The 56756-nt window shown below is 70.1% G+C and carries 57 protein-coding genes (1 of these 57 running past the window's edge); 15 read left to right on the top strand and 42 right to left on the bottom strand.

What is annotated here, in order from left to right; translation table 11 throughout:
* Nucleotides 1-824 precede the first annotated feature (824 nt).
* The 5 genes from KOI35_RS47485 to KOI35_RS20120 all read right to left on the bottom strand — a co-directional run bounded on the left by KOI35_RS47485 (nt 825) and on the right by KOI35_RS20120 (nt 4314).
* On the bottom strand, nt 825-1358 hold the full coding sequence (locus KOI35_RS47485; protein WP_246613438.1) for a hypothetical protein: 534 nt from the start codon (nt 1356-1358) through the stop codon (nt 825-827).
* A 115-nt stretch (nt 1359-1473) separates the two neighbouring features.
* On the bottom strand, nt 1474-1785 hold the full coding sequence (locus KOI35_RS47480; protein WP_246613437.1) for a hypothetical protein: 312 nt from the start codon (nt 1783-1785) through the stop codon (nt 1474-1476).
* 17 nt (nt 1786-1802) lie between these two features.
* Nucleotides 1803-2708 (bottom strand): DcsG N-terminal domain-containing protein, encoded by a 906-nt coding sequence (locus tag KOI35_RS20130; protein ID WP_215789047.1) that lies wholly within the window; start codon nt 2706-2708, stop codon nt 1803-1805.
* A 2-nt stretch (nt 2709-2710) separates the two neighbouring features.
* Nucleotides 2711-3004, bottom strand: coding sequence for a hypothetical protein (locus KOI35_RS20125; RefSeq protein WP_215789046.1), 294 nt, complete (start codon nt 3002-3004; stop codon nt 2711-2713).
* 368 nt (nt 3005-3372) lie between these two features.
* Nucleotides 3373-4314: a heme o synthase gene (locus KOI35_RS20120; RefSeq protein ID WP_215789508.1), complete on the bottom strand. Its 942-nt coding sequence runs from the start codon at nt 4312-4314 to the stop codon at nt 3373-3375.
* Between the two features lie 263 nt (nt 4315-4577).
* On the opposite strand from KOI35_RS20120, the gene tkt reads away from it, so the two are divergent.
* From tkt to pgl, 5 genes are all read left to right on the top strand, one after another.
* Nucleotides 4578-6710, top strand: a complete 2133-nt coding sequence (tkt, locus tag KOI35_RS20115) for a transketolase (RefSeq protein WP_215789045.1) — start codon at nt 4578-4580, stop codon at nt 6708-6710.
* Between the two features lie 11 nt (nt 6711-6721).
* On the top strand, nt 6722-7834 hold the full coding sequence (gene tal / locus KOI35_RS20110; RefSeq protein WP_215789044.1) for a transaldolase: 1113 nt from the start codon (nt 6722-6724) through the stop codon (nt 7832-7834).
* A 93-nt stretch (nt 7835-7927) separates the two neighbouring features.
* Nucleotides 7928-9445 (top strand): glucose-6-phosphate dehydrogenase, encoded by a 1518-nt coding sequence (gene zwf, locus KOI35_RS20105; protein ID WP_215789043.1) that lies wholly within the window; start codon nt 7928-7930, stop codon nt 9443-9445.
* Entirely contained in the window at nt 9442-10458 is a 1017-nt protein-coding gene (locus KOI35_RS20100; RefSeq protein WP_215789042.1) for a glucose-6-phosphate dehydrogenase assembly protein OpcA, read from the top strand. The genes zwf and KOI35_RS20100 overlap by 4 nt, the downstream gene beginning before the upstream one ends.
* A 73-nt stretch (nt 10459-10531) precedes the next feature.
* The gene (gene pgl / locus KOI35_RS20095) at nt 10532-11248 is read left to right on the top strand and encodes a 6-phosphogluconolactonase (RefSeq protein WP_215789041.1); all 717 of its coding nucleotides are present in this window, start codon (nt 10532-10534) and stop codon (nt 11246-11248) included.
* Between the two features lie 161 nt (nt 11249-11409).
* Here the strand turns inward: pgl and KOI35_RS20090 are convergent, their stop codons facing one another.
* The gene (locus tag KOI35_RS20090) at nt 11410-11820 is read right to left on the bottom strand and encodes a VOC family protein (RefSeq protein WP_215789040.1); all 411 of its coding nucleotides are present in this window, start codon (nt 11818-11820) and stop codon (nt 11410-11412) included.
* Between the two features lie 63 nt (nt 11821-11883).
* On the opposite strand from KOI35_RS20090, the gene KOI35_RS20085 reads away from it, so the two are divergent.
* Nucleotides 11884-12483: a GNAT family N-acetyltransferase gene (locus tag KOI35_RS20085; protein WP_215789039.1), complete on the top strand. Its 600-nt coding sequence runs from the start codon at nt 11884-11886 to the stop codon at nt 12481-12483.
* On the opposite strand, the gene KOI35_RS20080 is transcribed toward KOI35_RS20085, so the two are convergent.
* The 14 genes from KOI35_RS20080 to rsgA form a co-directional block, all read right to left on the bottom strand.
* Nucleotides 12480-12824, bottom strand: coding sequence for an RNA polymerase-binding protein RbpA (locus tag KOI35_RS20080; protein WP_215789038.1), 345 nt, complete (start codon nt 12822-12824; stop codon nt 12480-12482). The two genes, KOI35_RS20085 and KOI35_RS20080, sit on opposite strands and share 4 nt — an antisense overlap.
* Before the next feature lie 166 nt (nt 12825-12990).
* The gene (gene secG, locus KOI35_RS20075) at nt 12991-13248 is read right to left on the bottom strand and encodes a preprotein translocase subunit SecG (RefSeq protein ID WP_215789037.1); all 258 of its coding nucleotides are present in this window, start codon (nt 13246-13248) and stop codon (nt 12991-12993) included.
* A gap of 97 nt (nt 13249-13345) precedes the next feature.
* Nucleotides 13346-14134, bottom strand: coding sequence for a triose-phosphate isomerase (gene tpiA, locus KOI35_RS20070; protein WP_215789036.1), 789 nt, complete (start codon nt 14132-14134; stop codon nt 13346-13348).
* Nucleotides 14134-15336 (bottom strand): phosphoglycerate kinase, encoded by a 1203-nt coding sequence (locus KOI35_RS20065; protein ID WP_215789506.1) that lies wholly within the window; start codon nt 15334-15336, stop codon nt 14134-14136. Before KOI35_RS20065 ends, tpiA begins: the two co-directional genes overlap by 1 nt.
* Nucleotides 15333-16334: a type I glyceraldehyde-3-phosphate dehydrogenase gene (gap, locus tag KOI35_RS20060; RefSeq protein WP_215789035.1), complete on the bottom strand. Its 1002-nt coding sequence runs from the start codon at nt 16332-16334 to the stop codon at nt 15333-15335. The genes KOI35_RS20065 and gap overlap by 4 nt, the downstream gene beginning before the upstream one ends.
* A 418-nt stretch (nt 16335-16752) precedes the next feature.
* On the bottom strand, nt 16753-17523 hold the full coding sequence (locus KOI35_RS20055; RefSeq protein WP_215789034.1) for a hypothetical protein: 771 nt from the start codon (nt 17521-17523) through the stop codon (nt 16753-16755).
* Nucleotides 17524-17636: 113 nt separating this feature from the next.
* The gene (whiA, locus tag KOI35_RS20050) at nt 17637-18617 is read right to left on the bottom strand and encodes a DNA-binding protein WhiA (RefSeq protein WP_097322458.1); all 981 of its coding nucleotides are present in this window, start codon (nt 18615-18617) and stop codon (nt 17637-17639) included.
* A 58-nt stretch (nt 18618-18675) separates the two neighbouring features.
* Entirely contained in the window at nt 18676-19656 is a 981-nt protein-coding gene (locus tag KOI35_RS20045) for a gluconeogenesis factor YvcK family protein (RefSeq protein ID WP_215789033.1), read from the bottom strand.
* The gene (gene rapZ, locus KOI35_RS20040) at nt 19653-20552 is read right to left on the bottom strand and encodes an RNase adapter RapZ (RefSeq protein WP_215789504.1); all 900 of its coding nucleotides are present in this window, start codon (nt 20550-20552) and stop codon (nt 19653-19655) included. Before rapZ ends, KOI35_RS20045 begins: the two co-directional genes overlap by 4 nt.
* Before the next feature lie 289 nt (nt 20553-20841).
* A complete protein-coding gene (gene uvrC / locus KOI35_RS20035) occupies nt 20842-22974 on the bottom strand; it encodes an excinuclease ABC subunit UvrC (RefSeq protein WP_215789032.1) in 2133 nt (710 codons plus the stop codon).
* 98 nt (nt 22975-23072) lie between these two features.
* On the bottom strand, nt 23073-23609 hold the full coding sequence (locus KOI35_RS20030) for a Rieske (2Fe-2S) protein (RefSeq protein ID WP_215789031.1): 537 nt from the start codon (nt 23607-23609) through the stop codon (nt 23073-23075).
* 245 nt (nt 23610-23854) lie between these two features.
* The gene (uvrA, locus tag KOI35_RS20025; protein ID WP_215789030.1) at nt 23855-26806 is read right to left on the bottom strand and encodes an excinuclease ABC subunit UvrA; all 2952 of its coding nucleotides are present in this window, start codon (nt 26804-26806) and stop codon (nt 23855-23857) included.
* 166 nt (nt 26807-26972) lie between these two features.
* Nucleotides 26973-28766: a DUF6311 domain-containing protein gene (locus KOI35_RS20020; RefSeq protein ID WP_215789029.1), complete on the bottom strand. Its 1794-nt coding sequence runs from the start codon at nt 28764-28766 to the stop codon at nt 26973-26975.
* 25 nt (nt 28767-28791) lie between these two features.
* Complete coding sequence (gene rsgA / locus KOI35_RS20015; RefSeq protein ID WP_215789028.1) at nt 28792-29829, bottom strand: ribosome small subunit-dependent GTPase A; 1038 nt, start codon at nt 29827-29829, stop codon at nt 28792-28794.
* Between the two features lie 190 nt (nt 29830-30019).
* On the opposite strand from rsgA, the gene KOI35_RS20010 reads away from it, so the two are divergent.
* Complete coding sequence (locus tag KOI35_RS20010; protein ID WP_215789027.1) at nt 30020-30724, top strand: maleylpyruvate isomerase family mycothiol-dependent enzyme; 705 nt, start codon at nt 30020-30022, stop codon at nt 30722-30724.
* Complete coding sequence (locus KOI35_RS20005; RefSeq protein WP_215789026.1) at nt 30724-31371, top strand: MBL fold metallo-hydrolase; 648 nt, start codon at nt 30724-30726, stop codon at nt 31369-31371. The genes KOI35_RS20010 and KOI35_RS20005 overlap by 1 nt, the downstream gene beginning before the upstream one ends.
* Here the strand turns inward: KOI35_RS20005 and KOI35_RS20000 are convergent, their stop codons facing one another.
* Nucleotides 31372-32886 (bottom strand): catalase, encoded by a 1515-nt coding sequence (locus KOI35_RS20000; RefSeq protein ID WP_215789025.1) that lies wholly within the window; start codon nt 32884-32886, stop codon nt 31372-31374.
* 133 nt (nt 32887-33019) lie between these two features.
* On the opposite strand from KOI35_RS20000, the gene KOI35_RS19995 reads away from it, so the two are divergent.
* Nucleotides 33020-34450, top strand: a complete 1431-nt coding sequence (locus KOI35_RS19995) for a GGDEF domain-containing protein (protein WP_215789024.1) — start codon at nt 33020-33022, stop codon at nt 34448-34450.
* Here the strand turns inward: KOI35_RS19995 and KOI35_RS19990 are convergent.
* Both KOI35_RS19990 and KOI35_RS19985 read right to left on the bottom strand, forming a co-directional pair.
* Nucleotides 34437-35156 (bottom strand): aspartate/glutamate racemase family protein, encoded by a 720-nt coding sequence (locus KOI35_RS19990; protein WP_215789023.1) that lies wholly within the window; start codon nt 35154-35156, stop codon nt 34437-34439. The genes KOI35_RS19995 and KOI35_RS19990 overlap by 14 nt on opposite strands.
* A 1-nt stretch (nt 35157) precedes the next feature.
* Nucleotides 35158-36684: an NCS1 family nucleobase:cation symporter-1 gene (locus KOI35_RS19985; protein ID WP_246613433.1), complete on the bottom strand. Its 1527-nt coding sequence runs from the start codon at nt 36682-36684 to the stop codon at nt 35158-35160.
* A gap of 192 nt (nt 36685-36876) precedes the next feature.
* Here KOI35_RS19985 and KOI35_RS19980 point away from each other — a divergent pair, with 192 nt between their 5' ends.
* Nucleotides 36877-37806 (top strand): TAXI family TRAP transporter solute-binding subunit, encoded by a 930-nt coding sequence (locus tag KOI35_RS19980; protein WP_215789022.1) that lies wholly within the window; start codon nt 36877-36879, stop codon nt 37804-37806.
* Here the strand turns inward: KOI35_RS19980 and KOI35_RS19975 are convergent.
* The 13 genes from KOI35_RS19975 to KOI35_RS19915 all read right to left on the bottom strand — a co-directional run bounded on the left by KOI35_RS19975 (nt 37803) and on the right by KOI35_RS19915 (nt 47089).
* Nucleotides 37803-38567: an ABC transporter permease gene (locus KOI35_RS19975; protein ID WP_215789021.1), complete on the bottom strand. Its 765-nt coding sequence runs from the start codon at nt 38565-38567 to the stop codon at nt 37803-37805. The genes KOI35_RS19980 and KOI35_RS19975 overlap by 4 nt on opposite strands.
* Nucleotides 38564-39493 (bottom strand): ABC transporter ATP-binding protein, encoded by a 930-nt coding sequence (locus KOI35_RS19970; RefSeq protein ID WP_215789020.1) that lies wholly within the window; start codon nt 39491-39493, stop codon nt 38564-38566. Before KOI35_RS19970 ends, KOI35_RS19975 begins: the two co-directional genes overlap by 4 nt.
* Before the next feature lie 64 nt (nt 39494-39557).
* On the bottom strand, nt 39558-39719 hold the full coding sequence (locus KOI35_RS19965) for a hypothetical protein (RefSeq protein WP_215789019.1): 162 nt from the start codon (nt 39717-39719) through the stop codon (nt 39558-39560).
* A 21-nt stretch (nt 39720-39740) separates the two neighbouring features.
* Complete coding sequence (locus KOI35_RS19960) at nt 39741-40130, bottom strand: hypothetical protein (protein ID WP_215789018.1); 390 nt, start codon at nt 40128-40130, stop codon at nt 39741-39743.
* Between the two features lie 5 nt (nt 40131-40135).
* Entirely contained in the window at nt 40136-41590 is a 1455-nt protein-coding gene (locus tag KOI35_RS19955) for a phytoene desaturase family protein (protein ID WP_215789017.1), read from the bottom strand.
* The gene (locus KOI35_RS19950; RefSeq protein WP_308121077.1) at nt 41587-43308 is read right to left on the bottom strand and encodes an ABC transporter ATP-binding protein; all 1722 of its coding nucleotides are present in this window, start codon (nt 43306-43308) and stop codon (nt 41587-41589) included. The genes KOI35_RS19955 and KOI35_RS19950 overlap by 4 nt, the downstream gene beginning before the upstream one ends.
* On the bottom strand, nt 43305-43481 hold the full coding sequence (locus KOI35_RS19945; RefSeq protein ID WP_215789016.1) for a hypothetical protein: 177 nt from the start codon (nt 43479-43481) through the stop codon (nt 43305-43307). The genes KOI35_RS19950 and KOI35_RS19945 overlap by 4 nt, the downstream gene beginning before the upstream one ends.
* Nucleotides 43475-44191: a class I SAM-dependent methyltransferase gene (locus KOI35_RS19940; RefSeq protein WP_215789015.1), complete on the bottom strand. Its 717-nt coding sequence runs from the start codon at nt 44189-44191 to the stop codon at nt 43475-43477. The genes KOI35_RS19945 and KOI35_RS19940 overlap by 7 nt, the downstream gene beginning before the upstream one ends.
* Nucleotides 44188-44730: a hypothetical protein gene (locus tag KOI35_RS19935; RefSeq protein ID WP_215789014.1), complete on the bottom strand. Its 543-nt coding sequence runs from the start codon at nt 44728-44730 to the stop codon at nt 44188-44190. Before KOI35_RS19935 ends, KOI35_RS19940 begins: the two co-directional genes overlap by 4 nt.
* The gene (locus tag KOI35_RS19930) at nt 44727-45716 is read right to left on the bottom strand and encodes an alpha/beta fold hydrolase (protein WP_215789013.1); all 990 of its coding nucleotides are present in this window, start codon (nt 45714-45716) and stop codon (nt 44727-44729) included. Before KOI35_RS19930 ends, KOI35_RS19935 begins: the two co-directional genes overlap by 4 nt.
* Nucleotides 45713-46549, bottom strand: coding sequence for an HTTM domain-containing protein (locus KOI35_RS19925; protein WP_215789012.1), 837 nt, complete (start codon nt 46547-46549; stop codon nt 45713-45715). Before KOI35_RS19925 ends, KOI35_RS19930 begins: the two co-directional genes overlap by 4 nt.
* A 71-nt stretch (nt 46550-46620) precedes the next feature.
* On the bottom strand, nt 46621-46800 hold the full coding sequence (locus KOI35_RS19920; RefSeq protein WP_215789011.1) for a hypothetical protein: 180 nt from the start codon (nt 46798-46800) through the stop codon (nt 46621-46623).
* 88 nt (nt 46801-46888) lie between these two features.
* Nucleotides 46889-47089, bottom strand: coding sequence for a hypothetical protein (locus KOI35_RS19915; RefSeq protein WP_215789010.1), 201 nt, complete (start codon nt 47087-47089; stop codon nt 46889-46891).
* Nucleotides 47090-47284: 195 nt separating this feature from the next.
* Here KOI35_RS19915 and KOI35_RS19910 point away from each other — a divergent pair, with 195 nt between their 5' ends.
* Together KOI35_RS19910 and KOI35_RS19905 are read left to right on the top strand one after the other, a co-directional pair.
* Complete coding sequence (locus KOI35_RS19910; protein ID WP_215789009.1) at nt 47285-47941, top strand: response regulator transcription factor; 657 nt, start codon at nt 47285-47287, stop codon at nt 47939-47941.
* A 3-nt stretch (nt 47942-47944) separates the two neighbouring features.
* Nucleotides 47945-49360 carry a sensor histidine kinase gene (locus tag KOI35_RS19905; RefSeq protein WP_215789008.1) on the top strand — a complete coding sequence of 472 codons (1416 nt, stop codon included), beginning with the start codon at nt 47945-47947 and terminating at the stop codon, nt 49358-49360.
* On the opposite strand, the gene KOI35_RS19900 is transcribed toward KOI35_RS19905, so the two are convergent.
* Nucleotides 49357-50064: a GntR family transcriptional regulator gene (locus KOI35_RS19900; protein WP_215789007.1), complete on the bottom strand. Its 708-nt coding sequence runs from the start codon at nt 50062-50064 to the stop codon at nt 49357-49359. The two genes, KOI35_RS19905 and KOI35_RS19900, sit on opposite strands and share 4 nt — an antisense overlap.
* A 24-nt stretch (nt 50065-50088) precedes the next feature.
* Nucleotides 50089-50703, bottom strand: coding sequence for a cysteine hydrolase family protein (locus tag KOI35_RS19895; RefSeq protein WP_215789006.1), 615 nt, complete (start codon nt 50701-50703; stop codon nt 50089-50091).
* 157 nt (nt 50704-50860) lie between these two features.
* Between KOI35_RS19895 and KOI35_RS19890 the strand changes: the two genes are divergently transcribed.
* A complete protein-coding gene (locus KOI35_RS19890; protein WP_246613513.1) occupies nt 50861-51466 on the top strand; it encodes an ATP-dependent Clp protease proteolytic subunit in 606 nt (201 codons plus the stop codon).
* Between the two features lie 58 nt (nt 51467-51524).
* Here KOI35_RS19890 and KOI35_RS19885 read toward each other — a convergent pair whose 3' ends face one another.
* Entirely contained in the window at nt 51525-51950 is a 426-nt protein-coding gene (locus KOI35_RS19885) for an uL11 family ribosomal protein (RefSeq protein WP_202993174.1), read from the bottom strand.
* A gap of 151 nt (nt 51951-52101) precedes the next feature.
* Nucleotides 52102-52905 carry a lytic transglycosylase domain-containing protein gene (locus tag KOI35_RS19880; protein ID WP_215789004.1) on the bottom strand — a complete coding sequence of 268 codons (804 nt, stop codon included), beginning with the start codon at nt 52903-52905 and terminating at the stop codon, nt 52102-52104.
* Nucleotides 52906-53049: 144 nt separating this feature from the next.
* Here KOI35_RS19880 and typA point away from each other — a divergent pair, with 144 nt between their 5' ends.
* Both typA and KOI35_RS19870 read left to right on the top strand, forming a co-directional pair.
* Nucleotides 53050-54915 (top strand): translational GTPase TypA, encoded by a 1866-nt coding sequence (typA, locus tag KOI35_RS19875; protein ID WP_215789003.1) that lies wholly within the window; start codon nt 53050-53052, stop codon nt 54913-54915.
* Between the two features lie 655 nt (nt 54916-55570).
* Entirely contained in the window at nt 55571-55909 is a 339-nt protein-coding gene (locus tag KOI35_RS19870; RefSeq protein ID WP_308121076.1) for a hypothetical protein, read from the top strand.
* 221 nt (nt 55910-56130) lie between these two features.
* Here KOI35_RS19870 and KOI35_RS19865 read toward each other — a convergent pair whose 3' ends face one another.
* A complete protein-coding gene (locus KOI35_RS19865; RefSeq protein WP_215789001.1) occupies nt 56131-56292 on the bottom strand; it encodes a hypothetical protein in 162 nt (53 codons plus the stop codon).
* A gap of 343 nt (nt 56293-56635) precedes the next feature.
* Nucleotides 56636-56756: the end of a TerC family protein gene (locus tag KOI35_RS19860; protein ID WP_215789000.1), read on the bottom strand. Its footprint extends 881 nt past the window's final position; only the last 121 of its 1002 coding nucleotides appear in the window; its start codon lies beyond the right edge, outside the window — the gene reads right to left on this strand; its stop codon occupies nt 56636-56638.

Here is a 56756-nt window from a genome sequence, read left to right as displayed (position 1 = left end):
AAGGACTACTCGACAAAGCGCGGTCGCATCCCGGTGTCCCTGCGCGACCGTCGCGCCACCGAGTCGCGGGTGGTGGTTGACCTCTCTCCGCCCACCACCCGCGATCGGGCACCCACCCAGGACCAGTTGCCCGCCCACAACCAGCGACCCATCAACCAGCCGCCCACCCGCGACCAGCCGCCCACGACGGGCACTCCCCCGCGACCACATGCCAACTGCGACCAGTCACCCAACCCGCGACCCGCCACGCAACGCGACCAGTCGCCTCCACCCGTGAACAGCCGCGCAACCGCGACTAACCGCCCACCCGCGACCGCCACGCGACGGCGACCGGCAGCCTCCCGCGACTACCGCCCACCAGCGACCGCCACGCAACGACGACCGGCAGCGAGCCGCTCTGCCGGGATCTGCTCGCATGCCACTGCCGGAAGCACTTCGACAGCTGACCTGCGATCAGCGGCGCGGCTCAAGACGCCCGAGGCACGCAGCCCGCCGCGCCGCGGCACCCCGGCGAACCGCACGGCGACGATCCAGCCGCGCACCCCTGGCCCCAGCACCAACGCCTCTGCAGCTCACCTGCGGACAACTAGGCGGCCCAACACGCTTCAAGGCCACCGCGCCGACCGACAGCCGGGCCCACCATCGCCCCACACGCCGCGGCATCCACGACAAGCGGAACAACGGCACCGCCCGCCGCGCCGTCGTGAGCGGCACACCTCGGCGGACCATCGGCACCGATCCGGGCGACTCCGCCGGTACAACAACCCAGCAGCTCACCTGCCGACAACAAGTCATCTCACCCACCAGTGGCTGGGATGAGGACTTCAGTCAGGTGTCTTTGTTCGGGAGCGTCCGTACTCGGCCAAGGCGTGGAAGGCAGCCTTGGGCGTCCACGAACCGTCGGGCAGCACGCGCACGATTCCGCGGGCGGCCAGGTCGTAGTCGTGCCGGGGGTCCGCGGTGGTGGGGAGGTGGCGGTTCGCGAATGTGTAGACGAAGGCTGCCTCCACCCCGCCGGCCTCGTAGTCGCGCAGCAGGTCGACGATGTAGCGGGCCTGGCCCTCCTCGTCGCGCTCGAGGTCGGCGGTGAGTTCGGTGGGGCGGCCGCGCTCGTCGTATTTCACCGGCTCGCCTGAGCCGGCCACGTCGGCGGCGCCGCGGAACGTGCAGCAGCCGAACTCCGTGGCGGCGTAGGGCTTGCCCTGTCCTACCGCTGCGGCCAGGGACTGGGGAAACGCCGCGGCGTTGGTCGCGTCGCGGTAGCCGCCGTCGCTGGCGATGATGTCGAACAGCTCCCAGTCGACGTCGTCGAGCGGGATCGAGGCGTATCCGATGCGGCCGCCGAACCGTTCGCGCACGGCCGGCATCACGGCTGTCAGGAACTCGCGGACGGCGGCCCGGGCGACCGGGATCGATTTCGGATCGGCCAGCCGGGCGATCCGCTCGGCCCGGTCGCGGCCGGGCAGGAAACCGTCAGTGAAGAGGGCGATCTCGGAACCGGTGAGATAGACGACCGACGGCCCGTTCGGCGCCGTCGAGCAGGAAATCCCGCAGCCCGTCGCGGTCGAGCCCGTTGGTGAACGGGCAGTACCAGACCTCGAGCCCGGCGTCGGCGGCCAGTTCCAGACGGTCCTGGACGCCGCCGGTGATCCGCACCGCGTCGCAGTGCAGCTCGTCGCGGATGACTCGGAGATCACTCCGCACCGTGCCGGCATCGAACGGCTCGTGGGTCGTCGATCCGCCGCTCACCAACCCGGTGTCGTAGTTCATGCCGAAGACACGCATCCCTGAAGATAAGCACCTCAGAGGCGGCTGAGGACCGCCTCGGTCAGACGCCGGGTCGCACCTTCGGCGGAGCGCAGGAACAGCGACGGCTCGGCCAGTTCGAGCTCGACCAGCAACGGATCGCCGTCGGGGCCGGGTATCAGGTCGACGCGGGCATAGAGCAGGCGTTTGGTGCCGCCGGGGATCGCCTCGAGCACCCGGTCGCCGGCCCGGCGCTCGGCCTCGGTGGGCTCGCGCGGGTCGATCTGCTCGCTGCCGGGGTCGTGCGCGCCCTCGCCGGGGCCGCGGAGCATCGGGCCCTTGCGGATGGCGTGGCTGTAGGACAGGTCGCCGGTGTCGTCGGGCAGGTAGATGAGCGCCGTCTCGCCCAGCGTGGCCACTGCGGCCAGGTAGGGCTGGATCATCGCCGTGCGTCCGGCCGAGGTCAGCCGGGTCACGTGGGCCGCCGCGAGGCCGGCCTGCTCGGGGAGCACGTAGCGGCCGGTGTCCTGACTGCCGGCGCTGACCGTCGGCTTGACCACCCACTCGCCGGTGCGGGGCGGGGTCCAGGTCTCCGAGGGAGAGACGAACTCGGTCGGGGTGACCGGCAGGCCGCTCCGGGCGAGTTCGCCCAGGTAGCGCTTGTCGGTGTTCCACTCGAGGACGTCGGCCGGGTTGAGCAGCCGGGGCACGCGGTGCGCCCAGGCGATGAACTCTTCGCGCCGGGGCACGTAGTCCCACGGTGAGCGGATGACCACGAGGTCGTAGGACGCCCAGTCGGTGGTGGCGTCGTCCCAGCTGACCGCCTCGGCCTCGATGCCGCGCGCGCGGAGGGCGTCGCGCAACGGAAGGTCGTCGGCCCACAGTTCGGGCATCAGGTCACAGGTAACGAGAGCGACCCGGGATCGCTCCCGGGTCGCGTGGGGTGGGGTGGGCGGGGTCAAGTTCAGCGGGCCATGCTCCGGCGCGACATCGAGCGCCACAGGTCGTTGCTGGGGCGCATCTGCTCCATGAGCTCGCGCTCCCACTCGTTCTCCACCTCGACGCCGGCGTTCTCACACGCCTTGCGGGCGACCTTGGTGTCGTCGGCGAACTGGTCGGACCACTCGCCGTCCTGCCCGACGAGGACGATGCGGGCACCACGCTTGCCGACGTACTCGATGACCGCCTTGGCGCCCCCGTGGCCGGCGGCGAAGGATTTGATCCCCGCGGTCAGTGTCGTATCGGAACCTTGAGCCATGACGGGAAGAGTAAGCACCTGGTTGCTCGAGGCAAGTACTTCCGACGGCCATTTGTGAGAGGAATTACCTGCGGGTTTATCTCCTGGACACATTGCTATGCCGCCATTTAGCCCGAATTGCCCGCATCAATGGGTTTCCATCTATCGAGTGACGGACAGTAATCCGTAATCGGTCATATCCGGTCACCTTGTGCGACGCTCGTGACCCTCGGCCGCCGATTCGAAGTCTGGCCGGAGCCGACAGGGGCCGGCTAGTACGCAGCCGCGAGCCGGGGAGGCGCCGCGAAAGTTGGCACGGCCGGAAAACAACCGCGCCCGCCCCGAACTGAGCGGGACGGGCGCGTCGTGACGGCGTACGGGAAAAGGAATCAGATGAGCGCGTCGACCGCGACGGCGATGAAGAGGATCGTCAGGTAGGTGATCGACCAGTGGAACAGCCGCATCGGCTTGGCCGGCTGCCCGGTCGACGTCCGCCGCACCAGCAGCAGCGCCTCGCCCAGGAAGGCCACGCCGGTGACGATCGCGGCCGCACCGTAGATCCACCCGAGTCCCAGCGGCCACGCGACGAGCGAGGCGGCGACGGTCAGCACGGTGAAGAGCACGATCTCGACGTTGACCCGCCGGATCGAGCGGACGACCGGCAGCATCGGCACGCCGGCCCGCGCGTAGTCGTCCTTGTATTTGATGGCGAGCGCGTAGAAGTGCGGCATCTGCCAAAAGAAGACAACCGCAAAAAGCGCCCAGCCCAGCGGCGACACGGTGCCGGTCACGGCGGCCCAGCCGATGACCACCGGGGCCGAGCCGCAGATACCGCCCCAGAAGGTGTTGGCCGGGGTCCGGCGCTTGAGCCAGAGCGTGTAGACGACGTCGTAGTAGAAGATCGCCCCGGCCGTCATCGCCGTGGCCAGCCAGTTGGTGAACACCGCCATGAGCGCGACCGAGATCACGGCCATGGTCAGTCCGAAGATGAGTACCGATCTCGGCGTCACCGTGTTGGCCGGCAGCGGGCGCCGCTTGGTGCGCCGCATGACCTGGTCGATGTCGCGGTCGATGTAGCAGTTGAGCGCGCTCGCGGCGCCGCCCGCCATCGCCCCGCCGATCAGCACTACCGCGAGAGTGCGCAGGTCAGGCCACCCACCGGCCGCGACCATCATGGTCGGCACCGTGGTCACCAGCAGCAACTCGACGATCTGCGGCTTGCACAGCGCCAAGTACGCACGGAGGATTGCGACCGGGTCACGCCGCGCCTCGGCGGCGGCATCTCCGGTATCGCCCGGCGGCCGTCCTGCGACGGAACGCTCGGTGATCATGCTCACGGACTGCCACCTTCCGGCATCGGCACTAGCCATTTCACGACCATTGCCGGCGCCAGCCGGCGGCACGCCCGGACAGCCTACGCTCAGCCATCTGCGCTGCTCCGGCGACCCACGACAAGAGCACGGCGTCACACCGGGGCGTGTCCGCTCTCAGCGTATGGGCCTCGGGCGTTCCCCATACGCGGGTTTAGCGCAAGTGGATAGGGTCAACCTCAAAAGAGCATCCAGAACCATGCCCGACGAGGAGCACAACCGACGTGGCTGCCACAGATCCTGCTCTCCAATGGTCCGACCTAGACCGTAAGGCGGTAGACACCGTCCGGGTCCTGGCCATGGACGCCGTCGAGAAATCCGGCAACGGCCATCCGGGCACGGCGATGAGCCTCGCGCCCGCTGCCTATCTGCTGTTCAACCGGGTCATGCGGCACGACCCGACCGACCCGCACTGGGCGGGCCGCGACCGCTTCGTGCTCTCCTGTGGGCACTCCAGCCTCACCCTCTACATTCAGCTCTATCTCAACGGCTTCGGCCTGGAGCTGGACGACCTGGCCTCGCTGCGCCAGTGGGACTCGCTGACCCCGGGCCACCCGGAGTACGGCCACACCCCCGGCGTCGAGGTCACCACCGGCCCGCTCGGCCAGGGCATCGGCAACGCGGTGGGCATGGCGATGGCCGCCCGCCGCGAGCGTGGCCTGTTCGACCCGGAGCCCAAGACCGGTGACTCCCTGTTCGACCACAACGTCTACGTGCTGTGCTCGGACGGCGACATCGAAGAGGGCGTCAGCCACGAGTCGAGCGCCATCGCCGGCGTGCAGAAGCTCGGCAACCTCACGGTGATCTACGACGACAACGAGATCTCCATCGAGGACGACACCCGGATCGCCAAGAACGAGGACGTCGGCGCGCGCTACGCGGCGTACGGCTGGGACGTCCGGCACGTCGACTGGCGCAAGGGCGACCCGTCCAAGGGCAGCGACTACAACGAGGACGTCGAGGCGCTCTACAAGGCGATCGAGGACGGCAAGAAGGTCACCGACAAGCCGACCTTCATCGTGCTCCGCACGATCATCGGCTGGCCCGCGCCGAACAAGCAGAACACCGGCAAGATCCACGGCTCCGCGCTGGGCGCCGACGAGGTAGCCGCGACCAAGGAGGTCCTCGGCTTCGACCCGAACGAGACGTTCGCGGTGGCCGACGACGTGATCGCGCACACCCGCACGGTGGTCGAGCGCGGCCAGGCGGCCCACGCCGAGTGGAACACCAAGTTCGAGGCCTGGGGCAAGGCCAACGCCGAGCGCAAGGCGCTGTTCGACCGGCTCAGCGCGCACACCCTGCCCGAGGGCTGGGCCAAGGCGCTGCCCGAGTTCCCGGCCGACGCCAAGGGCGTCGCCACCCGGGCCGCGTCGCAGCAGGTGCTCAACGCGCTCGCGCCGGTGCTGCCCGAGCTCTGGGGCGGTTCGGCCGACCTGGCCGAGAGCAACAACACCACGATGAAGGGCGAGCCTTCCTTCATCCCGGCCGAATACGCGACCAAGGCCTTCCCCGGCAACGAGTACGGCCGCACGCTGCACTTCGGCATCCGTGAGCACGGCATGGGCTCGGTCCTCAACGGCATCACGGCGCACGGGCGCACGCGTCCGTACGGGGGAACGTTCCTGGTCTTCTCCGACTACATGCGCGGCGCCGTCCGCCTGTCGGCGCTGATGAAGCTGCCGGTCATCTACGTGTGGACGCACGACTCGATCGGCCTCGGCGAGGACGGCCCGACCCACCAGCCGATCGAGACCCTCTCCGCGCTGCGGGCCATCGTGGGCCTCGACATCGTGCGCCCGGCCGACGCCAACGAGACGGCGTACGCATGGCGGGGCGCGATCGAGCACAACGACCGCCCGACCGGCCTGGCGCTGTCCCGGCAGAACCTGCCGACGATCGACCGCACCAAGTACGCGTCGGCCGAGGGCACGCTCAAGGGCGGCTACATCCTCTCCGAGGCGTCGAACGGCGAGCCCAAGGTGATCCTCATCGGCACCGGTTCCGAGGTGCAGTACTGCCTCACCGCGCAGGAGCGCCTCGAGGCCGAGGGCACGCCGACCCGGGTCGTGTCGATGCCGTGTCTCGAGTGGTTCTACGAGCAGGACACCGCCTACCAGCAGGAGGTCCTGCCCCGCGGGGTCAAGGCGCGCGTCACGGTCGAGGCCGGCATCCGGCAGAGCTGGGACCGCATCCTCGGCGAGGCCGGCGAGCCGGTCAGCATCGAGCACTACGGCGCCAGCGCGCCCGCCAAGACCCTCTTCGAGCAGTTCGGGTTCACCGCGGACAACGTGGTGGCCAAGGCCAACGCCGCCCTGGCCAAGGTCGGCGAGATCACCGGTCACAAGACCGGAAACTGAGGAGATACGCAATGACCGACAGGCTTGCTGAGCTCTCGGCCGCTGGGGTAGCGGTCTGGCTCGACGACCTCTCCCGTCCCCGGCTGACCACCGGCTCGCTCAAGAAGATGCTGGACGAGCAGCACGTGGTCGGTGTGACCACCAACCCGAGCATCTTCCAGAAGGCGCTGTCCGACGCCGACGCGTACGACTCGCAGCTGCGCGACCTCGCCGAGATGCGCGTGACCGTCGAGGAGGCGGTCCGCCTGATGACCGCCCAGGACGTCCGCAACGCGTGTGACGTCGAGCGGTCGGCCTACGTCGCGTCCAACGGCGTCGACGGCCGGGTGTCGATCGAGGTCGACCCGCGCAAGGCGCACGAGACCGAGAGCACCGTCGCCGAGGCCAAGACTCTGTGGTGGCTGGTCGACCGGGAGAACCTCTACATCAAGATCCCGGCGACCCTGGCCGGCCTGCCCGCCATCACCCAGGTGCTGGCCGCGGGCATCAGCGTCAACGTGACCCTGATCTTCTCGAACGAGCGCTACCGCCAGGTCATGGACGCGTTCCTCGCCGGCATCGAGCAGGCCAAGGCCAACGGCCACGACCTGTCCAAGATCGGCTCGGTGGCGTCGTTCTTCGTCTCACGCGTCGACTCCGAGATCGACAAGCGGCTCGACAAGATCGGCAGCGACGAGGCCAAGGCGCTCAAGGGCAAGGCGGCCATCGCCAACGCCCAGCTCGCCTACGAGGCGTACGAGGAGGTCTTCGGCACCGACCGCTGGAAGGCCCTCGCGTCCGCCGGCGCGCAGCCGCAGCGTCCTCTCTGGGCGTCCACCTCCACCAAGAACCCGGAGTACAAGGACACCATCTACGTCGAGGAGCTGGTGGCCCCGGGCACGGTCAACACCATGCCCGAGTCGGTGATCCACGCGTTCGCCGACCACGGCGTGACCCGGCCCGACGCCGTGACCAGCTCGTACGCCGCCGCCAAGCAGGTCTTCGCCGACCTCGGCACGGTGGGCATCGACCTGCCCGACGTCTTCAAGGTCCTCGAGGACGAGGGCGTCGACAAGTTCGAGGCCAGCTGGAAGGAACTGCTCGAGGGCGTCGACCAGTCGCTCAAGGCAGCCAAGAAGGCCTGACGAACGACGAAGGGGGCTCGCAGATGCGAGTCCCCTTCGCTCTGTCCCTGCTTAGACACTTGCACGTCACCGAAAACTGGCAGGATGGACCACGTGGGCAATCCGCTGCGTACCGCACAGGACCGCAGGCTTCCCCGGATCCCGGAGCCGTGCGCTCTGGTGATCTTCGGAGTCACCGGTGACCTGTCCCGAAAGAAGCTCATCCCGGCCGTCTACGACCTGGCCAACCGCGGTCTGCTGCCGCCCGGTTTCGTGGTTCTGGGCTTCGCCCGCCGCGACTGGGGTGACGGTGACTTCGAGTCGCTGGCGTACGAAGCGGCGAAGAAGGGCGCCCGGACCCCGTGGCGCGAGGACGTCTGGCAGCGTCTGGCCAGCCAGTTCCAGTTCGTGCCCGGCTCGTTCGACGACGACGCCGCGTTCGACCATCTGGCGGCCACGCTCGACGACCTGCGCGAGCGCAACGGCATCCCCGGCAACGCCGCCTTCTACTTCTCCATCCCGCCCGCCGCGTTCCCGCTGGTGCTCAACCAGCTGGCCCGTACGGGCATGGCCGACAACGCCAAGTCCGGTGGCTGGCGCCGGGTGGTCGTCGAGAAGCCGTTCGGCAACGACCTGCAGACCGCGATCTCGCTGAACCAGCTGGTCGACGAGGTCTTCACCCCCGGCGACGTCTACCGCATCGACCACTACCTGGGCAAGGAGACGGTCCAGAACATCCTGGCCCTCCGCTTCGCCAACAGCCTGTTCGAGCCGGTGTGGAACTCCAAGTACGTCGACTCGGTGCAGATCACCATGGCCGAGGACGTCGGCATCGGCACCCGCGCCGCGTTCTACGACGCGTCCGGCGCCGCCCGCGACGTACTGCAGAACCACCTGCTCCAGCTCCTCGCCCTGGTGGCCATGGAGGAACCGACGAGCTTCGACCCCAACGACGTACGGGCCGAGAAGCTCAAGGTCCTCAAGGCGATCGCCATCCCCAAGGACATCTCCAAGGGCTCGGTCCGCGGGCAGTACCTGCCGGGCTGGGTGGCCGGCGAGCGCGCGGTGGGCTACCTCGAGGAGAAGAACATCCCGGCCGACTCCACCACGGAGACGTACGCCGCGGTCCGCCTGGGGATCCAGAACCGCCGCTGGGCCGAAGTTCCTTTCTACGTACGCGTCGGCAAGCGCATGCCGCGCCGGGTGACCGAGATCGCGATCCTGTTCAAGAAGGCCCCGCACCTGCCGTTCGACCCGGCCGACGTGGAGATGCTGGGTCACAACCAGCTGGTCATCCGCGTGCAGCCGGACGAGGGCGTCGTGCTGAAGTACGGCTCCAAGGTGCCGGGCACCACGATGGAGGTCCGCGACATCGCGATGGACTTCCAGTACGGCGAGGCGTTCACCGAGTCCAGCCCCGAGGCGTACGAGCGCCTGGTCCTGGACGTGCTGGTCGGTGACCGGACCCTGTTCCCGGACGCCGCCGAGATCGAGCAGAGCTGGCAGGTCATCGACCCGCTGGAGGCCGCGTGGGCGGGCACCAAGCCCGAGCCCTACCGGTCCGGCGAGTGGGGCCCGCGCGCGTCGGACGAGATGCTGGCCCGTGAGGGTCGCGCCTGGAGGCGAGCATGATCGGCTTGTGGGACACCACCGGCAACGAGGTGGTCAAGGCGCTCGCCGCCGAGCGGCGCAGTGCCGGCGGTGTGGCCTCGGGTCTCGCCCTGACCCTGGTCGCCGTGGTCGAGGAGAAGAAGGTCCGCGAGGCCGAGGCGGCCGCCACGATCGCCGCCGCCGCGCACCCGTGCCGGCTGCTCATCGTGGTGCGCTCCGACCTCGAGGGCCGCAGCCGCCTCGACGCCGAGATCGTCGTGGGCGGTCGTCTCGGCCCGGCCGAGGCGGTCGTGATGCGCATGTACGGCCGTCTCGCGCTGCACGCCGAGTCGGTGGTCATGCCGCTGCTGGCCCCGGACGTCCCGGTCGTCACCTGGTGGCACCAGGAACCGCCGGACATGATCGCGAACGACTTCCTCGGTGTGGTCGCCGACCGCCGGATCACCGACAGCGCGCAGGCGTACGACCCGGTGGCCGCGCTGCGCCAGCGGGCCACCGACTACGCGCCCGGTGACACCGACCTCACCTGGACCCGCATCACGCTCTGGCGCACCCTGGTCGCCGGCGCGTTCGACACCACCGACGCCCGGGTGACCGGCGCGACGATCGTGGCCCCGGCCAAGGACCCGACAGCCTGGCTGATGAAGGGCTGGCTGCAGTCCCGGCTCGGCATCGAGCCCGAGCTGCAGGTCTCCGACCGCGCGCCGCGCATGCACTCGGTGCAGCTGCAGACCGAGAACGGTGACACGGTGACCGTGACCCGCGAGGAGAACACGGCGCTGTTCAGCCGCACCGGCCAGGAGGACCGCTACATGCCGCTGCCCAAGCGGCCGGTCGGCGACGAGCTGGCCGAGGAGCTGCGCCGCCTGGACGCCGACCAGATCTACGCCGACGCGCTCGGTGCGATGGCCGGCCAGACCGGGCTCGACCACCGTCCGCCGATGCGCGTGCACGTGTGGAAGGACCCGGCGCTCGCGGCCAAGGCGGGCGACGAGGCCGGTGCCATGGCCGGTCCGGGTGGCACAGCCGCCTGAGTTTCTTGACAATGGGCCGCCTACCGGAAGACCGGTGGGCGGCCCGACGCCTTTTCCGACAGGAGCGCAGAACGTGAGCAAGACCCTGGTCGTGGTCGTCCCCGACGCCGACACCCTGGCCGCGACGGTGGCATCCCGTCTGGTCGCCAAGATCGTGGACGCGCAGGCCGAGCGCGGGTCGGCCGGTGTGGTGCTGACCGGCGGCCGGATCGCCAAGCGGGTGCTGGCCGCCCTCGGCTCGCTGCCCGAGGCGGCGGCGATCGACTGGTCGAACGTCGACCTGTGGTGGGGTGACGAGCGGTTCCTGCCCGCGGGTGACCCCGAGCGGAACGAGACCCAGGCCCGCGAGGCCGTGCTCGACTCGCTCCCCCTCGACCCGGCCCGGGTCCACGCCATGCCCGCGGACGACGGCACGGACGCCGCTACGGCCGCCGCTCTTTATGCGGAGGAGCTGGGGCCCGAGCTGCCGCGCTTCGACGTCCTGATGCTGGGCGTCGGCGAGGACGGCCACGTGGCGTCGCTGTTCCCCGGCTATCCGGAGCTCGCCCTGACCGAGGGCACGACCTCGGCCGTGCACGACAGCCCCAAGCCGCCGCCCACCCGCATCACGCTGACCCTGCCGGCCATCCAGTCGGCCGACGAGGTGTGGCTGATCGCCGCCGGGCCGGACAAGACCGATTCGGTCGGCCGGGCCGTCAACGGCGACAAGGCGCTGCCGGCCGCGCACGCTACCGGCGCCTCGAAGACCTACTGGCTGCTCGACAAGGCCGCGGCCGCGAAGATCGCCTAGGGTGCGTCTGGCGGATCACGTGAGTCTGCGGTGCGGTCCAGGTGGTGGCTGACGTCGGCCGCAGGGCGGTCGCATCCTGGTTTTGGATGTGGCCGTTCTGCGGCTGCCGTCAGGCGCCGCCTGGGCCTCGCCGCAGGCCCGCGTGATCCGCCAGACGCACCCTATCCCGCTCGCGACGAGATCTGCTGGACGGCCCAGCTGTTGCCGTCCGGATCGTCGAAGAAGACGAAACCGACGTTGTCCAGGGGGTGCGGCGTGGGCCGCGGGTTCTCGCCCACCACCTGGACGTCGCTGACCGGCACTCCGGCGGCCACCAGCTCCTTGTGCGCCGCCTCGATGTCGGGCACCACGAGCTGCAGGCCCTTGAGCGAGCCGGGTGGCATGTCCGGCACGGCACCCTTGCCGATCACGACCGAGCAGCCGCTGCCCGGCGGGGTCAGCTGCACGATGCGTACGTCATCGTTGATCTTGGTGTCGTGGTCGACGTGGAAGCCGAGCTGGTCCGCGTAGAACTGTTTGGCGCGGTCCACGTCGCTCACCGGGACGACGACTACCTCTAAGGTCCACTGCATCGCCACATCCTGTCATCGGACGGTGACCCCGGCCACAACGCATGCGGATCATAGACTTCCGGGGTGCAACCAGAGATCCGCGCCTATCGGCCCACCGACCTCGACGCCGTCTACGACATCTGCGTCCGCACCGCCGACGCCGGTGGCGACGCCCGCGGGCAGAACAGTTCCGACCGGCTCGTCGGTGAGGTCTTCGCCGCGCCCTACGTGGTGCTGGAACCCGAGGTGGCCCGGATCCTCGACGACGGGCACGGCAACGCCGTGGGCTATGTCGTCGGCACCACCGACACAGCCGCCTTCGTCAAGCGTTACCGCGAGGAGTGGCTGCCCGCGACGGCCGGCCGCTACGGCGAAGACCCGCGCGACGAGATGTGGCTCGAACTGCACCACGACCCCGAGCGCATGCTCGTGCCGGAACTGGCCGGCTATCCCGCGCACCTGCACATCGACCTGCTGCCGGAGTGGCAGGGCCGCGGTTTCGGGCGCGGGATGATGTGGTCGTTCCTGAGCGGCCTGCACGCGGCCGGCGCGCCGCGGGTGCACCTGGGGGTTGCCCCGGCGAACACCGCGGCCCGCGCCTTCTACGGCCGGCTGGGCTTCGAGCAGATCCCGGTGCCCTCCGAGCCGCAGGCCGTCTATCTGGGCCGCTCTACCGCCGTCTAGGCGCGGCCGCGCCGCTGACGCAGCTTGGCGAGCGCCTCTTCGAGGATCTTGGCGCCGTCCTCGTCGGTGCGCCGCTCCTTGACGTAGGCCAGGTGCGACTTGTACGGCTCGGCCCGTGACCGTCCGGGCGGGTTCTGCCGATCGAGGCCGGCCGGCTGGCCGCAGCGCGGGCAGTCCCACGAGTCGGGCGGCGACGCCTCGGCGGCGAAGAGGATCTGACTGGCGTGCCCGGCCGCGCAGAAGTAGGTCACCTCCCGACGGGGGGCGGGTTCGCTGCGCTCGTCGGGGCGTACCGGGGACGAGCCGACGCGGCTGCCGCGGATCGCACTGCCACTGGACACGGATGTCACTCCTGTCTCGAGGGCGCCTCAAGAGGTGATGGTTGTCGATGACCGGAAATACGGTCGAAACAGAGCCTAAAAACGACCGCGCGCCCGGCAGAACCGGACGCGCGGCAGATTCTACGACTATTACGCTCCGTCAGGAAGGACGGGGGCGCGAGGAAAATCAGGTGCTCGGGACGGCCAGACGCATCCACAGGCCGAGGCCCACGATGCAGGCGAACCAGATGATGCCCACCAGAACGGTGTAGCGGTCGAGGTTCTTCTCCGCGACGGAGGACCCGGCGAGGCTCGACGTGACGCCGCCGCCGAACATGCTCGACATGCCGCCGCCCTTGCCGCGGTGCAGCAGGATCAGCAGGGTCAGCACGATGCTGGTGAGCACCAGCAACACGATCATCGTGTACGCGAACCACATAGGCATGATCGGGCGATTCCTCCTCGAAGGGCACAACAAGCGGTCCAACAATAGCGTGTGCCCGGGCGCATCACGCGCCCGGGCACACCCTGGTGTTTCAGCGTCAGCGCGCGACGTGTTCCTTGAACCGCGCGATGGAGGCGAACTCCTCGGCGTCCAGGCTGGCGCCGCCGATCAGGGCGCCGTCCACGTCCGGCTTGGCCATGATCTGCGCGATGTTGGCCGCCTTGACCGAGCCGCCGTAGAGCACCCGGACGGCGTCGGCGACCTCGGACCCGTGCACCTTGGCCAGCTGGGCCCGGATCTCCCCGCACACCTCCTGGGCGTCCTCGGGGGTCGCGGTCTTGCCGGTACCGATCGCCCAGACCGGCTCGTACGCGATGACGACCTGCTTGACCTGCTCGGGCTTGAGCCCGGCCAGACCGGCGTCGACCTGCGAGGTGCAGTGCGCGACGTGGCCGTTCTCCTCGCGGACGGACAGGCCCTCGCCCACGCAGAGGATCGGGGTCAGGTTGTTCTCGAAGGCCGCCTTCACCTTCGCGTTGACCGTCGCGTCGTCCTCGTTGTGGTACTCGCGGCGCTCCGAGTGGCCGGCCAGCACGTAGGTGCAGCCCAGCTTCTCGAGCATCGAGCCCGCGACCTCACCGGTGTAGGCACCCGACTTGTGGGTCGAGATGTCCTGCGCGCCGTAGACGATGAGCAGCTTGTCGCCGTCGACCGCGGTCTGCACGGTGCGCAGGTCGGTGAACGGCGGCAGCACGGCCACCTCGACGTCGGTGAGCTGCTTCTCGCTCAGGCTCGCGGCGAGCTTCTGCACCAGAAGGTTGGCCTCGAAGTGGTTGAGGTTCATCTTCCAGTTCCCGGCCATCAGGGGCCGGCGAGCGTCCGCCATTACTTCTCCAGTGCTTCGATGCCGGGGAGGGTCTTGCCCTCGAGGTACTCCAGGGAGGCGCCGCCACCCGTCGAGATGTGCCCGAAGGCGCTCTCGTCCAGGCCGAGCGCGCGTACGGCCGCGGCCGAGTCACCGCCGCCGACGACCGAGAAGCCGTCGATCTTGGTGATCGCCTCGGCCACACCCCGGGTGCCGGCCGCGAACGGGGCCAGCTCGAACACGCCCATCGGGCCGTTCCAGAAGACCGTCCGGGCGCTACCGATGGCCTCGGCGAACAGCGCCACCGACTCGGGGCCGATGTCGAGGCCGAGCCGGTCGGCCGGGATCTCGGATGCGGGCACCGTCACGGAGTCGGCGTCGGCCGAGAACTCGGTCGCCGCGACCACGTCGACCGGCAGCACGATCCGGCCCTGAGCCTCGGCCAGCAGCGCACTGCAGGTGTCGATCATCTCGGCCTCGAGCAGCGACTTTCCGACCTCGTGGCCCTGGGCCTTGAGGAAGGTGAAGCACATGCCGCCGCCGACCAGGAGCTTGTCGACCTTGGGCAGAAGGGCCTTGATCACCGCGAGCTTGTCGGAGACCTTCGACCCACCGAGCACGACCACGTACGGCTGCTCGGGGCTCTCGCTCACCTTCTTGAGGACCTCGACCTCTTTGTTGACGAGGCCGCCGCCAAAGTGCGGCAGGATCGCCGGCACGTCGTACACCGAGGCGTGCTTGCGGTGCACAGCGCCGAAGGCGTCGTCCACGTAGAAGTCGGCGAATGCAGCCAGCTCAGCGGCGAACGCCGCGCGCGACGCGTCGTCCTTCGAGGTCTCGCCCTCGTTGAAGCGCAGGTTCTCGAGAAGCAGCACCTGGCCGTCCTGCAGCGCGGCCGCCTTTTCGCGCGCGTCGTCACCGACGGTGTCGGACGCGAAAACGACCGGCGAACCCAGCAGCTCGCCGAGCCGCGTGGCGACCGGGGCGAGGGTGTACTTGGGGTCGGGCGCGCCCTTCGGACGGCCCAGGTGCGACATCACGATGACGCGGGCACCCGCGTCACGCAGCGCGATCAGCGTCGGCAGCACCGCGCGGGCGCGGCCGTCGTCGCTGATGACGCCCGGGTTGGCCTTGTCGAACGGGACGTTCAGGTCGGCGCGCACGATGACGCGCCGACCCGTAACACCCTCGCCGAGCAGGTCGTCGAGAGTCTTCAAGATCAGGCTCCGACGAGCTTGACCAGGTCGACGAGGCGGTTCGAGTAGCCCCACTCGTTGTCGTACCAGCCGACGACCTTGACCTGGTTGCCGCCGATGACCTTGGTCAGGCCGGCGTCGAAGATGCAGGAGGCCGGGTCGGTGACGATGTCCGAGGAGACGATCTCGTCCTCGGTGTAGACCAGGATGCCCTTGAGCGGGCCCTCGGCGGCGGCCTTGATGGCGGCGTTGACCTCGTCGACCGTGGTGTCACGGGCCGAGGTGAAGGTCAGGTCGGTGGCCGAGCCGGTGGGGATCGGCACCCGCAGCGCGAAGCCGTCGAGCTTGCCCTTGAGCTCCGGCAGCACCAGGCTGACGGCCTTGGCGGCACCGGTCGAGGTCGGCACGATGTTGAGGGCGGCGGCGCGGGCGCGACGCAGGTCCTTGTGCGGGCCGTCCTGCAGGTTCTGGTCCTGGGTGTACGCGTGGATCGTGGTCATCAGACCCTTTTCGATCCCGAACGTGTCGTTCAGAACCTTCGCCATCGGGGCGAGGCAGTTGGTCGTGCAGGACGCGTTCGAGATGATCGAGTGCTGCGCGCCGTCGTACAGGTTGTCGTTGACACCCATGACGATGGTGATGTCTTCGTTCTTGGCCGGGGCCGAGATGATGACCTTCTTGGCGCCCTTGTCGATGTGCGCCTTGGCCTTCGAGGCGTCGGTGAAGAAGCCGGTCGACTCGATCACGACGTCGGCACCCAGGTCGCCCCAGGGCAGGTTGTTGGGGTCACGCTCGGCGAACGCCTTGAAGGTCTTGCCCCCGACGGTGATCTCGTCGGCGGTGGCCTTCACCTCGGCGCCCAGACGGCCCAGGATCGAGTCGTACTTGAGCAGGTGCGCGAGCGTCGCGTTGTCGGTCAGGTCGTTCACGCCGACGATCTCGATGTCCGCACCCGAGGCGGCGGCCGCCCGGAAGAAGTTGCGGCCGATACGGCCGAAGCCGTTGATGCCAACCCGGATGGTCACAGGTGGATCTCCTCGTTTCGGTCCGCCGGGTTATGCGACCGGCGGAGGGTCTGCGTTGCCGACCATGTCGAGGGCCGGCAGAGGGGCGTCCGGTCGCCGCGGCGCCGGGCCTTTGAGGGCGGCGCACAGCGCGGTCGGCCGAGCTTGCCGGCACCGTCGCCGTCGGTAAGACCCTATCCGAGGCCCGGCGAGACTTTTCCCAGGGGTCGCAACCTAACCGTGACGATGTCCCACCGTTAACCTGCGCTTCTCTTCTTCGAAAACCCTTTTCCCGTACGCGACGTCACCGTCACCAACCGCAACGGGCCCGAACCGGGCGTTGGCACCGGCTGAGTGCAACACCGGGCCATACGCGGCTTCCGGCCCGGCCCCGGTGGTCACCCGCCGGGGCCGGAAGCGCCCGCTCACGCGAGCGAATTCAGGACTCCTGGTTGTCGTCGGAGCTGTCGCTCAGCCGCTCCAGCATCCTCTCGATACGTGTCATGCCCTGCTTGAGCTCACCCACATCGCCCTTGAGCGTCGACACATCGGTCTTGAGCGTCGACACATCGCTCTTGAGCTCACCCACATCGCTCTTGAGCGTCGACACATCGCTCTTGAGCTCACCCACATCGCTCTTGAGCGTCGACACATCGGTCTTGAGCGTCGACACATCGCTCTTGAGCTCACCCACATCGCTCTTGAGCTCACCCACATCGGTCTTGAGCGTCGACACGTCGCCCTTGAGCGTCGACACGTCGCCCTTGAGCGTCTTGATTTCCGCCTTGTTATCGGCGTAGTGCTTGAGTTGAGTCCTGCGGATCTCTTGCATCTCCGCCCACTGGCGCAACTCGGCTTCCTGCAACTTCTCCAGCACCGCATGCTGCTCGAGCTGGGTATCGCGAAGCCCTCGCAGGTCGCCGGACATGCCCTCCATCTGCGTGCTGATCGCCCGCAGGTGATTGGACTGGTCGAGCTGGGTCACCCCCAGCTCGGCGAACTGCGTGAGCTGGCTCTCCGCCAGGCCCTTCAGCACCTCGAACTGCTGGCGTTGCGTCACGTTCAACGCCTCGAGCGACATCTTGTGCCCGCGCAAAGCAGCCTGGTAGTCCCCTGCGTCCTGACTTGCTCCCGCCGCCAAAGTCCGCACCTCCTTGAGCTGAGTCTCGACCGCTGTGAGCCGTTCGTCAAAGTCCTTGTTGCTTGCCATGACGAAGAGTGTTCCGAAGATTTTCGAGCAGCGGTAAGAGCTCCCGGGCGTGGCAATCTTGCGTCATCTGAACAAGCGACAAGTCGTCACACGTCAGCTTGTCGCACGACAACTCAGCAGGCCATCATCTCGGGGGTCACGGCGGCCTCGGTGTCGGGGATGCCCAGGTCGCGGGCGCGCTTGTCGGCGAGGGCGAGCAGACGCCTTATACGGCCGGCGATGGCATCCTTCGTCAGCGGCGGATCGGCCAGTGCGCCCAGCTCCTCGAGCGACGCCTGCCGGTGCTCCAGGCGCAGCTGACCGGCCGAGGTCAGGTGGTTGGGGGCCTCGTCGGCCAGGATCTCGAGCGCCCGGGTGACCCGGGCCGCCGCGGCCACGGCGGCGCGGGCCGAGCGGCGCAGGTTGGCGTCGTCGAAGTTGGCCAGGCGGTTGGCCGTGGCCCGCACCTCGCGCCGCACCCGGCGTTCCTCCCAGGCCAGCACGCTGGCGTGGGCGCCGATCCGGGTGAGCAGCGCGGCGATCGCGTCGCCGTCCTTGATCACCACCCGGTCGACCCCGCGGACCTCGCGCTCCTTGGCCGTGATGCCGATCCGCCGGGCCGCCCCGCGCAGCGCCAGCGCCGCCTCGGGGCCGGGGCAGGTGATCTCGAGCGCGCTCGACCGGCCGGGCTCGGTCAGCGAGCCGTGTGCCATGAACGCCCCGCGCCACGCGGCCACCGCGCAGCACACGTTGGCCGAGACCACGTGCGGCGGGAGGCCCCGGACGGGCCGGCCACGCACGTCGAGCAGGCCGGTCTGCCGGGCCAGGGCCTCGCCGTCCTTGACGATGCGGACGATGTAGTGGCTGCCCTTGCGCAGGCCGCCGGACGCGAGCACGTGTACCTCGCTCGGGTAGCCGTAGACGTCGGCGATCTCGCGCCGCAGTCGCCGGGCCACCGCGCCGGTGTCCAGTTCCGCCTCGACCACCACCCGGCCCGAGACGATGTGCAGGCCCCCGGCGAACCGGAGCAGGGCCGCCATCTCGGCCCGCCGGCAGCAGGGCTTGGGCACGTCGACCCGGCTCAGCTCGTCCTTGACCGCTGCCGTCATAGCCATCGTGTTGTCACCTCATGCGCCGGATCTTGAACAGGGAGTGCCGCAATACGCCGTCTGCTTAACGAGCGGCGCCCAGTAGGGGCACCAGGGCAACGCCCAACGACTCAGGATCATGCCTGGGACTGCCGTCCGCAACGGCCACAGGTGCCAACACGAGACGGGCACCGAGAGCCTCGGCCGCCCGCCGTACGGGCTCCGGCTCCCCCACCCAGCGGCCGTCGGCCAGCACGGCGTCGACCCGCAGGCCGGGCAGATAGGAGTGCAGGGCGGCCAGGTGGTCGGCCACGGACAGGCCGAGCGTCTCGTTCTCGGTAGCCAGGTTGAGGGTCACCAGCCGCCGGGCCGGGCTTTTCATGATCGCCTCGGCCAGCCCGGGCACCATCAGGTGCGGCAGCACGCTGGTGAACCAGCTGCCCGGCCCGAAGATCAACCAGTCGGCGGCGTCGATCGCGGCAATGGCCTGCGCGCACACCGGCGGGTCGGCCGGGTGGATGCGTACGGCCTCGACATGGCCGTGCGCGACCGCGACGGCGTGCTGACCGCGGACGGTGACGACCTCGTACGGACGCTCCGGGTCGGCCCCGCGCATGTCGGCCTCGATGCCGATCGCGTGCCGGGCCATCGGCAGCACCCGGCCGCGCGCGCCCACCATCGCGGCCGCGTGGTCGAGGGCCTGCACCGGGTCGCCCAGCATCTCCATCAGCCCGAGCAGCAGCAGGTTGCCCACGGCGTGCCCGACCAGTGGGTCGGGACCGGCGGCACCCAGGGCCGGCATCTCGGCGAAGCGGTATTGCAACAGGGTGGCGGTGCGCTGGGTGACCGGCTGGTCGTCGGCCAACGCGGCCAGGGCCTGCCGCAGGTCGCCCGGGGGCAGCAGCGCATCACGCTCGGCGAGGAGCCGGCCGCTCGACCCCCCGTCGTCGCCCACCGTCACCACGGCCGTGATGTCGAGGTCGAGGGTGGGCGCGACGCTGCGGAGCGCGCGGAGCGACGCGCTCAGCCCGTGGCCGCCGCCGAACGCGACCACCCGCACGGTCACTCCCGCCCCAGATCGCGGTGCGAGGCGTGGGCGGACAGGCGCATGTCGCGCAGCTGGGCGGTCAGCTCCTCGGAGATCGCGACGCTGCGGTGCTTGCCGCCGGTGCAGCCGACGGCCACGGTCAGGTAGCGCTTGCCCTCACGCTCGAAGCCGGGGGCGGTGGCGGCGATCAGTCCCGCGTACGTCTTCACGAAGTCACCGGCACCCTCCTGGTCGAGCACGTAGGTGCTGACCGCTTCCTCCAGTCCGGTGTGATCGCGCAGGTCGGGCACCCAGAACGGGTTGGGCAGGAACCGGGCGTCCATCACGTAGTCGGCGTCGGGCGGCAGACCGTACTTGAAGCCGAACGACAGCACGGTGATGCGCAGCCGCCGCACGTCCTCGCCGCCGAACAGTTCCTCGACCCGGCGGCGCAGCTGGTTCACGTTCAGGTGGCTGGTGTCGATGATCACATCGGACTGCTCGCGGGCCTCGGCCAGCAGCTTGCGCTCGGCCGCGATGCCGTCGGACAGGCGGCCGTCGCCCTGCAGCGGGTGCGAGCGGCGGACCGACTCGAACCGGCGGATGAGCACGTCGTCTTCCGCGTCGACGAACACCACCCGGGGCGAGAAGCCGCGCTCGCGCAACGCGTGGATGGCCGCGGCCAGGTCGGTCGAGAACGCCCGGCTGCGCACGTCGAGAACCATGGCCGTACGCCGTGCGGCCCCGCCGGCCTGGAAGGCGAGCTGGGCCATGTCGAGCATCAGTGCCTGCGGCAGGTTGTCGACCACGTAGAAGCCCACATTTTCCAGCGCGCGGGCGACCGTGCTGCGCCCACCGCCGGAAACACCGGTCACGACCACCAGATCGGTGGTCACCTCGTCGGGATCGGTCGCGTCGGACACGAACTCCGGCATCGACTCCGTCAACGCACGCCTCCCAGCGTCGCTTCGCCCGCGCCCCCGGCGGACACAACATCCTAGGCCGAAGCCGGTCGCCCGATCGTGCCGGACGCTTGTCGTCCATCCGATCGGTGTGCCGGCCCCGGTGGTGACAACCACATCGAGCCACCGAAAGTTCCGCTCGCGGCGGCGCCGACCTTACCCGTCGCCGGAGCGGCCCGACGGGTTGTCCACAGGCCCCGGCCGACGCGGTCTCGCTCTGTCCACAGGCCCCGGCCAAGATCGGCGGAAATCCTCATACTGATCAGTGGCGGGGGTTCCCCCTTGGGAGGGCGGGCTGTGGCCCCTGCGAACGGTTGGCACCGGCTTTGGTGCGGCCCGCGCCACCGGCCGGGACGGCGCCCGACTCGACCGCGACGGCGCCCGACTCGACCGGGACGGCGCCCGGCTCGGCGGGGGCCTCCGCGGCGGCGGGCTTGGTGGCGCCTTCGGGGTTGAGCGCGGCCAGCAGCGCCTCGGCGGTGCGGCGGCCGATGCCGGGCACCTCGGTGATCTCCTCCGGGGTGGCCGCCGACAACCGCTTCAGCGAGCCGAAGTGCCGCAGCAGCGCCTTACGCCGGGTCTCCCCCAGGCCGGGCACGTTGTCGAGCGCCGACGCGGTCATCCGCTTGGAGCGCCGCTGCCGGTGGAACGTGATGGCGAACCGGTGTGCCTCGTCGCGGACCCGCTGCAGCAGGTAGAGCGCCTCGGACGTGCGGGGCAGGATGACCGGGTAGTCGTCGCCGGGCAGCCATACCTCTTCCAGGCGCTTGGCCAGGCCGCACAGCGCCACATCCGTGATGCCGAGGTCGGACAGCACCGCGGCGACCGCGTTGACCTGGGGCTGGCCGCCGTCGACGACGACCAGCTGCGGTGGGTAGGCGAAGCGGCGCGGCTTGCCGGTCAGCGGGTCGATGCCGGGCAGATCATTGGTGGCGATGTCGTCGGAAGGCGACTCGTCGGGCGCGGTGTCATCCGGGGAACCGCTGGGCTGGGCCTTGAAGCGCGCGAACCGCCGCCGCATCACCTCGCTCATCGCGGCCAGGTCGTCGGTGCCGCTGCCGTCGGGGTTGCCGCGGATCGCGAACCGGCGATATTCGCTCTTGCGGGCCAGCCCGTCCTCGAAGACGACCATCGACGCGACCACGTCGGTGCCCTGGATCTGGGACACGTCGAAGCACTCGATGCGCAGCGGCGCCGAGTCGAGCCCGAGCGCCTCGGCGATCTCGTCGAGCGCCTTGCTGCGGGTGGTCAGGTCGCCCGCGCGGCGCAGCTTGTGCCGCTGCAGCACCTCGCCGGCGTTGCGGGCCACCGTCTCCATCAGGGCGCGTTTGTCGCCGCGCTGGGGCACCCGCAGCGACACGTGGCTGCCGCGGTGCTCGGAGAGCCAGTCGGCCAGGGCCGGGGCGTCGTCGGGCAGGGCGGGCACGAGCAGCTCGCGCGGCACGTCGCCCTCGCCCTGGGATTCGCCGTACATCTGCGTGCAGAAGTGGTGGACGAGGTCACCGGTGGTCAGATCCTCCACCTTTTCCACGACCCAGCCGCGCTGGCCCCGGACCCGCCCGTCGCGGACGTGGAAGACCTGCACCGCGGCCTCGAGCGGGTCTTCGGCGAAGGCGACCACGTCGGCGTCGGTGCCGTCGCCGAGCACCACGGTCTGTTTCTCCATCGCGCGCCGCAGAGCGGCGATGTCGTCGCGCAGCCGGGCCGCGTGTTCGAAGTTGAGCGCCTCGGAGGCGTCCATCATGTCGCGCTCGAGCCGCTTGACGAACGTGTCGGTCTTGCCCGCCATGAAGTCGCAGAAGTCGTCGACGATCGCCCGGTGCTGCTCGGCGGTGACCGTGCCGACGCACGGGGCCGAGCACTTGCCGATGTAGCCCAGCAGGCACGGCCGGCCGATCTGGCCCGACCGCTTGAAGACGCCGGACGAGCAGGTGCGGGCCGGGAAGACGCGGAGCAGCAGGTCGAGCGTCTCGCGGATGGCCCACGCGTGCGAGTAGGGCCCGAAGTAGCGGACGCCTTTGCGCTTGGCACCGCGCATCACCTGCAGTCGCGGGAACTCCTCGTTCAGCGTCACGGCCAGGAACGGGTAGGACTTGTCGTCCCGGTATTTCACGTTGAAGCGCGGGTCGAACTCCTTGATCCAGGAGAACTCGAGCTGCAGCGCCTCGACCTCGGTGCCGACGGTCACCCAGTCCACACTGGCCGCCGTGGTGACCATCTGCTGCGTACGCGCGTGCAGCGACCACGTGTCGGCGAAGTAGGAATTCAGCCGGTTCCGCAGGTTTTTCGCCTTGCCGACGTAGATGACGCGGCCGGACGGATCGCGGAAGCGGTAGACGCCCGGCGCCTCCGGAATGGTGCCGGGGGCGGGGCGATAGCTGGAGGGGTCTGGCACAGACTCAACACTAGTGCGGGGGACTGACATGATTACCCGACCGGAGGTCCGTCGCCGCCGCCACGGCTTCGGACCTCCGGCCTGAAATCAGTGGGACATCAAGCGGCGACGATGTTCTCGCCGTCCACCTTGACCTGCGTCTCGGGCAGCGCCTTGTTGGCCGGGCCCGAGGTCGGCTCGCCCGTCTCGATCGAGAACTTGCTGTTGTGGCAGGGGCACGAGATCTGGCCGCCGTCGATCTTGTTGACGTCGCAGCCGGCGTGCGTGCACACCTTGCTGAACGCCTTGAAGGTGCCGGCGGTGGGCTGGGTGATCACGTAGTCGCCCTGGATGATGCCGCCGCCCTCGGGCACGTCGCCCACCGCGGCCAGGGTGGCGCCGCCGGAGCCGCCGTTGCTGCCCGAGCCGCTGTCACCGTTGCCCGCGGCCGCGCTGCCGGCCGGGCCCGGGTTGTCGGAGAAGCCGGTGCCGTTGGTGTTGGTGCTCGACGAGCTCGTGCCGCAGGCCGCCAGGACAGCGGTGGCACCGGCCGCGCCCGCGCCGAGCAGGACCCGACGGCGTGTCGAGCAAGTACCTGTACGTCCGTGCTCCGCGACGGAGCACTCGGCGTCGGTCTTGGTCTGCACGTCTGTCATCGTGTGTCCTCCAGTGCCTGGTCCGCGTAGATGGTCACGCGGCGTCGCCTCTACATACGCTGGCGCGGCACGCCGGGTTCAGGCGTACCGCGAAATTATCCGCCGTTGCCGCAGCGGTCCATCCGGGTTTGCGGGCATTCGCCCGGCGCGGTTGCGCAGCGTTAACCGGAACGGCAACGCCCGGTCGAGGCTATGTCCCCGACCGGGCGTCGTTGCTATGAGTCACCTGTGACCTTGCTGAAGGCTCACACCGCGGCCTTGGCCCGCGAACGGGTGGCCCGCGCCTTGGGGGCGGTGGCGCCGTTGGCCTTGGCGGCCCGCGCGGTCGCGGCGGCCGAGCCCTTGCCCGCGCCCTTGAGCCCGAGCATGTGCCGCAGGAACTGACCGGTGTGGCTCTCGGGCACCTCGGCCAGCTCTTCGGGCGTGCCGGTGGCCAGCACCAGACCGCCCTTGCTGCCGCCCTCGGGCCCCATGTCGATCAGCCAGTCGGCGTTCTTGATCACATCGAGGTTGTGCTCGATGGTGATCACCGTGTTGCCCTTGTCGACCAGGCCGTTGAGCACCATCAGCAGCTTGCGGATGTCTTCGAAGTGCAGCCCGGTGGTCGGCTCGTCGAGCACGTAGACCGTCTTGCCGGTCGACCGTTTCTGCAGCTCGGAGGCGAGCTTGACGCGCTGGGCCTCACCACCGGAGAGCGTCGGCGCCGGCTGACCCAGACGCACATAGCCCAGGCCCACGTCGACCAGGGTCTTGAGGTGCCGGTGGATCGACGAGATCGGCTCGAAGAAGCCCGCCGCCTCCTCGATCGGCATCTCCAGCACCTCGGAGATCGTCTTGCCCTTGTAGTGCACCTCGAGCGTCTCGCGGTTGTAGCGCGCGCCCTTGCACACCTCGCACGGGACATAGACGTCGGGCAGGAAGTTCATCTCGATCTTGATGGTGCCGTCGCCCGAGCAGTTCTCGCAGCGGCCGCCCTTGACGTTGAACGAGAACCGGCCCGGGCCGTAACCGCGCACCTTGGCCTCGGCCGTCTCGGCGAACAGCTTGCGGATGTTGTCGAAGACCCCGGTGTAGGTGGCCGGGTTGGACCGGGGGGTGCGGCCGATCGGCGACTGGTCGACACCGACGACCTTGTCCACATTGTCGAGTCCGGTGATCCGGGTGTGCCGTCCCGGCACCATGCGGGCGCCGTTCACCTGGTTGGCCAGCACGGTGTAGAGAATGTCGTTGACCAGGGTCGACTTGCCCGACCCGCTCACCCCGGTGACCGCGATGAACTGCCCGAGCGGGAACGGCACGGTCAGCCCGCGCAGGTTGTGCTCGCGCGCGCCCTGCACGACCAGCTCGTGACCCGGCATCTGCGGGCGGCGACCGGCCGGGGTCGGGATCGACTTGCGGCCGGACAGGTAGGCGCCGGTCGGCGACTTCTGGTTCTTGAGCAGGCCCGCGACCGATCCGCTGTGCACGATGTGACCACCGTGCTCCCCCGCGCCCGGGCCGATGTCGACGATCCAGTCGGCCTGGCGGATCGTGTCTTCGTCGTGCTCGACCACGATCAGCGTGTTGCCCAGGTTTTTCAGCCGCACCAGGGTCTCGATGAGCCGGTGGTTGTCGCGCTGGTGCAGGCCGATCGACGGCTCGTCGAGCACGTAGAGCACGCCGACCAGGCCGGAGCCGATCTGGGTGGCGAGCCGGATGCGCTGCGCCTCGCCGCCCGAGAGGGTGCCGGCGCCGCGGTCGAGCGACAGGTAGTCGAGGCCGACGTCGACCAGGAACTGCAGGCGGGCGTTGATCTCCTTGAGCACCCGCTCGGCGATCATCTTCTGCCGGTCGTCGAGCTCGATGGTCAGCAGCAGCTCGGCGCAGTCGCCGATCGACAGGTTGCAGACCTCGGCGATGCTCTTGCCGGCGATCGTCACGGCCAGCACCTCGGGCTTGAGCCGGGTGCCGCCGCAGGTCGGGCAGGGCACGTCGCGCATGTAGCCCTCGTACTTGTCGCGCGACCAGTCACTCTCGGTGTCGTTGTGCCGGCGCTCGATCCACTGCACCACGCCCTCGAAGCCGGTGTAGTAGGAGCGCTCGCGGCCATATTTGTTGCGGTAGCGGACGTGGACCTGGTCCTCCGCGCCGTACATGACCAGCTTTTGCACCCGGGTCGACAGCTGGCGCCACGGGGTGTCGACGCTGAACTTCTCGCTGCCGGCCAGCGCCTCGAGCAGGCGCAGGAAGTATTCCTGGGTCTGCCCGCCGGACCACGGCTGGATCGCGCCCTCGCGCAGGCTGCGCTCCTCGTCGGGCACGATCAGCTCGGGGTCGACCTCTTTCTTGGTGCCCAGGCCGGTGCACTCGGGGCAGGCGCCGTAGGGCGCGTTGAACGAGAACACCCGGGGCTCGAGGTCCTCGATCGCCAGCGGGTGGTCGTTGGGGCAGGCCAGGTGCTCGCTGAAGCGGCGCTCGCGACCCGGGTCGTCTTCGGGCAGGTCGACGAAGTCGAGCAGCACGATGCCGGCGGCCAGGCCGAGCGCCGACTCGACCGAGTCGGTCAGCCGCTGCTTGCTGCTCGCCTTGACGCTGAGCCGGTCGACCACCACCTCGATGGTGTGCTTCTCCTGCTTCTTCAGCTTCGGCGGCTCGGTCAGCGGGTGGACCACGCCGTCGACCCGGGCCCGCGCGTAGCCCTTGGACTGCAGCTCGGCGAACAGGTCGACATATTCACCCTTACGGCCGCGGACCACCGGCGCCAGCACCATGAAGCGGGTGCCCTCGTCCATGGCCAGCACCCGGTCGACGATCTGCTGCGGCGTCTGCTTGCTGATCCGCTCGCCGCAGACCGGGCAGTGCGGGATACCGGTGCGCGCGAAGAGCAGGCGCAAGTAGTCGTAGACCTCGGTGATGGTGCCGACCGTCGAGCGCGGGTTGCGCGAGGTCGACTTCTGGTCGATCGACACCGCCGGGGACAGGCCCTCGATGAAGTCGACGTCGGGCTTGTCCATCTGCCCGAGGAACTGCCTCGCGTACGACGAGAGGGACTCGACGTAACGCCGCTGCCCCTCGGCGAAGATCGTGTCGAACGCGAGGCTGGACTTGCCGGACCCGGACAGACCGGTGAACACGATCATCGCGTCGCGGGGCAGGTCAAGGTTGACGTCACGCAGGTTGTGCTCGCGCGCGCCTCGAATAGTCAAACGGTCGGCCACCAGCCAGCCCTTCCAGCCGCGAAGATCGAAACCGTACAGGTGTATGAGTCGAGTAGAACCGCGGCCACTCTAGCCATGGGGTACGACAAGTTTGGTCGCCGCGGACGCCAAGTAGGTGTAGCGCCTGGCACATGGCGCACATTCCCGCAGTTCACGCGGCGCTAACTCACTCGGCTGGGGGAACTTGGAGCGCGCGCATGTCCCAGAGCTGAACCCCGCCGACCGACTGCGGCTCGCCCAGGGCGGCGGTCAGCGTGTCGAGCAGCGGGCCCTCGTTGCGGCTGCCGGGCACCAGCACCACGACGGCGGCCCGCCAGAAGATCAGGTCTTCGGTGATGCGAGCCTTGTCACTCTCGCTGAGCGCCGGCCGTTCGCCGTACTCGCGGACCCGCCACAGCAGGTCGGCGGTGAACCGGCGGGGCGCGTTCCACGACCCGGTGATGTCGGTCGGCGGGTTGATCGGGCCCATGAAGTAGCCGCGGGGCGACCGGTAGTCGAGGTGGGTCAGCGACGCCCAGCGCATGCCGGCCCGCCCGGTGGTCACCTCGGGCAGCGGCACGGTGACCAGGGTGCGGTCGTCGCTGGTCACGTACTGCCGCCACATGCCCTCGGCCACGAACGGCGGCAGCGGATCGGCGTCGACCACCGGCAGCGGCTTGGGGGCCAGCGGCACCAGGGCCAGCACCAGGCCCACCTGCCACAGCCGCCGCCCGCGCGGGGTGAACTCGCGCCACCGGTCGGTGGCCAGGGCGAGCAGCACGCCGGCGATCGTCGCGGGCACCATGGCGAAGCGGGTGACGCTGACCAGGTCGATGATCGGCACGTGGCTGACCAGGCCGAACGGCAGCGGAAGGCCGGTGTTGTGGCCGAACACCTTGAGGTGCGGGCCCATCGACACGATCAGCAGGACGACCGCCGCGACGGTGGCCGCGCGGGCCGCCACCGAGCGCCGCCACAGCACGACCGCCGACGCGACGACCAGGGCCAGGCCGAACGGGCCGAAGAAGACGTTGTCCTCCGTGCCGCTGACGCTCATCGTCCGGGTCAGTTCGGCATTGCCGGCCAGCGACTGCCGGGCGAACCCGAAGATCGAGGCGAAGTCGGTCGCGTACTTGTCCGGCTCGAACGGCTGGCCCTGGTAGTGGCCCGGGCCGGTGAACTGGAAATACAGCGGATAGGCGAGCAGCACCACCGAGACCAGGCCGGCCACGCCCAGCCCGGCCAGCAGGGCCCGCGCCTCGTGCCGGACCCGGTCGCGAGCCATCAGCGCGTACGCGATCACGAAGACGCCCAGGGTGAGCGCGGTGAAGAGCAGGATCTCCTCGTTGATGAAGACCTGCACCACGATCAGCAGGCCCAGGATCAGCCCGCCGCGCACGGCCCGCCCGGGCTCGCGCAGCCGCAGCACCTGCCACACGATGAACGGCACCACGAACAGGCTGACGAAGTTGACGTGCCCGTTGGCGTGCGACACCAGGGCCGGGCAGAAGCCGCACCACAGGCCACCGATCCAGGCCGCGAACCGGCTCGTCACCAGGTGGCGGGAGAGCACCCAGTACCAGGCGGTGGCCGTGCCGGCCAGACCCAGCGTGAGCAGCAGCACCAGGGTGACCCCGGCGCCGAGCCAGTGGGTGATCGGGGCGAACGGCACGCTCAGGGCCAGCACCGTGGTGTTGGCCATCATGTTGACGCCGTCGGGCACGTTGAGCCGGTCGGAGAGCAGCGGGTTGTCGCCGTGGAACAGCACCCGCTCGCCGTGCGCCATGACGAACATGAAGAAGCCGTGGTCGTCGTCGTTGCTGGCCAGCACGCGACCGGACGGATCACGCCAGAGCCGGCTCAGCACGAGCACGGCGAGCAGCCCGTAACTCAGCAGCGCCCACAGGTCGGCCCGGGTGCGCCGGGGCGCCGGCGGCCGGGGGTCGGCCTTGTCCTCGACGACTTCCTCCACCGCACGCACCGGAGCATTGTGACAGAGGGGTACGTCAGGAACGCCTGCGGCGGTGCCCGGCGGCCCCGGCCAGACGGGCCGACTGACGGGCCGACTCGACCTCGATCTCGTGCCGCAACTTGCGCCAGCTGGCCAGCCGGCGCGGGGGTAGCGAGCCGTCGGCCACCGCGGCCACGACCGCGCAACCGGGCTCGGTCTCGTGCCGGCAGTCGTCGAACCGGCACCGGGCGGCCCGTTCGGTGATGTCGGCGAACGCGCGGGCCAGACCCTCGGCGGTGTCGAGCAGACCCACCCCACGGATGCCGGGTGTGTCGAGGATCGCGCCGCCGTCGGGGATCAGAACCAGGTTTCGGTACGTGGTCGTGTGCCGTCCCTTGCCGTCCGCGTCGCGGATCTGCTGCACCGGCATGACCGGCGTCCCGGCCAGGGCGTTGACCAGCGTCGACTTACCCGCCCCGGACCGCCCGAGCAGGGCCAGGGTGCGACCCCGGCCCGCGTACGGGCGAATCTGCTCGACGCCCAGCGAAAGTCGCGCACTCACGGTGACCACCGGCACGCCCGGCGCCAGTTCCATGATCTGCTCGCGGATCGCCTCGGGGTCACTCGTCGTGTCGGCCTTGGTCAGCACGAGCAGCGGTTGGGCGCCGGACTCCCAGGCCAGGGCGAGGAGGCGCTCGATGCGGGCGTCGTCCGGTTCCGGGTGGATCGGCTCGACCACGGCCACCGTGTCCATGTTGGCGGCGAGCACCTGGCCGGTGCTGTCCTTGTCCGAGGTGCGGCGGATCAGACAGGTGCGCCGGGGCAGCACGTGCTCGGCGGTGATCCGGCGGTCGGGCCAGTGCCGCAGCACCACCCAGTCGCCGGTGCAGGGCAGCTGGGCCGGGTCGCGGGCGGCGCCCAGCAGCACGCTGCCGGACAGGCTGGCCCGGGTCACGCCCGACTCGTCGAGCACGGTGCAGACACCCCGATCGGCCCGTAGCACGCGGCCCGGGGAGGCGTCGGAACGGTCGAACCGGCGATACGCGGATGCGAGGGACTCGTCCCAGCCCAGCTGGGACAGCTCGTGTTTCATCAGGACCCGTTTCGAGACGGGGAGACGGCCCGACCAGCCAGGTCAGGCGGACGCCTCCGGGTGAAGGGACGCCGAAACGAACAGCACGCTCCCCACCTCCTCCGCGGGATCTGATCGACGCGTCTGCACCGACGGTACGGTCGCGCCTACCCGGGCGAAAGCGAATTCCGGACCCACTAGGGTTCTGAAAGTGACTATGGATCCGCTCGTCATGCTGACCGACGTCGACGCGGCCACGGACGATCTGCTGCGGACGGCGGCCGACCTCGACCCCACCGCCGTGGGCAACCCGTCCCGGCTGCCGGGCTGGACCGTCGGGCACGTGCTCACCCACGTCGCCCGCAACGCGGACGCGCTGACCAACCTGCTGACCTGGGCCCGCACCGGCGTCGAGACCCCGCCCTACGCGTCGGCCGAGGCGCGCGAGGCCGGCATCCAGGAGGGCGCCGGCCGTCCCCTGCGCGAGCAGCTCGAAGACATCCGGGCGGCGCACGAGCGGTTCGCCGACGCGGGCGCGGCCATGCCGGCCGGCGCGTGGGCGTTCATGCTGCCCTGGCTCGGGCAGTCGGCGGCGGCGGTGCCGTGGACCCGGCTGCGCGAGGTGACGGTGCACCACGCCGACCTCGGGCTCGCCTACACGCCGGCCGACTGGTCCGACGCGTTCGCGCTGCGGCTGCTGCGCGAGATCGTGGCCGGCGCGGACGCGGCATGGCCGTCGATGCGGCTGCGGCCCTTCGGCATCGAGCACGCCCTGACCATCGGCGATCATCCCGACCCGCCGGTCGTCGGCGGCCCGACCAAGTCGATCGCGGCCTGGCTGACCGGTCGCGGCGACGGCACCGACCTCACCGTCGCGCCCGACGGCGAGCTCCCGACACCCGCGAGGTGGAAGTAATGACCGAGTACACCGGAGACGTCACCCGCGGCGGCCGGCCGGACGTCCGCGAGCTCGGCGGCCTGACCATCACCAAGGTGTCGGTCGGCCCGATGGACAACAACGCCTACCTGCTGCGCAGCGGCGGTGAGCAGCTGCTGATCGACGCGGCCGACGACGCCGGCACCCTGATCGGCCTGGCCGGCGACGCGGGCCTGAGCACGGTCGTCACCACGCACCGGCACGGCGACCACTGGCAGGCCCTCGAGGAGGTCGTCCTGAGCACCGGCGCCGAGTCGCTGGCCCACATCGACGACGCCGCCGAGATCCCGATCGTCAACCGCGACCTGCGCGACGGCGAGCACATCACCGTCGGTGACGCGTCGCTCGAGGTCATCCACCTGGTCGGCCACACGCCGGGCTCGATCGCGCTGCTCTACCAGGACCCGGCGGGCACCGCCCACCTGTGGACCGGGGACAGCCTCTTCCCCGGGGGACACGGACGGACGACATCCGCCGGCGACCACAACCAGCTGATGGACGACCTCGAAGCGAAGGTCTTTTCCCGGCTCGGCGACGACACGTGGTTCTACCCCGGCCACGGCAAGGACTCGACGCTCGGCGCCGAGCGCCCACACCTCGCCGAGTGGCGTGCCCGCGGCTGGTAGCTAGGCCTTGTCCTGCATCGACGAGCGGGCCGGGTTGCCCTGGTCGGCGGCCTTCGGGTCCTTCTCGTCCTGCTTCGCGTGGACGCCGGCCTCGACCCGGTCGCCGAGAGACTTGTCGACGTTCTTCCAGTACTCGAAGGCGCGCTGCAGGATCGGGGCGCTCACCCCGTTGAGCAGGTGCCCGACGATGTTGTCGACCAGCCGGTCGCGCTGCTCGCCGGTCAGCACCTCGCGCACCATCGTGCCCGCCTGACCCCAGTCGTCGTCGGCCGGGTGCAGCGTGTAGGCCGAGCGCACCATCTCGCCGTCCGAGTGCCAGGTGCCGCCGTCGTCGGTGCGGGCCGGGTCCGCCTGCGGACCCCCGTACGAGTTGGGGGCGTACACCGGATCGGACACGTTGCGGACGCGCATCGCCCCACCGACGGAGTAGCTGTTCACCTCGACGTGGGGCGCGTTGACCGGGATCTGCTTGTAGTTGACGCCGAGCCGGGCCCGGTGCGCGTCGGCGTAGCTGAAGCCCCGGGCCAGCAACATCTTGTCCGGGGACAGACCCGTTCCCGGTACGACGTTGTTCGGCTCGAACGCAGCCTGCTCCATCTCGGTGTGATAGTCGGTGACGTTGCGGTCCAGCGTCAGCTTCCCGACCTCCTGCAGCGGGTAGTCGGCGTGCGGCCACACCTTGGTCAGGTCGAACGGGTTGAACCGGTAAGCGCGCGCGTCCTCGTACGGCATGACCTGCACGTGCAGCGTCCAGCTGGGGAACTCCCCGGCCACGATGTGCTCGAACAGGTCGCGCTGGTGGTAGTCGGTGTCGGCCGATGCCATCTGGTCGGCCTCGTCCTGGGTGAAGCACTCGATGCCCTGGTCGGTCTTGAAGTGGTACTTCACCCAGAACCGCTCGCCCGACGCGTTGATCCACATGTAGGTGTGGCTGCCGTATCCGTTCATGTGCCGCCACGTCCGGGGGATGCCCCGGTCCCCCATCAGCCAGGTGACCTGGTGAGCCGACTCGGGTGACAGGGTCCAGAAGTCCCACTGCATGTCGTGGTCGCGCAGGTTGTTGTCGGCGCGCCGCTTCTGCGAGCGGATGAAGTGCTGAAACTTCATCGGGTCGCGGATGAAGAAGACGGGCGTGTTGTTGCCGACGAGGTCGAAGTTGCCCTCGCGGGTGTAGAACTTCACCGCGAAGCCGCGCGGGTCACGCCACGTGTCCGGGGATCCGCGCTCGCCGGCCACGGTCGAGAAACGGGTCAGCACGTCGGTCTGCTCCCCCGGCGCGAAGACGGCGGCCCGGGTGTAGGCGCTCACGTCCTGGGTGACCCGGAAGGTGCCGAACGCCCCGCCGCCCTTGGCGTGCGGCTGCCGCTCGGGGATGCGCTCCCGGTTGAAGTTGGCCATCTGCTCGATCAGGTAATGGTCCTGGAGCAGCAGCGGGCCGTCGGGGCCGACGGTGAGCGAGTGCTCGTCGCTGCCGACCGGGATGCCGGCGTCGGTGGTGGTCGGACGATCGCTCACGATCAGCTCCTCACGTAGCGGATTCTTTCGTCCTCCCGGATTACCGGCGACGGGCAGGTCAAACCTTTTCTGGAACGAATCCAGTCAGAGCGGTTTTCCTGAGCGCGGCGCCGGAGCGTCCGATGGTCATCTCATGAGACCTGGGCCGGCCCTGCTGGTGCCGACGTTCGCCGTGCTGGCCGGCTCGGTCTCGGCGTTCGCCCCGGGCACCCCGGCGGCGCACTGGTCCTACCTGATCGCCTTCGCGGCGCTGGTCGCCGCCGGCTGGGCCCGGCTGCGGACGCTGCGCGGGCCGACCCGCTCCGGGTACGCCCTGATCATGGGCGCGCTGTCCGTCTGGCTGGCCGGCGACCTGCTCTACGACATCCTCACCCGGATCGTCGGCGGGCTGGGCGAGGTCAGCCCGTCCGACGCCCTCTGGATCTCCGGCTATCCGCTGCTGGCGGCCGGCCTGATCCGGCTCACCCACCTGCGTGCGCCCGGCCGGCTGCGGGAGGGCCTGCTCGACGGCCTCGCCATGACCACCGTGATGGCCTGGCTGTGCTGGCAGTTCCTCATCCTGCCGGCGGTCGAGGGCCAGCGGCTGTCGCTGAGCGTGGCCGTCGCCGCGTTCTATCCGTTCGGCGACGTGCTGCTGTTCGCCGCGATCGCGGTGCTGGTGCTGGTGCCCGGCACCCATCGGGGCCCGACCCTCTTCCTGGTGGCGGCGCTGACCCTGACCCTGATCGGCGACATCGGCATCTCGACGCTGCCCGAGCTCTTCCCGTCGCTGTCCCGCGCGCTGCAGGCGGAACGGCTCGACGGCGTGTTGCTGCTGGCCAACAGCCTGCTGGTGGCGGGCATCGTGCACCGCGACGCCGGCCGGATCGCCGACGGCGCCGCGCGGGAGCAGCGCCTGCACCCGGCGCGGGTGGTGTTCCTGGGCGTCGCGTTGCTGGTGCTGCCGACCGCGTCCGGGCTGAGCCACTTCGAGAGCGCGGTCAGCCGGGTCTCGCTGCTGGTGTCGGCGGTGCTGATGACCGGGCTGGTGCTGCTGCGTTTCGTCCTCGTGGTGCGCGAGCAGGAACGCATCCGGGCCGCCCTGGCCCATCAGGCCGGGCACGACCAGCTGACCGGGCTGGCCAACCGTCCGGCGCTGCTGGCGCGGCTCGAGTTCGCGTTGTCCCGCCCGCGGGTGGATCCGTACTCCCCGGTCCTGTTCTACCTCGACCTGAACGGCTTCAAGCAGGTCAACGACCGGTACGGGCACTCCGCGGGCGACTTCGTGCTGGTCGAGTTCGCGCGGCGGCTGACCGCGGCGCTGCGTCCCGGCGACGTGGCCGCACGGCTCGGCGGCGACGAGTTCGTCGTGCTCGCCGAGGACATCGACAGCCGGGACGAGGCGGCGGCGCTGCGGGCCCGGCTGCAGGAGCTGACGGCCGAGCCGGTACGCCGCGGCGACGAGATCTGTGCGATCGGCGTGAGTGTGGGCCTGGCCGCCGCCGAGGGCGGCCACGACGCGGATGCCCTGCTCGCGGCGGCCGACGCCGAGATGTACGTGGCGAAGAACCTCACGACCGCGTGAAGTCGGCCAGCAACCCGGTGTAGCGCTTCGGCGGGGGCGGGGCATATTCCTCCCGTACGGAGGTACGAAGCCCCAACCGCACCAGCGACTCCACCAGCACCGTGGCGGCGGCGACACCGTCGACGACCGGGACGCCGAGCTCGGCACTCGCCGCCGCGGCGAACTCGGCCATCCCGGCACAGCCGAGCACGATCACGTCCGAGCCGTCGCGCTCGAGGGCGTGGCGGGCCAGGTCGATCACCTCCTTGCGGGCGCCCGGGTCGTGTTCGAGGTCGAGCACGGCGATGTCACAGGCGTGCACCCCGCGACAGGCGCCCGCGGCTACGTAACGGGTCGCGAGGTCGTGCGCGCGTCCCTTCGTACGGGAAAGGGTCGTGACCACGCTGAATCCCCGCCCGACCATGGCCGCCGCATGCATCGCGGCCTCGGCGATGCCCACCACCGGGCCGGACGCCACCTCACGGGCCGCGTCCAGGCCGGGGTCGCCGAAGCAGGCCAGCACGTAACCGTCGGCCGGTTCGGCGACCGCGGCCAGGATGCCCGGGACCGCGAGGGCCTCGTCGTAGTGACTCTCGATGGAGGCCGGGCCCATCCCCGAGGTGACCGCTTCGACGACGGTGCCCGGACCGGCCACGGCCCGGGCGCTCGCCTCGATCAGCGCGGTCATCGACTCCGTGGTGTTCGGGTTGATGACGCGGATCCGCATGTCAGACGGTCTCGTTGACGCGGCTCAGCTTCTTCACGCCGTAGTACCGGGCCAGCCGGTCGTAGCTCAGGAAGCCGATCGCCATCCCGATGAACCAGCTGTACTGGGCGGTGGTGTGCATGCCCGGGAAGCTGGTGAACAGCACCGGGATCATCGCGATGACCGCGCCGGTCGCGGTGGCGATGATGGCCGCCGGGTTGTAGCCCTTCTTGTAGTGGTAGCGGCCGTCGGGCGACATCGTGAACAGGTCGTCGACGTCGATCTTCTGCTTGCGTAGCAGGTAGTAGTCGGCGATCAGCACGCCGAACAGCGGCCCGATGAAGGCGCCGAGTGTCTCCAGCGTGTAGTGGATGACGTCCGGGTTGTTGTAGAGGTTCCACGGTGTGAGCAGCACCGACCCGACCGCGGCGATCATGCCGCCCATCCGCCAGCTGATCCGCTGCGGGCTGACGTTGGAGAAGTCGAACGCGGGCGAGATGAAGTTGGCCACGATGTTGATGCCGATGGTGGCGATGGTGAAGGTCAGCGCACCCAGGGCGATCGCGAAGGTGCTGTCGATCCGGGACACCGTCTCGACCGGGTCGGTGATCAGCTCGCCGAAGACCGGCAGGGTCAGCGACGCCGTGACGACCACCAGGATCGCGAAGAACAGGAAGTTCACCGGCAGGCCGAGCAGGTTGCCGCGTTTCACCGCCTGGAACGACTTCCCGTATCGCGAGAAGTCACCGAAATTCAACATCGGGCCGGAGAAGTACGAGACCACGAGCGCGATCGCGCCGAGCATGACCGGCACCGCGTCCCAGCCGTGGTACTGCACGTCGCCCAGGTTGAGGTCGATCTCGTTCCAGCCGGCCTTGTAGATGAGGTAGCCGCACAGCAGGATCATGACGACGTAGACGGCCGGGCCGCAGAAGTCGATGAACTTGCGGATGGTCTCCATGCCGGTCCAGAAGACAGCCGCCTGCAGCACCCAGAGCAGCGCGTACGTGCACCAGCCGAGCAGGGGCAGGCCGAGGAACCCGTACTGGTTGACGTCGGCGTACGGGGCCAGATCGGGCCAGAACTTGAGGACCACGATGTCGAGCGCGGCCGAGGCCAGGTAGGTCTGGATGCCGTACCAGGCGACCGCGATCGCGCCCCGGATGATGGCCGGCACGTTGGCCCCGAGCACGCCGAACGCGGCCCGGTTGATCACCGGGTAGGGCACGCCGGTGACCTGGCTGGGCTTGGCCACCAGGTTGCAGAAGAAGTAGACGATCGTGATGCCGACGACCAGCGAGACCAGCACCTGCCAGCTCGACAGGCCCAGGGCGAACAGGCTGCCCGCGGTCACGTAGCCGCCGACGCTGTGCACGTCGGACATCCAGAAGGCGAAGATGTTGTACGAACCCCAGTGCTGGTTGCGCAGGGGGGCCAGGTCCTCGTTGGTCAGCCGGGGGTCGTACCCCGGTTTGATGACGCCGCTACCGACCGGCATGCCGGCGGCTTCGACCACGTCCTGATGCTTGCTCGTTGTGATGTCGGCCATAGCCGTCACGCTATGTATACGCTGTTTCACACCGATGAGCGGAAATGTATATCTTCCGCGAACGTCCTCTGCGGACGTTCACAGCCGGCGCCGGCCCCGCCCGGACGCGTGATCGGATACGGTGCAGGTGATCAGCGACGATGCTCGATGCCACTGGGGGCGCCGAATCGACCGGGGGGATCGATGCCGCCATTGACTGCCAGGTTCACTCGCCGTGGCCTGTTCGCCGTGACGGCGGCCGGTCTGGTCGAGAGCTGCTCCCCGGCGCCCGACCACCCGGGCCCGGTGCGCATAGCGACCGGCGGCCGCGGCGGCGTCTACGCACGACTGGGTGACGCGATCGCCCGGGCGCTGGCCGAGGACTATCCCAGCCTGCGCACCGAGGTGCTCGAGACCACGGCGTCGGCGGCCAACCTGCGGATGATCAGCGCCGGGCAGGCCGAGGTGGGGTTCACCCAGGCCGACATCCTGACCGGCACCGGGCTGCCGCAGCCGGCCGCGCTGGCCCGCATCCACGACGACTTCCTGCATCTGGTGGTGCGGGCCGACAGCGACGCCCGCGCCGTGACCGACCTGCGCGGCAAGCGGATCTCGCCCGGGTCGTCCGGGTCGGGCACCGAGGTGACGGTGACCCGGGTGCTCGCGGCGGCCGGCATGCGGCTCGGGCCCGACATCGAGAGTGTGCCGCTCGGCGTCGACGAGTCGACCCGGGCGCTGGTCGCGGGCCGGATCTCGGGGTTCTTCTTCTCCGGCGGCCTGCCGGTCGACGCGATCAGCGGGCTGGCCTCCCGGGTGCCGCTGCGGCTGCTCGGGCTGAGCCTCTACCTGCCGGCGCTGCGCAAGGAGTTCGGCGAGGTCTACGCGGAACGCACCGTCCCCCGCTCGACCTACGGGGTGCCGTCGGTGCAGACGATCAGCGTGCCCAACTATCTGGTCGCCGCGGGCGCGCTGCCCGACGATGTCGCGTACGCGCTGACCAGCACGCTGCTGGGCCGGCGCGATGTGCTCGCCGCGACCCATCCCGCGGCCGAGCGGATGAATCACATGGCGGCCATCGCGACCGACCCGTTGCCCCTGCACCCCGGGGCCGCGCGCTACTTCAAGGAGACCAAGGAGTCCTAGGTCCGGGGCTCCCAGCGGAACCGTTTCGCCGCGACCCACGCGAACAGGCCGGCCCACACCAGGTCGACCAGCACCCGGGTGACGATGCCGGCCAGGCCCAGCTCGGCCGTCCAGCCCGACCGCACCAGGTCGATCGTGCCGGAGAGCGGCGCGTAGGCCAGGATGTCGCCGAGGTTGTCCGGCAGCACCTCGCGCGGGATGTAGATGCCCGCGATCATCGGCAGCACGAAGATGGCCGGCAGCGTGGCCACCATGACCGACTCGACCGTGCGGCACAGCGCCGCCGTCGCCGCGGCCATCGCGGTCATCAGCACCACGCCGGTGACCAGCCCGAGCAGCGCGGCCGGGGCCTGCCGCGGCGCCACCCCGAACATCACCGACAGCACGGCCGTGACCACCACGATCTGCGCGACCGCGATCGCCACGTAGAGCGAGGCGCCGCCGGCCAGGATCACCGGGTCGGCCACCTCGCCGGTACGCAGCCGCTTGAGCACCAGTTCCTCGCGGCGGGCGACATAGAGGCCGGTCACCGAGGAGTAGAGCGAGAAGATCAGCAGGATGCCGGCCGCGGTGGCGACCATGACCGGTCCGGCGCTCAGGCCGTGCGCGGCCAGGTCCATCTGTTCCTGCACGAAGCGCATGCCGAGCAGGAGCAGCAGCGGGATGACCAGCACGAAGACATAGTTGGAGCGGATCCGGTGGAACAGCCGCCATTCGACCCGGAACAGCGTGCCCATCTGTCGCAGCGCGACGGCGGTCATTTCGTCTCCTCCGGCTCGACGTCGGTGGTGTTCGCGATGCGGATGAACGCCTCCTCCAGCGAGGCGGGCCGGGCGGTGAACCGGTCGAGGACCACGTCCTTCCCGGCGGCCCAGGTGAGCAGCCGGGTCGCGTCGCTCTGCAGCTCACCGGTCGTGATGGTGACCCGTCCGGCCTGCTGCTCGACCGTGCCCGCGACCGGCAGATCACCGATCGGCACGGACGGGTCGGCGCCGAACGACAGCGTCGACAGGTGGTCGGCGACGATCTCGGTGACCGTGCCGCAGGCCGCCATCCGCCCCCGGTGCATGATCGCCAGCCGGTCGGCCAGCGACTCCGCCTCCTCGAGGTTGTGCGTGGTCAGCAGGATCGTCGAGCCCTGCTCCTGCAGCCCCCGGATGAGTTTCCAGGTGGCGTGCCGGCCCTCGGCGTCCATGCCGGTGGTGGGCTCGTCCAGGAAGAGGATCTCGGGCCGGCCGATGGTGGCCATGGCCAGGTCGAGGCGCCGTTTCTCGCCGCCGGAGAGGTTCTGCACGGCGACGTCGGCCCGGTGACCGAGCCCGGCCAGCTCGAGGCCCTCGTCGACCGGGCGGGCGCCGGTGGTCAGCTCGGCCCACATGCGCAGGGTCTCGGCGGTGGTGAGATGGGCGATGAAGCCGCCCTCCTGCAGCATGGCGCCGGTGCGCGGCCGGATCTTGGCGCGGTCGGCCACCGGATCGAGATCACCGAAAAGACGAACCTTTCCCCGGTACGGGGCGGCGAGTCCCTCGAGCATCTCGACCGTCGACGTCTTCCCGGCGCCGTTGGTGCCCAGCAGTGCGAACAGTTGTCCGGGTTGGACGGTGAAGCTGACACCCCGTACGGCGGAAAAGGCACGCTTTCCCGAGCCGTACCGGCGCCACACGTCCTCGACCAGAATCTGTGTCATATCCCTTTCCTCGGGTGGATGCGCCGGACGCCGGTCCGCGACGGGACCGGCGTCCGGAGCATGGTCAGCCGTTGGCCTGGTCGCGCAGCTTCACCAGCGCGCGCAGGGCCTCGCTGTAGAGCGTGATGTTCTTCTCGCTGTAGGTGTCGATCGCCGTCTTGAGCTCCTGGAACGTCTTGGCGATGGTCTCGTCGAGGGTGTTCGCGTCGATGCCGTTGATGGGCACTGGTGCTCCTTCTGTCGGTCGTCAGGCCGTCGTGCGGACCGGCCAGCTGGTGATGCTCTGCCAGGCGGCACAGTTCTGGACATTCTCCGTGCCCCGGCAGACCGTGATCGAACCGGTGGTGGTCGGCCGGTAACTCACCCGCAACGAGACCGGCGCGGTACCGGCCCCGCAGACCTGGGCCACCTTGCTCGGCGGGGCCGGGAACAGGTCATAGGTGAAGCGGGTCCAGACGGCGTGGCAACCAATACCGCCACCGGTCAGGGTGCCCTGGACGACGAGGTCGCTGAAGACACCCGTGCTGCTCGGCTCGGTCCAGCGCTGACCAGCGGCGGTGGCGCCGTCGAGAGTGGACGACCAGGGAACGGGGGCCACGGCGATGAGGGCACCGGCGGCGACAGCTACGGCGAGCATGGATCTCAACTCCTTACCAACGTGGGGGACAGACGGGGCGGCGTACGCACGCCGAAGCGGTCGCGCAGCACGTGCCGGGCCGAGTGGTAGCCGCACATGCCGTGCACGGACGGGCCGGGCGGCGTGGCCGACGAGCAGAGGTAGACGCCGGGCAGCGGGGTCGCGTACGGGTTCCACCGCGCTACCGGCCGGGCCACCACCTGGCGCAGGGTGAGCGCGCCGGCCGAGATGTCGCCGCCGACGTAGTTCGGGTTGTACGCCTCGTACGCGGCCGCGCTCACTCCGCGCGCGGCGACGATCGTGTCGGAGAAGCCGGGCGCGTACTGCTCGATACGCCGGCGCAGCAGGTCGACCGGGTCGCGGGTGTCGCCGTTGGTCACGTGGGCGTAGGCCCAGACCGGCCGGCGCCCGCCCGCGGCCCGGCCCGGGTCGGTCACCGCCGGGTCGACCACCAGCGCGAACGGGTCGGTCACGGCCCGCCCGGCGACGGCCGCGTTCTCCTGGCGCAGGATGTCGGCCCGGGTGCCGCCCAGATGCACGGTCCCGGCCCGGCCGACCAGCGGGTCGGCCCACGGCACCGGGGAGTCGACCAGGAAGTCGGCCTTGGCCGCGCCCGGCCCGTACCGGTACCGGCCGAGGGCGCGGCGGTAGCGGGCCGGCAGCCGGTCGCCGGCGACCCGCACGATCTCGGCCGGGCTGAGGTCGAGCAGCACCGCCCGGACGTCGCCGAGCTCGGCCAGGTCGCGGACGCGGTGCCCGGTGTGGATGGTGCCGCCGTGCGCGACGATGTCGGCCACGAGCGCCTCGGCGATCCGGCCGCTGCCGCCGGCGGGCAGGGGCCAGCCGGTGCTGTGCGCGGTGTGCCCGAGCATCAGCGCGACCCCGGCCGAGGCCAGCGACGGCAACCGGCCCACGGCGTGCGCGGCGACCCCGGTGAACAGAGCGCGGGCGGCCTCGGTGCGGAACGGCGACCGGCGACCGGCGTGGGCCAGGGCGCGCGGCCCGAGCAGCCACGGTGCCGCCGCGCCCCGGGGCAGCGACCGCTGATCGGAGAGCAGCAGGTCGACCACTTCGCGGGAGTGCGCGGCGAGCGGGCCCATCAGGCCGGTCCAGCGCCGGCCGTCCACGCCGAGGTGGTCGGCCGTCGTCTCGAGGCTGCGCCAGGCCGCGGCGGCCGGACCGTCGGGCAGCGGATGCGCGTACGGGATGTCCGGCTGAAGCAGGTCGACCCCCCGCGCGGCCAGGTCGAACTCGCGGAAGAACGGCGACGCGGCCGCCATCGGGTGGATCGCCGAGCAGATGTCGTGCACCACGTCGCGGTCGAACAGCGAGGTGGTCCGCAGGCCGCCGCCGACGGTGGCGGCCTGCTCCCACAACGACACCTTCAGGCCGGCCCGGGCCAGCACGACGGCGGCGGCGAGCCCGTTGGGCCCGGTCCCCACGATGGCGGCGTCGGTCACGGCGCCGCCGCCCCGGCCGGGGTGAGCTGGCGACCGGCGAGCCGGCCGTAGACCTCGTCCGTGGCCATCAGTTCGGCGTGGGTGCCACGGGCCCGTACCCGGCCGTCCTCCATCACGATGATCTCGTCGGCGCCCATCGCGGTGGACATGCGGTGCGCGATGGTGAGCACGTGACAGCGCCGGCCGATGGTGGCCACGGCGTCGCGCAGGGCCTGCTCCGAGTCGGAGTCCAGGTTGGACGTGGCCTCGTCGAGCAGCAGCAGGCGGGGCCGGCCGATCAGGGCCCGGGCGATGGCGAGGCGCTGCTTCTGCCCGCCGGACAGGCCGATGCCGCCCTCGCCGAGCTCGGTGTCGAGCCCGTTCGGCAGCGCGTCGACGACCTCGGTGAGGTGCGCGTCGCGCAGGGCGGCGGCGATCTCGTCGCCGGTGGCCGCGGGGTGGGCGTAGGTGAGGTTCTCGCGCACCGTGCCGCGCATCAGCGGGGCGTCCTGCTCGACCAGCCCGATCCGGCCGCGCAGCTCGGTGAGCGGCAGGCCGGCCCCGTCGTCGCCGGACACCTGCACCACCCCCGTGTCGGGCGTGCGGAACCGCTCGATCAGCTGGAACAGCGTGGTCTTGCCGGCGCCGGACGGGCCGACCACGGCGGTCACCCCGGTCGGCGGCAACGCGAACGAGACGTCGTCGACCGCGGGCCGGCCGGCCTCCGGGTAGCGATAGCTGACCCCGGTGAAGACGACGGCGGGGGCCCCGGTCACCGCGGGCGTGGCCGCGGCGCCGCCGGTGGGTTCCTGTTCGATCCCGGCCAGCTCCTTGACCCGGTCGATCGCGGCCCGGCCCTGCTGGAACTCGCCCAGCCCGAGGAAGAACAGCACCAGCGGGGAGACCAGGTAGAACAGGTACATGATGAACGCGGTCAGGTCGGCCGCGGTCAGCGAGCCGGTGGTGGTGCGGGCGACGCCCCAGGCGATGACGACGGCCAGCGACACCTGGGTGCCGACGTTGATCGCGGGCAGGAACAGGGCGGACAGCCGGGTGACCCGGATGCCGCTGCGGCGGGCGGCCCCGGCCAGCCCGGCCAGGTGCTCGGCCTCGCGCTGCTCGGCCCGGGACGCCTTGACGGTGGTGGCCGCGCCGAGCACGCGCAGCAGCCCGGAGCCGTACGCGCTGGTGTCCTCGCGGTTCTGGGTCGCCGCCGCCCGCACGGCCTTGGCCAGCAGCAACGCGATCGCCGAGGCGCCCCCGAGACAGCCGAGGGCGGCCAGCAGCAGCCGCCAGTCGAGCCAGGCCATCACCGCGATGCAGCCGATCATGGAGAACCCGGCGGTGATCATCTGGGCCACCGAGGAGGTCAGCGCCATCCGGGCCAGCGAGGTGTCGGCCAGGGTCCGGTTGAAGACGTCGCCGTGCTCGAGGCGGTGGAAGGCGGGCAGGGCCGCGTGCAGCAGCCGGCCGGTCACCGTGGTGCGCAGGTCGAGCACGATGTTCTCGCCCGCGACGCCGATCAGGTAGAGGTGGGTGGCGGCCAGCAGCGCGTCGGCCGCGAAGAGCAGGACGATGTACGTGATCGGCCGGGTGATCGGTTCGCCGGCGGCGACGGTGCTGATCAGGTGACCGATCAGCACCGGCTGCAGCAGCATGGCCACCGTGCCGAGCAGTCCGAGCAGGACGCCGGCGCCGATCAGGGGCCGCTGCCGCCGCACCGCCTCGGCGATGATCACCGCCGGCCCTTGCCGAAGAAGACCGTGACGATCAGCGCCATCGCCCCCGCGAACAGCGCGGCCTGGATCCAGTTGGGCCGGCCCTCCGCGCCGTTCCGGAACATCAGCGCCATGATCGGCAGCGCGAATGCGAATGCGATCGCGAACCACACCACTCGGCTTGTCGTCACCATTCTTCGCTCCTTACGTGATACCAGTCGTACGGCTGCATTCCTTCGGCTGGATAAAATTGCGCGGCGCCGAATCCGGCCTTTTCCAGGCAGGCCTCGACCTCGTCGCGCTCGATGAAAAGAATGTGCTCGCTGAAGGCGACCGGCGGGGCCGGTTCGGCGTCGACGCGGGTGTGCATGGTGAGCACCGAGGCCGCGTCGAGCGTGGTGGTGAAGGTGCTCGTGCCGCCGTGGTGCGGGGTGGGCACGGTGATCGTGCCCGCCTCGACCAGCGGCCGGTAGGCGGCGGTCGAGTAGTACTCGAACAGCAGCACTCCCCCGGGCCGCAGTACGGCCCGGATGTTGCTCAGCGCCGTCACCAGTTCGTCGCGGGTACGGACGCAGGCCAGCGAGCCCATCGTCGAGTACGCGGTGGCGAACTCGGCCCCGAACGGCAGCGGCCGCAGGAAGTCGGCCTCGAGCAGTTCCACATTGGCCGGTACGCCCTTGGCCCGGAACGCGTCCAGCATGGGTGCCGAGTTGTCCACGCCGACGAGCGACTCCGCGATCGGGGCGGCCGCAGTGGCGACCCGTCCGGTGCCGACGCCGACCTCGAGTACCCGGTTGCCCTCGAGGTGCGGGCGCAGGCGCGCGATCTCCTCGTCGAGCGGCATGGCCGGGGCGATCAGCGAGTCGTAGACGGAGGCCACCTCGGCCCCGTACTGAGCAGTCATGGCCGCACCCGTTCGTAGTCGAAGACCAGGTCGTACTTGGGATCCTCGCTGTGGTCGAAGCCCGAGTAGCGCACGAGCATCACCTGGAACAGCGGGAACTCGGGGTCGGGAGTGAGCCGCCCGCGGACGAAATCGTTGATCAGCCGGTACGTCGACTCGCGGGCCTTCTGGTGCAGCGGCGTCATCGCGCCCGGGTTGTTGACCAGAGTGGACGCCGCGTCGAACACGGCCTTCTCGATGCGCCGGCCGGGGAACCAGAAGGCGTGGATCATCTTGCGCGGGACGATCTGGTAGACCTCGCGCCATTCGCTGTGCCGGGTCTTGTCCTCGCTGGCCAGCCGGTAGAGGAAGTGCTGGTCCTCGACGGCCGGGTTGGGGGCGAAGAACCGCCAGTTGGGGATGAGGATGCCGGTACCCGTACGGTCGAGGCCGCGGGCCTTGTCGTAGCTGCGGTCGGGATGCTGGCTGATCACCGTGGCCACGAACCAGGCCGCGAAGACCGCGGGGATCGCCTTGTTCAGCACGCTGGCCGTCTTCATGCCGGATCCTTTATCGAGAGAGCCGCGTCGAGCGCCTCTGTGACCGCGCGGGCCGTGGCCGGGACGTGGTCGACGCCGCCGATCAGCGACAGGTGCGACGAGCCGGGCACGGTGACGATGTCGCCGCCGGTGCCGGACGCGACGTACTCCTCGTACAGGTCGCGGTGTTCCGGGGTGCGCTCGACCGTGGCCTCGGCCGCGATCACCGAGACCGGCACGGTCAGCTTGTCCAGCGGACGGCCGCCGTCGAGCATGAACGCGTACGAGTAGTCCCACTCGCGCCGCGCGGCCCGCCACGTCGAGCTGGTCGACGCCTCGTACCGCAAGGTCTTGTAGTAGGGGCTGCCCTCGGCAAAGGCGAACAGGCCCTTCTTGTCGATCAGCAGCCCCGCGCCGAAGACGACCGACCAGGGGCCGAGCTTCATCGTCAGATTGACGTTGCGCGACCCCTCGCGCTGGGCCCGCGAGTGCAGCAGCTCACGCGGGTGGGTCGGGTCGATCAGCACCACGCCGCGGACCCGGTCGGGCATCATGGCCGCGGTGCGGTGCACCAGGTAGCCGCCCAGCGAGTGGCCGGCCAGCACGACCGGGGTGTCCTCCCCGACGCCGTCGCGGATGACCTGGGCCAGGTCGTCGACCGACTCCTGCAGCGAGTAGTCCTCGGGGCAGCGGCGCAGCGAGGCGCGGTATCCGGCCCGGTCGTAGATCAGCACGGTCAGGCCGGGGTCGAGGTGGTCGGCCAGCAGCAGCCACGACGCCGAGGTGCTCATCAGGCCCGCCTCGAGCACGATCGCCGGGGCGCCCGGCAGCCCTTCGCGGACGTGGTAGTTGAGGATGTTGCCGCTGGTGCAGCGCACCCGGTGCCGGGTGAAGCCGCGGTGCCGGCCGACCGACTGCAGGGTGGCGTAGCCGCGGTGGGCGAGCCCGGCGGCCAGGCACCCGGCCAGACCGGCGGCGACCATGCGGGGGAAGGTCTGCGTTGTCATGATCCGGCTCCGGTTCCCTTGGCGAGCGCCCGGACCGCCGGATAGGTCGCCATGAAGGCCCAGGCGAAGCGGGACAGACCCATGAAGCGGGCGTTGGCGACGTGGAAGCTGGCCATCACGAGCAGGCCGGCTTCGATGTATTTACCCCGCCTGAGCAGCAGCAACGGGAACCCGCACTCGATCGCCAGCACCGCGTGGCAGACCAGACGGGAGGCCACCGGATAGCGGCTGAGCTGATTGAAGAACCATTCGTCGCCGTACGTCCGGGTTCTCATGATCTTGACGAGGGCGTCCCCCGACCGCCAGGCGTCGCCGGGCAGCTTGGCCCAGCCGGACGCCCCGTACGACAGGGCGGTCTGCGCCCCGATGAACTGCACCGCCGCCGTGCGGGTGGCCTCCGTACCACCCGCCCGGCCGAGCGCCGCGGCCGTCTGCACCAGGAACGAGACCTGGTCGGAGCCGTCGGTGCCGAACAGGTGCCGGGGATAGATCAGAATCTGGGTGCCGGCCAGATAGGCGTTGGCCAGCAGCCGCACCGTGTTGTTGCGGGCCGGCGCGATGAGCACGATCGCGGCGGCGGCGCGGGTCGCGTGCAGGGCCTGGGTGACCGGCTCGCGGGCGACGAAGTCACGGACCGCCTGGACGGCCTTCGACTTGGCCGGCACCTGGGCCCGGGTGTGGGTCCAGTCGTTGAGCCCGCCCGGCTCCCGGTCGCTGCGCCGCACCAGATATTCCAGGCTGGACAGCAGGTGGGTGGCCGCGGACAGGCGCTCGGCGGTGGACAGGGGCTGGGCGAACGCCGATCTGACGACGCCGCGGATGATCTGCAGCATGGGCCGTTCCTGATCGCGTAGGAATCGCGGCGGACCTCTCTGGGGGTCGAAGCCCGCCGCGACCGGTTCTCTTACTTCTGGGCGTTCGCGACCGCGGCGCCGATACCGGCGGCGCAGACGAGAATGGCGGACGCCTTGGCGCCCGCCACGACGCCGGCCACGAAGGCGGCCGGGGTGGCCATGACCGGCGCGACGGAACCGTCGGCCGCCTGGCCCACGCCGGCGTTCACCTTGTCGATGAGCACGGACATGTGCTTCCTCCAGTGTGTAATCTCGGATGTGGGAGGGCGGTTCCGGCAGGTACCTTCACGACCTGCCGGAACCGTCTGCACCCGCCGATCAGCCGCCGGCGGTCTTGTACGCGACGTAGGCCGCACCGGCCACGGCACCCGCACCCACGATCGCGCCGGCCGCCTTGGCGATGACCGGGGTCGCGATGAGAGCCGGGGTGGCCATGACGGGGGCGATTCCGGTCACCGGAGCGCCGGCCTGCAGCGAGCCCCGCAGGGTCGGCTGCGCGTTCACCTTCTGCATCAGCATGTCTTTTCCTCCCTCCGAAATAAGTCGTCGGAATAGCTCGACCTGTCATTTCACGGGATTCGAATGACTGTCCCCCGTGGATGTCATGTCTGAGAAAAAGCTACTCAGCGGGAACGGTGCGTTTCGATGGAGCGGCGATTCTTGAGATTTTCTTGAGGCCAGCGACCGGTGGCCCGGCAGGCTATTGTCGGAGCGATGCGAGTGCTGCTGGTCGAGGACGACATCCGGGTGGCCGCCGCGCTGGTGGGCTCGTTGCGGCGCCGCAACTACACGGTGACCTGCGCGACCACGGTGGCCGAGGCACTGGCCGCCGACACCGTCGACCTGGTGCTGCTCGACATGGGACTACCCGACGGCGACGGCCTCGACGTCTGCCGCGCGCTGCGTCAGCGTTCCCCCGAGGTCTCGATCATCGTGGTGTCGGCCCGCGGCGAGGAACGCGACCGGGTCGTCGGGCTGCGCACCGGCGCCGACGACTATCTGGTCAAGCCGTTCTCGATGGCCGAGCTGCAGGCCCGCATCGACGCGGTGATGCGCCGGGTCGGCCGGGCCGCCGTCGCCGGCGAGCGCATCGAGGCCGGCCCGGTCCACATCGACATGACGTCGCGCGAGGTCACCGTCGACGACAAGCCGATCGCCCTGACCCGCAAGGAGTTCGACATCCTGGTGACCCTGGCCCGCCGGCCCGGGGCCGCGGTGTCACGCAACGACCTGCTGCTGGCGGTCTGGAACACGACCGACGCCGGCGAGCGCACCCTCGAGGTCCACGTCGCGGCGCTGCGGGCCAAGCTGGGCGACTCCCGGCTGGTGCGCACCGTCCGCGGCATCGGCTACCAGTTGCAGACCGGCTAGGCGATGCGCCGGCAACTCGTGCTCAGCTACGGCGCCCTGCTGCTGGCCGTGCTCGTGAGCCTGGCCGTCCCGCTGGTGACCATCTCGGTCGACCACAACAGCCAGCACCTGGCCTCGGACCGGCTGTCCGACGTGACCTACCTGGCCAAGCTGGCCGAACCGGCGCTGCGGACCGAGGAGTCGGCGGCGCTGCGGGCCGCCCTGACCCGCTACGAGCAGGTGCACGGCATCCACGGCGCGGTGATCGACGCCGACCGCCGGGTGGTGGTCACCTCCGACCCGACGTTCCGGTTCTTCGGCTCACAGGCGCTCGACGCCACCATGCCGCCCCCGGTCGGCGCCGAGGTCCCCGACATCGGCGACGCGACCCGGCGGGCCCTGGCCGGCGAGCAGGTCGGCCTCGACACCCGCATCTGGCCGTGGGGCCCGCAGTGGCTGGTGGTGGCCGCCCCGGTCGGCTCCGGCGGCGAGATCAGCGGCGCCGTCGTCACCGTCTCCCCCACCGGCGACCTGCGCAACGACACCTGGCGCGACTGGATGATCCTGGCCGCGCTGGCCATGGTGCCGCTGGCGCTGTGCGCGTTCGCGGCCTGGCGGCTGGCCCAGTGGACCCTGCGCCCGGTCGGCCGGCTCGACACCGCCGCCCAGGAGATCGCGGCCGGCGGCTACACGGTCCGGGTGCCGGGTGACGCCGGGCCGCCCGAGTTGCGGCACCTGGTGCGGGTGTTCAACCACATGGCCGACACCGTCACCGAGGCGCTGACCCGGCAGCGCGCGTTCGTGGCCCAGGCCAGCCATCAGATGCGCAACCCGCTGACCGCGCTGCTGCTGCGGATGGAGTCGCTGGAGGACGAGCCGCTGACCGACGAGGGCCGCACCAACCACCGGCTCGCCGTCGAAGAGGTCGAACGGCTGCGCAAGATGCTCGAGGGCCTGCTGGCCCTGGCCCGGGTCGAACGCGACGACGACCCGGTCGAGACGGTCGACGCGGTCGACGTGGCCCGCGCCCGTGTGGACGGCTGGCTGCCCCTGGCCGGCGCCCGCGAGATCACGCTGACGCTGGACGCGGACGTGCCGTCGGCACCGGTGCGCAGCGTCGTCTCGGGGCTCGGCCAGGTGCTCGACGCGCTGATCGACAACGCCCTGAAGTTCGGCGCCCGCACGGTGACGGTACGGGTCACCGACGGTCCCCGGCCGCAGGTCCACGTCGTCGACGACGGCCCCGGCCTGGACGCGGCCGCGCGGCCCCGGGCCACCGAGCGTTTCTGGCGGGCCAGCGGCACCCAGAACCACGAGGGCCACGGCCTGGGCCTGTCGATCGCGGCCGCCCTGACCGAGGCGTCCGGCGGCACCCTGACGCTCGACCCGGCACCCGGCGGCGGCCTGCACGCCACGGTCGAACTCCCTGGCGTGGCCTAACGCTCCGGGCGGAAGAGACCCGTGTCCTGCGGCAGGTCACCGATCGCCGCCTGCAGCCGGTGGTGGTGCGACCCGAAGACGGCGATCAGCGCGTCGGTGTCGCGGGCGCAGAACGCGGCCAGCATGCCCGCGTGGTCGGCGTGCAGGATCGCGCGGGAGGTGTCGTCCAGGTGCGACATCGGCTGCAGCGGTTCGGTCTGGTTCCACGCCAGGTCGAGCATGTGCAGCAGCCGGCGCAACCGGCACGGGCGGATCAGCGCCAGGTGGAAGCGCCGGCTCTCCCGGTGGTAGAGCCGTCCGTCACGCGCCTGGATCGCCTCGTCGAGGCCCGCGAGCGCTTCTTTCGCGTGCTCGTCGTCCTCCGCGCACGCTCGTTCCACGGCCACCCGCAACCCGGCCGTCTCCAGCGCCTCGCGCACCAGATAGATCTCCGCGAACTCCCGTGCGGTCATCATGGCGACGCGATAGCCGCCGTTGAGCCGGTGATCGACCAGCCCCTCCCCGATCAGCGTCATCAGCGCTTCCCGTACGGGAATCCGGCTCACGCCGAACGCGGCCGCCACCGCGTCGACGGGAATGGCGGAGCCGGGCGGGACCTGTCCGTCCAGAATGATGCGGCGCAGCTCGTTCTGCGGACCGCCGGGCGGACGTGGGTGGTCGGTCAGCAGCGAGATCAGGATCGATCGGCGGCGGGGACCTGGCATGACCGGAAATCTAAACGGAGTCCGTTACAGGGCCTTTACCACTTCGGTCGATTCCATCGGCAACGAGAACATCGGGAAGTCGTACGCGATGGCGTTGTCGTGCTCCTCGGGCGACGTCGCGGCCATGCAGTCGGTCAGCGTGATGACCCGATAGCCGTTCTCGTACGCACTCCGCATGGTCGACTCGACGCAGCAGTTGGTCAGGAACCCGCCGATGATGACCGTCTCGATCCCCTTGCTGCGCAGGATGAAGTCCAGATTGGTGCTGGCGAACGTGTCCAGGCCGCGCTTGCCCTCGATCACGATGTCGGTGTCGGCCGGCACCAGGTCGTCGACGATCGCCGCGCCCCAGGTGCCCTTCACGAAGGCGTTCCCGTCGACCACACCCTTGAGGATTCCGTACGGATGCCGGGAGAGCTCGCCATAGCCCGGCGCGAACGTGATCGGCGCATGCATGATGGTCACCCCGGCGGCGCGGGCGGCCTCGACGAGCGCCTTGGTCTTGTCCAGCATGCCGGTCTTGTCCATCACGGCCGACACGGCCGGGTGCAGCACCCCGCCCTCGGAGGTGAACTCGTTCTGATACTCGATCAGCAGGACCGCCGTCCGGGCCGGGTCCAGCTGCAGCGCCTCGCTCATGACCACTCCTTCTGCTGTGTCTCACATCACCCGCTTCTCACGCAAGCACGCCCGGCCCCGTCGGGCAAGCCCTCTGCCCTCAGCGGAAGGGGAAGTCGGGGGCCGGGGAGTCCGATTAGGCTCGAAGGCACTCGGCAGCGGGAGGTAACCGGTGGAGATGCGCCACGATCCGATGCGGTGGGGCCAGCCACCGCCGCCCGAGCCCTGGTCACAGGGCGGCGGCGCAGCGGCAGTGCCGGGCTGGCTCGAGGAGAAACTGTTCGACCAGCGAATCGTGATGATCCGCGCCCAGCTCACCGGCGAGGCCGCCTCGGGCATCGCGGCCGCCCTGCTGACCCTCGACGCGCACGGCCCGGCGCCGGTCCAGCTGCATGTGGCCAGCCCCGGCGGCGAACTCGGGGCCGCCCTGTCGGTGATCGACGTGATCGACTCGATGGCCGCCCCGGTCCACGCCGTGGTGACGTCGCAGGCGGCCGGCGCCGTGGTCGCCGTGCTGGCCGCGGCCGAGCGGCGCGCCGCCTACCGGCACGCCCGGTTCAAGCTCAACGAGCCCCGGTCGTCCGGCGTGACCGGCACCGCCGACGAGGTGGCCCGGGCCGCCGGCCAGCATCTGCGCGAACTCGAAGAGATCACGCTGCGGCTGGTCGAGGTGACCGGGCAGTCGCGCAGCCGGATCGAGGACGACATGTCGGCCGGGCGCAGCCTGACCGCCCAGGAGGCCCTCGACTACGGGCTGATCAGCGAGATCCTCGGCAAAGCCTGACTTCCTTACCAAAAAAAGGGCCCCGGGATCACCCGGGGCCCTTTTTCTACGAGCTGGATCAGACGTTGACCTTCACGCCCATGGAGCGGGCGGTGCCGGAGACGATCTGGATCGCGGCGTCGATGTCGTTCGCGTTGAGGTCGGGGAGCTTGCGCTCGGCGATCTCCTTGACCTGGGTCGCGCTCAGCGTGCCCACGGTCTGCGTCAGCGGGTTCGACGCGCCCGACTGGATGCCCAGAGCCTTGCGGATCAGGAAGCTGGTCGGCGGCGTCTTGTAGGCCAGCGTGTGGCTGCGGTCCTCGTAGACCGAGACGATGACCGGGATGATCTCGCCACGGTTCTTGGAGGTCGCCTCGTCGTACTCGACCTTGACGGCACGCATGTTGGCCCCGGTCGGACCAAGCATCTTGCCGAGGTCGACCATCGCGGCGTTACCCGCCTCAAGCGCGAGGGTGACCTCATGAGTCTTTTTCTTGGGCGGCATTGCGTAGGGCTCCTTAGGGTGAGCTGCAAGCTCTCATGACGCAGCTCGCCAGCTTTCAATCAACACGCGACAACCCCGAGACCTTACTACCGTGCCGAACAAGCGGTCAAAACGGCGGTCTCGGGTTACGCCCACCAGTGTATCTCGGCCCTCAGAACTGGTCGCACTCGCACCGGTTCATCAGGGAACGGACCGCCGCCACGTACTCCGGGTTGGGCAGGGTCTTGCTCTCGGCGGCCGACTCGATCGTGCCCTGACCGGCGTTGTAGCCCGAGATCACCACATTGAGCAGGCACCACGACGTGTGCGACTTGCACTTGCTGGGGTTGAGGTTGTAGTTCTCCCCGAAGTACCGCTGCCCGGCCCACCGCGTGAACCACGCGATGTAGTTGGCCCCGACATAGGCGTTCTGCTTGTAGTCGGAAGCGTCGTAGTCCAGGCCGAACCGGTTGTTGATCATGCTGACGGTGTCCGGCATGACCTGCATGACCCCGGTGCCGCCGTCACAGTTGTGGATGTTGGTCTGCCAGCCGCTCTCCTGCCAGGCGATCGCCTTGACCAGCGGATAGTTCAACTTCAAGGTCGGTGCTTCCGTACGCCAGTAGACGCGCGCCGAGGCCGACTTGAGAGCCTTCTTCACGGTCGACTTGGCGACCGGCTTGGTCTTGTCGTAGTGCGCGCAGGCCGGCAGCTCGCTCCAGAACGCGGGCTGGGTCGGCTCGGCGCTCTTCGGCTCCTTGGTCGTCTTCGACGGTTTCGGCTTCGGCTTCGCGGTCGTCGGCTCCGGCGTGGGCGACTCGGTGATCGGTTCGAACTCCGGCTCATTGGCGACCGCTGTGGTCTCCGTCACCGGCGGCGCGGCTGTGGTCTTGTCGTCCTTACCGCCGATCAGCCCGCAGCCGCTCATCATGATCAGCACGGCCAGTGCTGTGCCCGCTATCCGTCCTCGCGTCATCAACCGGCCCTTTCTCCCCGTTCACGGTGGTTGCCGGCGAACGCTAGCCCCGGGATCCGGCCCGCCGCAGCACCCTTAAACCAGGACTGAAACGTCGATCGACCCCGACCCCGGACCGCAACTTTGACCGGGGACAATAGAGGTATGCAGACCCGCACCGACCTACGCAACGTCGCCATCATCGCCCATGTCGACCACGGCAAAACCACCCTGGTCGACGCCATGCTGCGCCAGGGGAGCCAGTCCCACGCGCGGGGCGAGATGGCCGACCGCGTCATGGACTCCATGGACCTGGAGCGGGAAAAGGGCATCACCATTCTCGCCAAGAACACGGCGATCAGCTACCAGCCCGCCGAGGGTGACCCCGTCACCATCAACATCATCGACACTCCCGGCCACGCCGACTTCGGTGGCGAGGTCGAGCGCGGCCTCACCATGGTCGACGGTGTCGCCCTGCTCGTCGACGCCTCCGAGGGCCCGCTGCCGCAGACCCGCTTCGTGCTCCGCAAGGCCCTCGCGGCCAAGCTGCCGATCATCCTCATCATCAACAAGGTCGACCGCCCCGACGCCCGGATCAAGGAAGTCGTCGACGAGACGTACGAACTCTTCCTCGACCTCGACGCCGACGAGCACCAGATCGAGTTCCCGATCGTCTACGCCTGCGCCCGCGACGGCATCGCCTCGCTGACCCAGCCCAAGGACGGCACCGTCCCGGAAGACAGCACCGACCTCGAGGTCCTCTTCAGCACCATCCTCGAAACCATCCCCGCCCCCACCTACACCGAGGGCGCGCCGTTGCAGGCGCACGTCGTCAACCTCGACGCCTCGAACTTCCTGGGCCGCCTCGCCCTGTGCCGGGTGCACGAGGGCACGATCCGCAAGGGCCAGACCGTCGCCTGGTGCCGGACCGACGGCACGATCAGCAACGTCCGCATCTCCGAACTGCTGATCACCGAGGGTCTCGACCGCAAGCCGGCCGAGAGCGCCGGACCGGGCGACATCATGGCCGTGGCCGGCATCGCCGACATCATGATCGGCGAGACCCTGGCCGACGCCGAGGACCCGCGACCGCTCCCCCTGATCACCGTGGACGAGCCGGCCATCTCGATGGTCCTCGGCACGAACACGTCGCCGCTGGTCGGCAAGGTCAAGGGGGCCAAGGTCACGGCCCGCATGGTCAAGGACCGCCTCGACCGCGAGCTGATCGGTAACGTCTCGCTGCGCGTGCTGCCGACCGAGCGGCCCGACGCCTGGGAGGTCCAGGGTCGTGGCGAGCTCGCGCTGGCCATCCTGGTCGAGCAGATGCGCCGGGAGAACTACGAGCTCACCGTGGGCAAGCCGCAGGTGGTCACCCGGACGGTCGACGGCAAGCTGCACGAGCCGGTCGAGCGCCTGACGATCGACGCCCCCGACGAATACATGGGCGCGATCACCACGCTGCTGTCCACCCGCAAGGGCCGGATGGAAGAGCTGATCAACCACGGCACCGGCTGGCTGCGCATGGAGTGGCTGGTCCCGGCGCGTGGCCTGATCGGCTTCCGCACCGAGTTCCTCACCGAGACCCGCGGCACCGGCATCATGCACCACCTGTTCGAAGACTACGAGCCCTGGTTCGGCGAGCTGCGCACCCGCAACAACGGCTCGCTGGTGGCCGACCGGGCCGGCGTGGTCACCCCGTTCGCCATGATCAATATCCAGGAGCGGGGCTCGCTGTTCGTCGAGCCGACCACCGAGGTCTACGAGGGCATGATCATCGGTGAGAACTCCCGCGAGGACGACATGGACGTCAACATCACCAAGGAGAAGAAGCTCACCAACATGCGCGCGGCCAGCGCCGACAACACCGAAAAGGTGATCCCGCCGCGCAAGCTGTCGCTCGAGCAGGCCCTGGAGTTCTGCCGCGAGGACGAGTGCGTCGAGGTGACGCCGGCCGCCGTCCGCATCCGCAAGGTGGTCCTCGACCAGCAGACGCGTGGCCGCCAGGCCGCCCGCCGCAAGCACGCCCAGTAGTTCCACTCTCAGCGTGGCCGTCCCCCGGTGGGGCGGCCACGCTTTGTTCTGCTGTCAGCGCGGCCGCCCTCTCCAGGGAGCGGCCGCGCTCTGCGTTTGTCAGCGTGCCCCTCTCCGGGGTGGCCGAGCATTGCTCTGTTGCCGCTGCCAGTGGCCGCGCGCTTGGCTCTGTCGTCAGCGTGACCGCCCTCTCACGGAAGCGGCCGCGCTTTGCGTATGTCCGCGTGACCGCCCCCGGGGGACGGACGCGCTTGGTCCTGTTGTCAGCGCGGCCGCCCTCTCCGGGGTGGCCGAGCATTGCTCTGTTCGCCGCTGCCTGTGGCCGCGCTTGGCTCTGTCGCCAAGGCGGCCGTCCTCCTCGGGGAGCGGGCTCGTGCTTGCTCTGCCGTCAGCGCGGCCGTCCTCTCCCCCGGGAGCGGGCCCGCGCTTGCTCTGCCGTCAGCGCGACCGTCCTCCACGGGGAGCCGGCGCGCGCTTTGCCCTGCCGCCAGCGTGGCCGCCCACCTCGGGGAGCCGGCGCGCGCTTTGCCCTGCCGCCAGCGTGGCCGTCCACCTCGGGGAGCCGGCGTGCGCTTTGCCGCGTCAGCGCGGCCGCCCTCTTCCGGGAGAGCGGGCGCGCTCTATTCTGTGAGCCGTGCTGGAGGCGGGGAGCAGGGTGCGGAGCCAACCGGCACCGCCGCACGTCGTGTTCGGCAAGCTGACCGATCCGACGGGCGATCCCGTCCGCCCGTGGCTGGTGCTGATGGACGACGAGCACGCCCCGACGGTGCTCGAGGCTTCGGAGCCCCATTCACTCGTCTGGTCGTCCCTGTGGCCCAAGCGGCCCGACGCCCGCATCCGCTTCGACCTGACCTCCGACAACGCCGGCGGCTCCCGTGTGCGCTGGACACTGCTCGTCACCGAGCCGATGCCCGACCCGTCCCTGCTCGGCCACCTGCGCAAACGCCTCAACGTGTTGATCCACGCCAACCTGCGCTTCACGTTCGGCCAGTAACCCAACCCCGGCTCACCCAACCTCGGCTCAGCCCGGCTCGGCCCGGGCCGGCCCAGCTCGACCCGGCTCAGCCCGGCTCAACTCGGCCCGGCTCAACGGGCCCGGCCCAGCCCGGCTCAACTCGGCCCGGCTCGGCCCAGCTCGGCCCAGCCCAGCTCAGCTCAGCCCGGCCCAGCTCGGCCCAGCCCAGCTCAGCTCAGCCCGGCCCAGCTCGACCCGGCTCAGCCCGGCTCAACTCGGCCCAGCTCGGCCCAGCTCGGCCCAGCTCGGCCCAGCCCAGCCCAGCTCAGCACGGCTCGGCCCGGCACGACCCGGCCCGGCACGACCCGGCCCGGCACGACCCGGCCCGGCACGACCCGGCCCGGCACGACCCGGCTCAGCACGGCCCGGCACGACCCGGCTCAGCCCGACTCAGCTCGACCCGGCCCGGCACGACCCGGCTCAGCCCGACTCAGCCCGACTCAGCCCGACCCGGCTCGACCCGGCGTGGCCCGACCCGGCTTGGCTTGGCCCGGCCCGACTCGGGTCAGGCTCGGCTTCGGGTTTGGCTTTGCTCCTGGGCGCAACCACTCACGCACGTCGCCCGGGTGCTCCGAGCGCTCTGGACGCGCCAGCGGCCAGCTCGGAACGCCCGGGTCCCCGCGGGAGCGACGGTCCGCCACCCACCACCCCGCCGGGACAGCGTGATCTTGATCTTCCCGGTCTTGATCTTGAACTACCGCTGGCTTATGCCTTCGTCTCTGCTAAGTCGCGTTTGCGGTCGCGGGACGACTTGATCAGGCTCGCGACTGTTGCCACACCCAAAGTTCCGATGATGACCAGCAACGACAGCCAGATCGGGATCTCC

This window comes from Paractinoplanes bogorensis, assembly GCF_018829635.1.
In the GTDB taxonomy this organism is placed as follows: Bacteria; Actinomycetota; Actinomycetes; order Mycobacteriales; family Micromonosporaceae; genus Actinoplanes; species Actinoplanes bogorensis.
The sequence above is the reverse complement of the archived record's forward strand: the minus strand, read 5'-3'. Positions and strand labels throughout refer to the sequence as shown.

Coding starts and splice junctions, on each gene's coding strand:
- KOI35_RS20055 (WP_215789034.1), bottom strand. CDS start 17,523: ATGGCAAGCAACAAGGACTTTGACGAACGGCTCACAGCGGTCGAGACT.
- KOI35_RS19905 (WP_215789008.1), top strand. CDS start 47,945: ATGCGCCGGCAACTCGTGCTCAGCTACGGCGCCCTGCTGCTGGCCGTG.
- KOI35_RS19930 (WP_215789013.1), bottom strand. CDS start 45,716: ATGACAACGCAGACCTTCCCCCGCATGGTCGCCGCCGGTCTGGCCGGG.
- KOI35_RS19880 (WP_215789004.1), bottom strand. CDS start 52,905: ATGACGCGAGGACGGATAGCGGGCACAGCACTGGCCGTGCTGATCATG.
- rapZ (WP_215789504.1), bottom strand. CDS start 20,552: ATGCCGGAGTTCGTGTCCGACGCGACCGATCCCGACGAGGTGACCACC.
- KOI35_RS20125 (WP_215789046.1), bottom strand. CDS start 3,004: ATGGCTCAAGGTTCCGATACGACACTGACCGCGGGGATCAAATCCTTC.
- tal (WP_215789044.1), top strand. CDS start 6,722: ATGACCGACAGGCTTGCTGAGCTCTCGGCCGCTGGGGTAGCGGTCTGG.
- KOI35_RS19985 (WP_246613433.1), bottom strand. CDS start 36,684: ATGGCCGACATCACAACGAGCAAGCATCAGGACGTGGTCGAAGCCGCC.
- tpiA (WP_215789036.1), bottom strand. CDS start 14,134: ATGGCGGACGCTCGCCGGCCCCTGATGGCCGGGAACTGGAAGATGAAC.
- KOI35_RS19920 (WP_215789011.1), bottom strand. CDS start 46,800: ATGTCCGTGCTCATCGACAAGGTGAACGCCGGCGTGGGCCAGGCGGCC.
- KOI35_RS19915 (WP_215789010.1), bottom strand. CDS start 47,089: ATGCTGATGCAGAAGGTGAACGCGCAGCCGACCCTGCGGGGCTCGCTG.
- KOI35_RS19900 (WP_215789007.1), bottom strand. CDS start 50,064: ATGCCAGGTCCCCGCCGCCGATCGATCCTGATCTCGCTGCTGACCGAC.
- secG (WP_215789037.1), bottom strand. CDS start 13,248: ATGCCTATGTGGTTCGCGTACACGATGATCGTGTTGCTGGTGCTCACC.
- KOI35_RS19970 (WP_215789020.1), bottom strand. CDS start 39,493: ATGACACAGATTCTGGTCGAGGACGTGTGGCGCCGGTACGGCTCGGGA.
- KOI35_RS19885 (WP_202993174.1), bottom strand. CDS start 51,950: ATGCCGCCCAAGAAAAAGACTCATGAGGTCACCCTCGCGCTTGAGGCG.
- KOI35_RS19995 (WP_215789024.1), top strand. CDS start 33,020: ATGAGACCTGGGCCGGCCCTGCTGGTGCCGACGTTCGCCGTGCTGGCC.
- KOI35_RS20090 (WP_215789040.1), bottom strand. CDS start 11,820: ATGCAGTGGACCTTAGAGGTAGTCGTCGTCCCGGTGAGCGACGTGGAC.
- KOI35_RS20120 (WP_215789508.1), bottom strand. CDS start 4,314: ATGATCACCGAGCGTTCCGTCGCAGGACGGCCGCCGGGCGATACCGGA.
- KOI35_RS19890 (WP_246613513.1), top strand. CDS start 50,861: ATGCGCCACGATCCGATGCGGTGGGGCCAGCCACCGCCGCCCGAGCCC.
- KOI35_RS19990 (WP_215789023.1), bottom strand. CDS start 35,156: ATGCGGATCCGCGTCATCAACCCGAACACCACGGAGTCGATGACCGCG.
- whiA (WP_097322458.1), bottom strand. CDS start 18,617: ATGGCTATGACGGCAGCGGTCAAGGACGAGCTGAGCCGGGTCGACGTG.
- KOI35_RS20030 (WP_215789031.1), bottom strand. CDS start 23,609: ATGACAGACGTGCAGACCAAGACCGACGCCGAGTGCTCCGTCGCGGAG.
- rsgA (WP_215789028.1), bottom strand. CDS start 29,829: ATGAAACACGAGCTGTCCCAGCTGGGCTGGGACGAGTCCCTCGCATCC.
- KOI35_RS19935 (WP_215789014.1), bottom strand. CDS start 44,730: ATGAAGACGGCCAGCGTGCTGAACAAGGCGATCCCCGCGGTCTTCGCG.
- typA (WP_215789003.1), top strand. CDS start 53,050: ATGCAGACCCGCACCGACCTACGCAACGTCGCCATCATCGCCCATGTC.
- KOI35_RS19895 (WP_215789006.1), bottom strand. CDS start 50,703: ATGAGCGAGGCGCTGCAGCTGGACCCGGCCCGGACGGCGGTCCTGCTG.
- KOI35_RS19945 (WP_215789016.1), bottom strand. CDS start 43,481: ATGGTGACGACAAGCCGAGTGGTGTGGTTCGCGATCGCATTCGCATTC.
- KOI35_RS19975 (WP_215789021.1), bottom strand. CDS start 38,567: ATGACCGCCGTCGCGCTGCGACAGATGGGCACGCTGTTCCGGGTCGAA.
- KOI35_RS19925 (WP_215789012.1), bottom strand. CDS start 46,549: ATGCTGCAGATCATCCGCGGCGTCGTCAGATCGGCGTTCGCCCAGCCC.
- KOI35_RS19910 (WP_215789009.1), top strand. CDS start 47,285: ATGCGAGTGCTGCTGGTCGAGGACGACATCCGGGTGGCCGCCGCGCTG.
- KOI35_RS47480 (WP_246613437.1), bottom strand. CDS start 1,785: ATGCGTGTCTTCGGCATGAACTACGACACCGGGTTGGTGAGCGGCGGA.
- KOI35_RS20005 (WP_215789026.1), top strand. CDS start 30,724: ATGACCGAGTACACCGGAGACGTCACCCGCGGCGGCCGGCCGGACGTC.
- KOI35_RS19960 (WP_215789018.1), bottom strand. CDS start 40,130: ATGCTCGCCGTAGCTGTCGCCGCCGGTGCCCTCATCGCCGTGGCCCCC.
- KOI35_RS19940 (WP_215789015.1), bottom strand. CDS start 44,191: ATGACTGCTCAGTACGGGGCCGAGGTGGCCTCCGTCTACGACTCGCTG.
- KOI35_RS20100 (WP_215789042.1), top strand. CDS start 9,442: ATGATCGGCTTGTGGGACACCACCGGCAACGAGGTGGTCAAGGCGCTC.